The organism is Leptolinea tardivitalis (assembly GCF_001050275.1).
In the GTDB taxonomy this organism is placed as follows: Bacteria; Chloroflexota; Anaerolineae; order Anaerolineales; family Anaerolineaceae; genus Leptolinea; species Leptolinea tardivitalis.
The window spans coordinates 1-57,671 of record NZ_BBYA01000003.1 but is presented as its reverse complement, the minus strand read 5'-3'; the positions used below and the strand labels follow the sequence as shown (position 1 = coordinate 57,671).

At 47.9% G+C, this 57,671-nt stretch carries 49 protein-coding genes (1 of these 49 running past the window's edge); 19 read left to right on the top strand and 30 right to left on the bottom strand.

The features are described 5' to 3' along the window. From LTAR_RS02900 to LTAR_RS02850, 11 genes are all read right to left on the bottom strand, one after another. On the bottom strand, nt 1-228 hold the start of the coding sequence (locus tag LTAR_RS02900) for a DedA family protein (protein WP_062420668.1). 444 nt of this gene lie to the left of the window's left edge; 228 of the gene's 672 nt are visible here — the first part of the coding sequence; the start codon lies at nt 226-228; its stop codon lies beyond the left edge, outside the window. Nucleotides 229-300: 72 nt separating this feature from the next. Continuing rightward, nucleotides 301-1,527 carry a PrsW family glutamic-type intramembrane protease gene (locus LTAR_RS02895; RefSeq protein ID WP_062420667.1) on the bottom strand — a complete coding sequence of 409 codons (1,227 nt, stop codon included), beginning with the start codon at nt 1,525-1,527 and terminating at the stop codon, nt 301-303. An 86-nt stretch (nt 1,528-1,613) separates the two neighbouring features. Continuing rightward, nucleotides 1,614-2,237 carry a dTMP kinase gene (gene tmk, locus LTAR_RS02890; RefSeq protein ID WP_062420666.1) on the bottom strand — a complete coding sequence of 208 codons (624 nt, stop codon included), beginning with the start codon at nt 2,235-2,237 and terminating at the stop codon, nt 1,614-1,616. Then, nucleotides 2,234-3,874, bottom strand: coding sequence for an AAA ATPase domain-containing protein (locus tag LTAR_RS02885; protein WP_062420665.1), 1,641 nt, complete (start codon nt 3,872-3,874; stop codon nt 2,234-2,236). The genes tmk and LTAR_RS02885 overlap by 4 nt, the downstream gene beginning before the upstream one ends. Nucleotides 3,875-4,000: 126 nt before the next feature. Next, complete coding sequence (locus LTAR_RS02880) at nt 4,001-4,885, bottom strand: hypothetical protein (protein ID WP_062420664.1); 885 nt, start codon at nt 4,883-4,885, stop codon at nt 4,001-4,003. A gap of 59 nt (nt 4,886-4,944) precedes the next feature. Then, the gene (gene pdxT / locus LTAR_RS02875; RefSeq protein WP_062420663.1) at nt 4,945-5,541 is read right to left on the bottom strand and encodes a pyridoxal 5'-phosphate synthase glutaminase subunit PdxT; all 597 of its coding nucleotides are present in this window, start codon (nt 5,539-5,541) and stop codon (nt 4,945-4,947) included. Between the two features lie 7 nt (nt 5,542-5,548). After that, nucleotides 5,549-6,436, bottom strand: coding sequence for a pyridoxal 5'-phosphate synthase lyase subunit PdxS (pdxS, locus tag LTAR_RS02870; protein WP_062420662.1), 888 nt, complete (start codon nt 6,434-6,436; stop codon nt 5,549-5,551). A gap of 94 nt (nt 6,437-6,530) precedes the next feature. Beyond that, nucleotides 6,531-7,028: a nucleoside-triphosphatase gene (locus LTAR_RS02865; RefSeq protein WP_236686567.1), complete on the bottom strand. Its 498-nt coding sequence runs from the start codon at nt 7,026-7,028 to the stop codon at nt 6,531-6,533. Next, the gene (locus LTAR_RS02860; protein ID WP_062420660.1) at nt 7,025-7,801 is read right to left on the bottom strand and encodes an ABC transporter ATP-binding protein; all 777 of its coding nucleotides are present in this window, start codon (nt 7,799-7,801) and stop codon (nt 7,025-7,027) included. Before LTAR_RS02860 ends, LTAR_RS02865 begins: the two co-directional genes overlap by 4 nt. Further along, the gene (locus LTAR_RS02855) at nt 7,798-8,808 is read right to left on the bottom strand and encodes a FecCD family ABC transporter permease (RefSeq protein WP_201775930.1); all 1,011 of its coding nucleotides are present in this window, start codon (nt 8,806-8,808) and stop codon (nt 7,798-7,800) included. Before LTAR_RS02855 ends, LTAR_RS02860 begins: the two co-directional genes overlap by 4 nt. Before the next feature lie 27 nt (nt 8,809-8,835). Then, a complete protein-coding gene (locus LTAR_RS02850) occupies nt 8,836-9,363 on the bottom strand; it encodes a PadR family transcriptional regulator (RefSeq protein ID WP_158423379.1) in 528 nt (175 codons plus the stop codon). 234 nt (nt 9,364-9,597) lie between these two features. Between LTAR_RS02850 and LTAR_RS02845 the strand changes: the two genes are divergently transcribed. From LTAR_RS02845 to LTAR_RS02820, 6 genes are all read left to right on the top strand, one after another. Then, on the top strand, nt 9,598-10,821 hold the full coding sequence (locus tag LTAR_RS02845) for a glycosyltransferase (protein WP_062420658.1): 1,224 nt from the start codon (nt 9,598-9,600) through the stop codon (nt 10,819-10,821). 2 nt (nt 10,822-10,823) lie between these two features. Continuing rightward, nucleotides 10,824-12,629: a glucosyl-3-phosphoglycerate synthase gene (locus LTAR_RS17230; RefSeq protein ID WP_201775929.1), complete on the top strand. Its 1,806-nt coding sequence runs from the start codon at nt 10,824-10,826 to the stop codon at nt 12,627-12,629. Nucleotides 12,630-12,668: 39 nt separating this feature from the next. Further along, nucleotides 12,669-13,235, top strand: coding sequence for a histidine phosphatase family protein (locus LTAR_RS02835; protein WP_062420657.1), 567 nt, complete (start codon nt 12,669-12,671; stop codon nt 13,233-13,235). 94 nt (nt 13,236-13,329) lie between these two features. Beyond that, nucleotides 13,330-14,598 (top strand): glycosyltransferase family 4 protein, encoded by a 1,269-nt coding sequence (locus LTAR_RS02830; protein ID WP_062420656.1) that lies wholly within the window; start codon nt 13,330-13,332, stop codon nt 14,596-14,598. Between the two features lie 329 nt (nt 14,599-14,927). Beyond that, the gene (locus tag LTAR_RS02825) at nt 14,928-15,821 is read left to right on the top strand and encodes a DNA-methyltransferase (RefSeq protein WP_162837302.1); all 894 of its coding nucleotides are present in this window, start codon (nt 14,928-14,930) and stop codon (nt 15,819-15,821) included. Next, nucleotides 15,799-16,539 carry a PmeII family type II restriction endonuclease gene (locus LTAR_RS02820; RefSeq protein ID WP_062420655.1) on the top strand — a complete coding sequence of 247 codons (741 nt, stop codon included), beginning with the start codon at nt 15,799-15,801 and terminating at the stop codon, nt 16,537-16,539. The genes LTAR_RS02825 and LTAR_RS02820 overlap by 23 nt, the downstream gene beginning before the upstream one ends. Before the next feature lie 21 nt (nt 16,540-16,560). On the opposite strand, the gene LTAR_RS17475 is transcribed toward LTAR_RS02820, so the two are convergent. Continuing rightward, complete coding sequence (locus LTAR_RS17475; protein WP_269079260.1) at nt 16,561-16,686, bottom strand: hypothetical protein; 126 nt, start codon at nt 16,684-16,686, stop codon at nt 16,561-16,563. Nucleotides 16,687-16,718: 32 nt separating this feature from the next. Here LTAR_RS17475 and LTAR_RS02815 point away from each other — a divergent pair, with 32 nt between their 5' ends. The 3 genes from LTAR_RS02815 to LTAR_RS02805 all read left to right on the top strand — a co-directional run bounded on the left by LTAR_RS02815 (nt 16,719) and on the right by LTAR_RS02805 (nt 21,309). Continuing rightward, nucleotides 16,719-18,623, top strand: coding sequence for an ABC-F family ATP-binding cassette domain-containing protein (locus tag LTAR_RS02815; RefSeq protein ID WP_062420654.1), 1,905 nt, complete (start codon nt 16,719-16,721; stop codon nt 18,621-18,623). Between the two features lie 161 nt (nt 18,624-18,784). Further along, nucleotides 18,785-19,756 carry an aldo/keto reductase gene (locus LTAR_RS02810; protein WP_062420653.1) on the top strand — a complete coding sequence of 324 codons (972 nt, stop codon included), beginning with the start codon at nt 18,785-18,787 and terminating at the stop codon, nt 19,754-19,756. A gap of 20 nt (nt 19,757-19,776) precedes the next feature. Then, complete coding sequence (locus tag LTAR_RS02805) at nt 19,777-21,309, top strand: FGGY-family carbohydrate kinase (protein ID WP_062420652.1); 1,533 nt, start codon at nt 19,777-19,779, stop codon at nt 21,307-21,309. 63 nt (nt 21,310-21,372) lie between these two features. Here LTAR_RS02805 and LTAR_RS02800 read toward each other — a convergent pair whose 3' ends face one another. Then, the gene (locus tag LTAR_RS02800) at nt 21,373-23,130 is read right to left on the bottom strand and encodes a S8 family peptidase (RefSeq protein ID WP_062531843.1); all 1,758 of its coding nucleotides are present in this window, start codon (nt 23,128-23,130) and stop codon (nt 21,373-21,375) included. Between the two features lie 77 nt (nt 23,131-23,207). Here LTAR_RS02800 and amrS point away from each other — a divergent pair, with 77 nt between their 5' ends. The 5 genes from amrS to LTAR_RS02775 all read left to right on the top strand — a co-directional run bounded on the left by amrS (nt 23,208) and on the right by LTAR_RS02775 (nt 30,583). Then, nucleotides 23,208-24,326 carry an AmmeMemoRadiSam system radical SAM enzyme gene (amrS, locus tag LTAR_RS02795; RefSeq protein ID WP_236686564.1) on the top strand — a complete coding sequence of 373 codons (1,119 nt, stop codon included), beginning with the start codon at nt 23,208-23,210 and terminating at the stop codon, nt 24,324-24,326. 210 nt (nt 24,327-24,536) lie between these two features. Continuing rightward, nucleotides 24,537-25,316, top strand: coding sequence for an inositol monophosphatase family protein (locus tag LTAR_RS02790; RefSeq protein WP_062420650.1), 780 nt, complete (start codon nt 24,537-24,539; stop codon nt 25,314-25,316). Nucleotides 25,317-25,325: 9 nt separating this feature from the next. Then, complete coding sequence (locus LTAR_RS02785; protein ID WP_062420649.1) at nt 25,326-26,426, top strand: site-specific DNA-methyltransferase; 1,101 nt, start codon at nt 25,326-25,328, stop codon at nt 26,424-26,426. Further along, on the top strand, nt 26,419-28,197 hold the full coding sequence (locus tag LTAR_RS02780; RefSeq protein WP_062420648.1) for a M3 family oligoendopeptidase: 1,779 nt from the start codon (nt 26,419-26,421) through the stop codon (nt 28,195-28,197). Before LTAR_RS02785 ends, LTAR_RS02780 begins: the two co-directional genes overlap by 8 nt. 139 nt (nt 28,198-28,336) lie before the next feature. Continuing rightward, nucleotides 28,337-30,583 (top strand): WD40 repeat domain-containing protein, encoded by a 2,247-nt coding sequence (locus LTAR_RS02775; protein ID WP_062420647.1) that lies wholly within the window; start codon nt 28,337-28,339, stop codon nt 30,581-30,583. 282 nt (nt 30,584-30,865) lie between these two features. Here the strand turns inward: LTAR_RS02775 and LTAR_RS02770 are convergent, their stop codons facing one another. From LTAR_RS02770 to LTAR_RS02755, 4 genes are all read right to left on the bottom strand, one after another. Continuing rightward, complete coding sequence (locus LTAR_RS02770; RefSeq protein ID WP_062420646.1) at nt 30,866-32,965, bottom strand: LVIVD repeat-containing protein; 2,100 nt, start codon at nt 32,963-32,965, stop codon at nt 30,866-30,868. A 235-nt stretch (nt 32,966-33,200) separates the two neighbouring features. Beyond that, entirely contained in the window at nt 33,201-34,265 is a 1,065-nt protein-coding gene (locus LTAR_RS02765; protein WP_062420645.1) for a hypothetical protein, read from the bottom strand. Between the two features lie 167 nt (nt 34,266-34,432). Next, nucleotides 34,433-35,527: a hypothetical protein gene (locus LTAR_RS02760; RefSeq protein WP_062420644.1), complete on the bottom strand. Its 1,095-nt coding sequence runs from the start codon at nt 35,525-35,527 to the stop codon at nt 34,433-34,435. Nucleotides 35,528-35,930: 403 nt separating this feature from the next. Beyond that, nucleotides 35,931-37,190 (bottom strand): hypothetical protein, encoded by a 1,260-nt coding sequence (locus LTAR_RS02755; RefSeq protein ID WP_062420643.1) that lies wholly within the window; start codon nt 37,188-37,190, stop codon nt 35,931-35,933. Between the two features lie 243 nt (nt 37,191-37,433). Between LTAR_RS02755 and LTAR_RS02750 the strand changes: the two genes are divergently transcribed. Further along, a complete protein-coding gene (locus LTAR_RS02750; RefSeq protein ID WP_062420642.1) occupies nt 37,434-38,930 on the top strand; it encodes an MBOAT family O-acyltransferase in 1,497 nt (498 codons plus the stop codon). Nucleotides 38,931-38,944: 14 nt separating this feature from the next. After that, nucleotides 38,945-39,985: a hypothetical protein gene (locus tag LTAR_RS02745; RefSeq protein ID WP_062420641.1), complete on the top strand. Its 1,041-nt coding sequence runs from the start codon at nt 38,945-38,947 to the stop codon at nt 39,983-39,985. Nucleotides 39,986-40,387: 402 nt separating this feature from the next. Here the strand turns inward: LTAR_RS02745 and LTAR_RS02740 are convergent, their stop codons facing one another. The 4 genes from LTAR_RS02740 to LTAR_RS02725 form a co-directional block, all read right to left on the bottom strand. Beyond that, entirely contained in the window at nt 40,388-41,011 is a 624-nt protein-coding gene (locus LTAR_RS02740) for a tetratricopeptide repeat protein (protein WP_062420640.1), read from the bottom strand. A 524-nt stretch (nt 41,012-41,535) separates the two neighbouring features. Further along, entirely contained in the window at nt 41,536-41,997 is a 462-nt protein-coding gene (locus tag LTAR_RS02735; protein ID WP_062420639.1) for a PIN domain-containing protein, read from the bottom strand. Nucleotides 41,998-42,087: 90 nt separating this feature from the next. After that, the gene (locus LTAR_RS02730; protein WP_062531844.1) at nt 42,088-44,076 is read right to left on the bottom strand and encodes a hypothetical protein; all 1,989 of its coding nucleotides are present in this window, start codon (nt 44,074-44,076) and stop codon (nt 42,088-42,090) included. Then, entirely contained in the window at nt 44,048-45,004 is a 957-nt protein-coding gene (locus LTAR_RS02725; RefSeq protein WP_062420637.1) for a glycosyltransferase family 2 protein, read from the bottom strand. Before LTAR_RS02725 ends, LTAR_RS02730 begins: the two co-directional genes overlap by 29 nt. Nucleotides 45,005-45,206: 202 nt before the next feature. Here LTAR_RS02725 and fdxA point away from each other — a divergent pair, with 202 nt between their 5' ends. Both fdxA and LTAR_RS02715 read left to right on the top strand, forming a co-directional pair. Continuing rightward, nucleotides 45,207-45,413 carry a 4Fe-4S ferredoxin gene (gene fdxA / locus LTAR_RS02720; protein ID WP_330218559.1) on the top strand — a complete coding sequence of 69 codons (207 nt, stop codon included), beginning with the start codon at nt 45,207-45,209 and terminating at the stop codon, nt 45,411-45,413. 122 nt (nt 45,414-45,535) lie between these two features. After that, the gene (locus tag LTAR_RS02715) at nt 45,536-46,186 is read left to right on the top strand and encodes a deoxynucleoside kinase (RefSeq protein ID WP_062420635.1); all 651 of its coding nucleotides are present in this window, start codon (nt 45,536-45,538) and stop codon (nt 46,184-46,186) included. 18 nt (nt 46,187-46,204) lie between these two features. Here the strand turns inward: LTAR_RS02715 and LTAR_RS02710 are convergent, their stop codons facing one another. The 5 genes from LTAR_RS02710 to LTAR_RS02685 all read right to left on the bottom strand — a co-directional run bounded on the left by LTAR_RS02710 (nt 46,205) and on the right by LTAR_RS02685 (nt 51,156). Beyond that, entirely contained in the window at nt 46,205-46,465 is a 261-nt protein-coding gene (locus LTAR_RS02710) for a stage V sporulation protein S (RefSeq protein ID WP_062420634.1), read from the bottom strand. 207 nt (nt 46,466-46,672) lie between these two features. Next, nucleotides 46,673-47,848 carry a galactokinase gene (gene galK, locus LTAR_RS02705; RefSeq protein ID WP_062420633.1) on the bottom strand — a complete coding sequence of 392 codons (1,176 nt, stop codon included), beginning with the start codon at nt 47,846-47,848 and terminating at the stop codon, nt 46,673-46,675. 29 nt (nt 47,849-47,877) lie between these two features. Beyond that, nucleotides 47,878-48,918, bottom strand: coding sequence for a UDP-glucose--hexose-1-phosphate uridylyltransferase (locus LTAR_RS02700; protein WP_062420632.1), 1,041 nt, complete (start codon nt 48,916-48,918; stop codon nt 47,878-47,880). Nucleotides 48,919-49,460: 542 nt separating this feature from the next. Further along, nucleotides 49,461-50,471, bottom strand: a complete 1,011-nt coding sequence (locus LTAR_RS02690; protein ID WP_062420630.1) for a hypothetical protein — start codon at nt 50,469-50,471, stop codon at nt 49,461-49,463. A 46-nt stretch (nt 50,472-50,517) separates the two neighbouring features. Then, complete coding sequence (locus LTAR_RS02685; RefSeq protein ID WP_062420629.1) at nt 50,518-51,156, bottom strand: deoxynucleoside kinase; 639 nt, start codon at nt 51,154-51,156, stop codon at nt 50,518-50,520. Between the two features lie 140 nt (nt 51,157-51,296). On the opposite strand from LTAR_RS02685, the gene galE reads away from it, so the two are divergent. Next, nucleotides 51,297-52,307: a UDP-glucose 4-epimerase GalE gene (gene galE, locus LTAR_RS02680; protein ID WP_062420628.1), complete on the top strand. Its 1,011-nt coding sequence runs from the start codon at nt 51,297-51,299 to the stop codon at nt 52,305-52,307. Here galE and holA read toward each other — a convergent pair. The 4 genes from holA to LTAR_RS17110 form a co-directional block, all read right to left on the bottom strand. Further along, the gene (gene holA / locus LTAR_RS02675) at nt 52,297-53,325 is read right to left on the bottom strand and encodes a DNA polymerase III subunit delta (RefSeq protein ID WP_062420627.1); all 1,029 of its coding nucleotides are present in this window, start codon (nt 53,323-53,325) and stop codon (nt 52,297-52,299) included. The genes galE and holA overlap by 11 nt on opposite strands. An 8-nt stretch (nt 53,326-53,333) precedes the next feature. Further along, entirely contained in the window at nt 53,334-53,822 is a 489-nt protein-coding gene (locus LTAR_RS02670) for a DUF6391 domain-containing protein (protein WP_062420626.1), read from the bottom strand. A 2-nt stretch (nt 53,823-53,824) separates the two neighbouring features. Continuing rightward, nucleotides 53,825-55,255, bottom strand: coding sequence for a DNA repair protein RadA (gene radA / locus LTAR_RS02665; protein ID WP_062420625.1), 1,431 nt, complete (start codon nt 55,253-55,255; stop codon nt 53,825-53,827). A gap of 292 nt (nt 55,256-55,547) precedes the next feature. Then, on the bottom strand, nt 55,548-57,671 hold a 2,124-nt coding region (locus LTAR_RS17110; protein ID WP_062420624.1), incomplete at its 5' end, for a phage tail protein.

The window sequence follows — 57,671 nt, the reverse complement described above, 5'->3', positions numbered from 1 at the left end:
CATCAAGATAAAAAGAAGCTCAAGGTTGAAATCCCCTTTGGCAGCAAATGCACCGGCGGCAAATAGAAGTGAATCTCCTGGCAGGAAGGGGGTTACCACAAGACCGGTTTCGATAAAGATAACCACAAACAAAACCAGGTAAGACCATAATCCACAGGCCTGAATGATCACACTCAGGTATTTATCCATGTGGAGAATGAAATCAATCGCTAATTTTATATATTCCATCCAACTGGGTTCCTTTCGCCGAATCCTACCACAGACTGCCCTTATTTATAGGCATTGGTAAAAAATCCTCATCTAAAACTCATTCAAGTTGTTTTGTTCCTTGCGGAAAATGGTGTTTGCTCGGAGAATGACAGATACCATAAAGATGGCCAGCATCACCAGAATGAATGGTGAAGCCTGGATAAATCCATCCAGAACTTCAACCTGTATCGGTGCAAATTGGGCCAATTCCCGAAAGCCAGTCATCAGGGCAGATGCATTCCAGAGGGAATGGAAACAAAAAGCAGCCAGGTAGGCACCAATCAGTGATCCGTATTTTCCATCCGTCCAGGCTCTGGCCAATCCCCAGCCAACCAGTCCGGTGGCAGTAATGTGCAAAATACCGGTACCAACTCGTCCGGTAGCAATCACCACCCACGATTCGGCAGACGGATTAGCCAATGCACCGAGGCTTTCCAACAAGGCAAACCCGGCACCGCAGATCATTCCACCGATAAAACCTTCACGGGGGGTAAGTTGACGATTGGAAAAAAACCATAACGCCAGAGGTTTTAACAATTCTTCCAACAATGGAATTATCCCGGAGGCTATGGCAATTAATAATAAGATTACGGACGGCTTGCTGGTATACGGCCGGATTATCCGCAACACGGTTTCTCTATCGATACCGGCATTGACCAATCTATCCAACGTTGTTGAAAGCTGTTGAAGCACATCCGGTGAAAAAAATGAAATACAAAAAACCACACCGGCAACAATACAGACAACCAGGATCAATTCAACCACAACAATAAGCGGCATGGTGGTCGTCAGGCTGATTGAAAGAATCCCCCAATTGTGCTGTGCAGAAGAAGGTGGAAGATCATGTTTTCCAGTTTCGATCAACCACCAGATGGGCAGCCCCACCACTATCAGTTGGAATAAGGGGAACAGGATTGTTGCGGCACCAACATGGCTGGATACCAGATAACCGAAAAGGATTGCGATTGGGACCAGAAACATCCCGATACGGGATGCCTTAAAAAACCAGGTACGCCTCCATTCAGGAATGGCTATTCCCATTAATCGCATGGCAGCCATAACGGTTGAAGGCAGTAACAATACGAATATCAAAAAAGCTGTACTGGCGAGGCTGAATAAAACCTGCGCATCTTCCATACCGGTCGAGCTCTTCAGGCAAGTCATCAGTCCGCCAACAGCAAATCCCGCCGCTGACATAAAAGCCAGGAAAGCACCGCCTCCGCTCAGCAGCAACATGCCAAGGGAAGGCCAATGAGTCTTTGTTGTAGAAACCATCATATGTATTTCACCATCAATCCGGTCATCAGGCAGCCGTTTGATGGATTTAGATCCATTCAGAATTCAACAGAGGCTGACCCGGCGTTTTATACAATCCGTTCATCCACCGCCTGACGAATGGACAATTGTACCATTTCGGGAGTCTGCTCTCCATTGATTGTCACCCAGCGGGCGGGTTCGAGCTTAGCCAGTTCATGGTAACCTTCCCGCACCCGTCGGTGAAATTCCAATTGGTAGGCATCCAGGCGGTTCCATTCACCCCCGCCAACCTGGCGTCGGCGCAGCCCTTCTTCCACATCCACATCTATAAGAAGAGTTAGGTCTGGTTTCAAACCGCCGGTAGCAAATTCCAATAACCGCCGGATGGTATCCCGGTCATACCCGTGACCATACCCCTGGTAGGCAAGGGTGGAATCACCATAACGATCTGAAATTACGATTTCACCGGCTGCCAGCCGCGGACGAATAACCTCTTCTACCAACTGAGCACGTGCGGAGAGAAACAAAAGCAATTCTGTACGCGGGTGCATTGACGTATTTTTCATAGCCATCAGAATTTGCCGCACCTGGTCGCTGATAGCCGTACCACCTGGCTCACGGGTGGTAAACACAGTCCGCCCAATAGAGCGCAGATAGTCTGCCAGCGGGGCGATCTGGGTGGATTTACCGCATCCATCCGGCCCTTCCAGGGTAATGAACAGGCCTGTCATTCTCTAAAAATCCGTACGTAGCGATTTGGGTCTTTCCCGTAGGAATGGGAAACGAGCTGTGCCTGCCGTGCCATTTCGTGCTGCAGGCGGCGGATGGGAGCAGACGCCGGGGGAAGGTCAACAAAGCGGGAACCATTCATCACCGCTTCTATGGCTGCCCGGGTGGCGTTGGAATAATCCTGCCATTCGTTGGGGGTTGGGCCATCCATGCTCAGGTTGAACATGTCTGCCAGCGATTGTTCGATCTGGTTGATTGTATTGGCGCGCAATACATAGATGGGCAGGCCGCGTTCTTCTGCGTCCAGCACCGTTTGTTGGCGGTTGCGGTAATAAGCCCGCAGCGTGATCAGGGCTTCGGATTCTTCCAGATTCTTCACCACCAGTACCGGAACACCCAACCGCCGGGCAGCTTGAATCAGGCGGTTGCGGGCTACGCCGTATGGGTACAGGCGGACAGGTTTGCCATCATAAGGAGAAATGACCTCAGCCGGTTCATCAGCACCCATTTCAAAGCTGCTGGAATCAACTACATTCTGGTATCGTCCGCCCCGGCGCATGGACGTACCAGGCTGTGTGGGTGGTTCCGCCATGCCCCGACGGAATCCCTGATTGGGATTTTGCCGGGCGGGTGGAGGAGGAGCAGGTTTTTCAATGAGAATCTGGTCATCTTCGCCCATAGAACGGATTTCAGGCATAGGCGTACTTCCACGTACCAGTGAATCCACCGCCGATGAAACATCGGGATGGACAGCCACTTTATCGCGTTCGATCATTTCAATCAACACATCAAAAGTGGGAGGGGCACGTCGTTCCAGCACGGTTTTTTGCGTACCGCGCCGTCGGGCTTCTTCATCAGATAGCGTAACCGACTCAATTCCACCGATAAGGTCAGAGAGAGTCGGGTTCAGCAACAAGTTTTCTAATGACCGGCCGTGTGCGGTGCCGATCAACTGGACGCCGCGTTCTGCAATAGTACGCGCTGCCATGGCTTCCAACTCACGGCCAATTTCATCGATAACGATGACTTCGGGGTTATGGTTTTCGACCGCTTCGATCATCACTTCATGCTGAAGGGATGGGGTGGGTACCTGCATGCGCCGGGCTTTTCCCACCGCCGGATGCGGTACATCGCCGTCGCCGCCGATTTCATTAGACGTATCCACAATGATGACGCGTTTTTCCTCCGCGAGAATGCGGGCGGCTTCACGCAGCATGGTAGTTTTTCCAATCCCCGGCCTTCCGAGGATTAAAATGCTTTTACCCGATTCAACGAGGTCTTTGATGATATCAATGGTTCCATAGACTGCCCGGCCTACACGGCAGGTAAGACCCACAATGTGACCGCGTCGGTTTCGAAAAGCAGAAATCCGATGAAGGGTGCGTTCCAACCCCGCCCGGTTATCGGCATCAAACTCACCGATGCGTTCCACCACATAACTGATATCCTGATGGCTGATTTCTCGATCTGAGAGTTCCAGTTCGCCGTTTACGAACCGTGCTTTGGGAACTCTGCCAAGATCGAGGATGATTTCGATAAGGTTGTCAATATTGTTCGCCCGGGTGACTGCCTCAGCCACCGCCGGGGGAAGAACTTCCAATAATTTTTGTAAATCGTCTGTAATTCGTCTCTGTGTCATATCCTGTATATAGCATAAATCATGAACGACCCAAATGCAAATAAACTTCCGGTAAACAACAGACAAATAACCTGTGAACAGGCTCCTCTTGATGTTGACGGCATGAAGATTTTTGTATCTGGTTGATTAGCTTTTTCCTCTTGATTCCACCCGAGCCATAGGAGAAGATGGTTCAGCCCGGCGTTGTTCCAATGCCTTTAGGCCGCGTTCCAGTATAGGGCTGCGCTGACGGGCAATCAGGTGTTTTACCAGCAGCGCCTGCCGCGGAGCAGCTTCTGCTCCGATTTTCTGCAATCCATTTTCAAGCCAGGATTGGTACGATCGAATGGCCAGGTAAACCGGACGGCTGCTTGGATTCGGCAAAACGGAAGCCAATGCTCGTATCAGGCAATCCACATCCACCGCGTCGGGATGGAAAACCGGTTTTAGATATATTCCACTCGGCCCGAAGTCTACATCGGAATACGCTGTAATCTCGTCATTCTGCTGACAGGCCAACCCCTGGAACCCATTCACCGGCACCGGTTCGGCTGATAGAACCAGCGGAGGTATCAATGACTGAAAGAGTGATTGAATACTGCCCTGCTGGTCAAACCTGGCCGGATTCCAATCAGGGTCGGGTTGAGAATCAGGATTCTCAACAGGCAGTTTCCAGATACGCTGCCAGGCAAAAACGCTGAATCCCGCTTTCCGAAAAGCCTCAAATGCCGGGCTGCTTTCGTCTATTTCAGCCAGCAAATGATAGGCACCCCACTCGCCGGATTGCCGGGCAAGATCTTCCAACAAGGTTGGCAAAGCCGTCAGATTGGATTCCATCTCCGGGGCGACAAAGGCCACCCTGGCTGACCGTTCACCCTGTTGATAGTTGACCTGCCCGAACAACGGCGGGGCGCCATCTTCAGATGGTGAGACATTGGTATAGGATCCCCGCATGGGATGAAGCTGCGCAAATATGGCAGCCAGACCCAGAGGATTTCCTCTGGTCAACATCAGAGCGCTGTCCAGACCCAACACTTGCCGCCGGTAGCGGTATAGTGCAGGAATATCATGCCAGGCTAATGCACGAACGACTATTTTGCCATCTCCACAAAATACCGGTGAAAACGGTCGTCTTCTGTGAGTTCAGGATGAAATGACGTTGCCAGCAGACGGCCTTGCCGGGCAGCCACTATCCGGCCGCCACCTTTTATACTGCTTTCAGGCAGACGGGACAACACTTCTGCCGGAGCATGTACTTCCTGGATTAGAGGGGCTCTGATAAACACCGCATGGTACGGATGTCCATCAGGGTCAACCGACTTTAATGCAGGAATTTCCAGGTCAATTTCAAAACTATCCACCTGACGACCGAATGCATTGCGCTCCACAACAATATCCATCACAGCCAGCAATGGCTGCTTTCGCCGGGCATCTTTTGATAGAAAGATGGCACCGGCACAGGTTCCCCAGATGGCTTTTGTTTTGGCAAATTCCCTCAACGGCTCCATAAGGTTGAATGCCACAGCAAGTTTGCCAATTGTGGTGGATTCACCTCCAGGGATGATTAAACCATTCAAACCATCCAGGTCGCCGGGAAGGCGGACCTGAATGGTTTCAATTCCAAGTTTTTGCAGCGTTGTCTGGTGTTCGGCAAAGTCACCCTGCAGCGCCAGTACACCAATTTTCATAGGGTTATTACCAGCCTCTTCCGGCTATTAATTCCTGTTCAGGAATGGCAGAAATCTGCCGTCCGACCATGGGTTCACCCAGGTTCCGGCTTACTTCTGCCAGAATTTTCGGATCATTATAGTGTGTCGTGGCTTTTACAATGGCGGCAGCGCGTTTCGCCGGATCACCGGATTTGAAAATGCCGGATCCTACAAAAACACCGTCAACGCCCAACTGCATCATCAGGGCGGCATCAGCCGGGGTGGCAATACCACCGGCGGCAAAATTGACCACGGGCAATCGGCCAAGTGAGCGGGTTTCCATTACCAGTTCATACGGAGCACCCAGTTCTTTAGCGTAAGACATCACTTCTTCTTCCGGCATATTCTGCAGCCGGCGGATATCACCCAGAACCTGACGGGCATGGCGAACGGCTTCCACAACATCACCGGTACCGGCTTCACCCTTGGTACGGATCATGGCGGCACCTTCACCCACCCGCCGCAAAGCCTCGCCCAGGTTGCGGCAACCGCAAACAAAGGGAACCTTAAAGGCATGCTTATTCACATGGTGAGATTCATCGGCCGGGGTTAATACTTCTGACTCATCAATATAATCGATACCCAGTGCTTCGAGAATCTGGGCTTCTACAAAATGACCGATGCGGCACTTGGCCATCACCGGAATGCTGACTGCTTCCATAATGCGGATGATCACTTCGGGATCACTCATCCGGGCAACCCCGCCACTGGCGCGGATATCCGCAGGAACCCGTTCCAATGCCATTACTGCGCAGGCGCCGGCATCTTCGGCGATCTTTGCATGGTCTGGAGTGACCACATCCATGATCACGCCGCCTTTTAACATTTGAGCCAGTCCCTTTTTGACGGCAAAGGTGGCTACTTGCTGTTCCATAACTTCCTCCTGAATTGGTAAAAAGAACCCTGCATTTCGATTTTACCACGCAGAATCATGGTTTTAATTTGGGTTGAAGAGACTGGGTAACCGATCAGGTATTCATATTAATCAGGTTGGCGTCAGGCCAGAGCATTCTGGCTTTTTCCAGTAATTCCGGGCGGATAACCACTACAGCCTTTTTAAATAAAAGGGAGTTTATAACATCAAAGGCTTTCATCCATCCCTGTTGTTGGTCAAATTCAAGAGGCCCCAGCTCATCCATAAGAAAGAGATCGCTGTCTTTTACGTCGCTTAAGATGTTATTCCCCCATTCAAGTACTTCCGGGAAAAAATCCCAATGATCTGTCACTTCAAATCCAGATTGTCTATTCACCTTGCAAGCCAACAGGCGGGACTCACCGGTCGACACATTGACCACGTCTATTCCGGTTTTTTCACCATTTTCAAAAACCGCCGGACAGATCAATCCGGTTACTTTCAAGCCGGCTTTCAGGGCTTCGTCCGCCAACCGCTGGCAGGTACGGGTTTTCCCGATGCCACGGCCGCCGGTAAGAATTGTTATGCCGCCGGGCAAATCCATAAGATTCACGTCCAAAGCGCCACCTTTTGTCCATCCACCTGAATAATCCGAACAGGGACGCCATAGGCAGCTGTAAGGTTTTCTTCCGTGAAAACCTCGCTGACTGAACCGGCTGTTAACAACGATCCCCCTCGTAATAAAACAATTTCTGAAGCAATTGCTGCTGCCACGTCTGGCTCGTGAGTGGTCAGAAATATGGTCGAGCCGGAAGCATGCAATTGCCGGAGTATTCTTATCAGCCGTACTTTATTGGCCAGGTCAAGATGAGAGGTAGGTTCATCGAGAAGAATGACATGTGGCTGCTGGGCAAGTGCCCTTGCCAGCAGCACCAGCTGACGTTCGCCGCCGCTCAGGGAAGTTACCGTCCGGGTTTCCATCTCACCCAGACCGGCCAGCTCTAGAGCATGGTGGGAGGCTTCCAGATCTTCTTTGCGGGGCATTTCAAGCGGGTTCAAATAGGGGGTTCGCCCAAGTAAAACATATTCCAGTACAGAATAATCGAATGGCATATGCTCAATTTGCGGAACCAGTGCCATCATCTGACCGGCCTCACGCCGGGTATAGGAATGTAATGGACGGTCTTTCAGGCGAATGTCCCCCGATGTTGGCTGCAACCAGCCGAGAAGGATGTGCAGCAATGTGGATTTTCCGGCGCCGTTTGGCCCCAGCAAAGCTGTCACCGAACCTTCGGAAATCTGCAAAGACAGGTTCTTCAGAACATTCTGGTGATTACCATCGTAATGAAAGTCAACTCTATCCAATGAAAGAATTGGCGCAGTCATCTTTGACTCCGAATCCCGGTCATGGAGAGCAGGAAAATGAAACCAATTGCTCCGAGCAGGGAAGTGATAACACCCAGTGGAATTTCACCCGGGAGCAGTATACGAGCCAGATCATCACAGAGCAGGGTAAAAAGACCACCGATCAATAGTGTGGCAGGGAGGGTGACACGGGAATCCGCGCCAAATAGACGCCTGGCAATATGGGGAACAATCAGACCAACCCATGTGACCATTCCACTAACTGAGATGACGGAAGCCACGGCCAGTACCGCTGCACCAAGCAGAACTCCGCGTTCCACCCGGGGAGAAGCCCCCAGGGAAAAAGCCGCAGCATCGCTTAATGAAAGCAAATTCAGCCGCCAGCGAAGCAGCAAAAGAACCACAAGGCTGATTGTTACAACCGGCAATATGCTGAGAAATTTTCCCCAGGTGCTGCTGGAGAGTCCGCCCAGCAGCCAGAAGGTGATTTCTGGAAGCTGGCTTAATGGATCTGCCATATACTTCAAAATTCCAACTCCAGAAGAAAACAGGGCTGATACAGCGATTCCGGCCAAAACCAATCGCAGAACCCATCCACCATAACGCAAACGGTGGGCAAAGAAGTAGGAAAGTACCAGTCCGGCAATGGCAAATAGAGCCGCCGAAGTTTGTACCAGGGCGGCGGTGTTCCCCAGAAAAATAATGGCAAAAGCCGCACCAAATGATGCACCCTGTGAAACGCCCAGAAAACCCGGTTCCACCAGCGGATTACCAAAAATCATTTGGAAAACCAGACCGGCAGCTGAAAGTGACATCCCCAGAAGGATGGCAATCAACATACGCGGAAATCGCAGGTTCATCACCAAACGGTAGGCCATCTCATCGGCGGCAATGGCAGCCGGTGAAGAAATCTGTACCGAGGGATACCGTCCGATCAACAATGAAAAACCGGCCGCCAGCAAGAGCAGGCAGACAAGCAAAACCAGAATGGTTCTGCTTGAATGTATACGACTTGATTCCTGATTCACTCGGTACGACCTTCCACCAATAAAGATTTATTTCGTACGGTTAAGAAGCAAACTACCGGCACAATCGTCCAACCATTCCTGCCAACCGGAAATCTGTTTCAATCGGGAACAGAAAACCAACCGGTCAAATTCATTGTCAGCGTTCAGGTTTTGCATGGATGCTTCTACCTCCCGTTTCCATGTTTCTGTCACCGCTTTTTGCTTTTGCACCAGTTCAAACGCTGTTTCCGAACTCTCCTTGAGGGCAAAATACAACTTGGCCAGAAACACCTGACGCATATCCCGGCCATGTAATACAGGTTCCCGGATCCATTGTTTGTAGCGTTGTGTTCCTTCAGCAGTGAGGTGATATTCCTTGCGCATGGGGGAATTGCCCACCTGAATCAACTGCGATTCGAGGCTGCCATCTTGTTCAAGGGAATCCAGCATGGCATACAAATTACTCTGATTGATGTGCCAAACCCGAGACAGTCCATCGGGTCGGGAGAGATATTTAAACAGGTCGTATCCATGCATCGGCTCCCCATCCAGTAAGCCGAGAAGCATGATTTCCATAGTGTTTGCGATTTTTTTACGAGGTGACATATGTTATGAATGAGTATTCAATCGTTGAATAGAGAAATTATAGCATAGACAGCACTCACACCGGATGAGACGCAACATTTGAAAAACCCCTGACATTCTGTATATCTCAATCCTGTTAATAATGAGAGAGAAAAAAGATTTTCCGGTCGGGTTTGACTCCGCTTCCCCCATCAGTATAATTGGTGACAAGGGAAAGGAGCATGCATGTATGTTGGGATCATGCACTATGCAGCACCACCGGTTGTTGGGGGAGTAGAATCTGTCCTTTTCAGTCATGCGCAATGTATCAGCAATGGCGGGCATACAGTTCGTATCATCGCCGGTCGTGGTGAAACGCTGGATGCACGCTGTCCGGTAGAACTTGTTCCCCTTATCGATTCCCGCCATCCCCGCGTTTTGAATGTCAAAGCCAGTCTGGATACTGGCACAGTGCCAGACGATTTTGCAATACTGGTAGACCAGATCCAACACGAATTAGAACGCATAATGAGCGGCATGGATGTCATCATCGCCCACAATATTGCATCTTTGAATAAAAATCTGGCACTCACCGCCGCCCTCTTTAATCTTTCCCAGAAAACTGAAAGCCCGCGGATCATCCTCTGGCATCACGATTTTGCCTGGACCACACCGCGCTACCAGCCGGAATTGTATGACGGCTATCCGTGGGATTTGCTGCGCACTGCCTGGCCTGGAGTGACCCAGGTCGTTGTCTCAGAAGAACGACGGAAAGAATACTCTTCCCTCACCCGCCTGTCTCCTGACGCCATCCACGTGATCCCGGCAGGAATTGACCTGAGCGGCTTCCTGGCATTGAACAAACAGGTAACAACACTGGCCAATCAGCTTGACCTTTTTCACGCCGCCCCGTTGCTGCTTACCCCTGTCAGAATCACCAAACGTAAAAATCTTGAGTTGGCCATTGAAACCACCACTCATCTGCGGGAACATCTTCCATCTGCTCAACTGGTGATCACCGGGCCACTCGGTGCCCATAATCCGGCCAATCAAGAATACCTGAAAAAACTTATTTCATTGCGAAAAATGATGGGTGTAACCGGCAGTGTTCATCTGATGGCAGAACATATCCCTGAGGGTCTTGAAATGGAAAGCGTAGCCAGTTTTTACCGGCTGGCAGACGCCCTGTTGCTGCCCAGCCGGGAAGAAGGTTTTGGAATACCCATTCTGGAAGCCGGGATGTCTAAAATACCGGTTTTTTGCAGTGACCTTCCTCCACTGCGAGCATTAGCTGGCCCATGGGCTCATTATTTTGATCCCGATGATAAACCGGGAAAGATTGCCCGCATGATCACCCAGGTGTTGACAGAAAGCCCTCAATATAACTTGCGGATCAATATCCGAAATTCATTCACCTGGGAGGCCATTTACCAGACAAAGATTCTCCCACTGCTTAAAAAGGTAAAGTAGCCATGTCTAATACAGAGAAAAAGATATTTCGGCCTTTCCGTAAGGTGATATTACCCATCTTGAATGGTGAAACAACTCGAGTCTCTATCTCGGCGGCCCATTCACTGGGTATTGATGTGCAATTAATCGGTTTGCTGGTTGTGCCTCCGGGAGCTTCCGCCAGTGAAAAAACCGAACCGGCCAGAAAACTACGCGGACAATTGCAGGATTTGACCGTGAATGAATCTTTTTCCGTTCCACCGCAATTGATCGTTTCCCAGCAACCCTGGAAAGACCTGTGGAAAATGGTGTCTCGCGAAAAAGGAACTCTGCTGCTGCTTGAATATCCTACCCTTTGCACCGGTTCATGGGGAGTGACGGAAGAACTTCTTTCAAAACCTCCCTGTGACCTTGCCATTATCCGCGGCCCCTGGCCCGAAAAGAACCCTTCCATCCTGATCCCGGTCCGCGGTGGTCCATCCGCCGAGTTGGCGCTGCGACTGGGAATGTCTTTCCCTAAAACAGACCTGGATGTCATTCATTTTTCCACGGCCAACGCCCATCACGCCGAAGATGAACCTTTCAAGGGACTGGAAAAAATACTGCCAACTTTCCCGGAAGTCCATTTCAGCCGCGACCATTCTGACAATCCGGTCGATTCCATTCTGACACTGCTGGAAAAAAAGCAGCTCCTGATCCTGGGCGCACCGGTCAAGGGAATGTTATCGGCCATATCGAGCAACATGTTATTCATGAAGGCCCCCTGTGCAGTGATTATGGTTCGCAGGAAAGGACCGCTTCCCGAACGCTGGAGCGGAACAGAAGGAGCCATGTCTGGCGCAAAGGCCATCAGCCTGCTGGTTGACCGCTGGTTCGCAGAAAACACGTATCATGCCTCTGAGTTTGATGATCTTCAACGGTTGGTGGAAACGAAAGAAAAACAAAATTTGACCATCAGTCTGGCGCTGCCGGCTCTCAATGAAGAAGAAACTGTGGGAACCGTCATTCAAACGATAAAATCGAAATTGATGGATGAATTTCATCTTCTGGATGAAATTGTGCTAATTGATTCCACATCCAGTGACCGTACCCGTGAAATTGCCCGGCAGTTGGGAATTCCAGTCTATATCCATCAGGAATTACTGAGGGAATACGGTCCACGCCGCGGAAAAGGGGAAGCTCTGTGGAAAAGTCTGCTGGTGACCAGAGGCGACATTGTGGTGTGGATCGATACCGACATCGTGAACATCCACCCGCGGTTTGTGTATGGGGTGCTTGGGCCGTTGCTGGTCAACCCGCGGCTGCAGCTTGTGAAAGGGTTTTACCAGCGCCCCCTGAAAAGCGAAGACCGTCTGCAATCTGCTGCCGGCGGGCGGGTGACCGAATTGACAGCGCGCCCGATGATCAACCTTTTTTACCCGGAACTTTCCGGCATCATCCAACCGCTGGCCGGTGAATATGGCGGACGGCGCAAAGCGCTCGAACAGATTTCCTTCTCCTCAGGTTATGGAGTGGAAATCGGGATGATCATCGAGATCTTTGAGAAATTCGGGCTCGAGTCGATCGGTCAGGTAGATTTGCTGGAACGTATCCACCACAATCAGACGTTGGAAGCCTTAAGCAAAATGTCTTTTGTGATCCTGCAGGCCATCTTCCGTCGTTTGGAACGCCGTTACGGACGTTCACTACTGGAAGATGTGAATAAATCTATGAAATTGATCCATTACTCTGAACCCAATTATTTCCTTGAAGTAGAAGAACTGCCAGAACTGGAGCGCCCCCCGATGGTAGAATTGCCAGAATACCGCGCCGCCCATCATATAGAATAAGGCGGGTTTCCGGTAAATCTTAATCGTTTCGAGATGGTAATGACAGAAATCTGGCTGGTTCGCCACGGGCAAACAGATTGGAATCTGGAAGGCCGCCTGCAGGGACAGTTGGATGTTCCATTAAATGAAACCGGCCTTAAGCAGGCTCAGTCGCTGGCGGAAACCCTGCGGGGAAAGCCCTTCAGCGCCATCTATTCAAGCGATCTGATGCGCGCCCGCCAGACAGCGGAGATAATAGCCCGGGTCGTCAACCTGCCCATCACCTTTGATAAACGCTTGCGGGAAATTTCTCAGGGACAAGTGGAAGGCATGCTGTTTTCAGATGTCATCCAGAAATTTGAAGGTGCCCTGGCCGACCGCACCCGCAATCCGGTAGAGTCTCGCCTGCCGGGGGGTGAATCGGTTGCTGAGCTGGCCGAACGATTCAGAGATTGTGTAGATGAGATTTCCCGCCAGAAGTACACAAGGCCTGTGTTGTTGATTGCCCACGGACTGGCGATTGCCACGATCCTGTGTCAGGCTCGCGGGTATCCAATGGAAACGGTCTATTCACACATCCAGGAAAATGCCACAGCCGAAGTCATCGAATGGAATCCTCCTGCCTGATCCCGCTGACAGGCAGTATTCTTCCTATTAAAAAAACTCTATAATACTTTCAGGCTCAAGATATCTCACATTCTTTAACGAAGGGGAGTGGGACATGCTTACCTGGGATCGTTCATTAAGAATTGGTTTTATTTCCACCCGGTTTGAAGGGACAGACGGCGTATCTCTGGAAACCGAAAAATGGGCGGCTGTTCTGGAAAAGAATGGGCACCAGTGTTTCTACTTTGCCGGTATATGCGACAGACCGGCAGATGTCAGCATGGTGGTTCCCGAAGCCTTCTTTCAACATCCAGATAATGCCTCCATTAACCGGGTAGTGTATTCATCACCCATCCGTCCGCCGGATATCACCCGCCGGATCCATTCCCTGAAAAATCATCTGAAAGATGAGCTTTACCGGTTTATCAGCCAGTTTGACCTGAACCTGTTGATCACTGAAAATGTTCAGGCCATTCCCATTCACATCCCACTGGGAATGGCACTTGCGGAACTCATCGCAGAGACCGGATTCCCTGTGATCGGTCATCACCATGATATGTTCTGGGAGCGCAAGCGTTTCCTCACCAATTGCGTGTGGGATATTCTCAACTCTGTCTTCCCGCCGCACATGCCCACCATCCGTCATGTGGTGATCAATTCCTCGGCATCGAACCAACTGGCATTGCGCACCGGGATATCGAGCACGCTCATCCCCAATGTGATGGATTTTGATCATCCCCCGCCGCCGCCGGATGATTACGCCAAAAAAGTCCGCCGTGACCTTGGATTGGATGCCAGTGAATACCTCATCCTTCAACCAACCCGCATTGTGCAACGCAAAGGTATCGAACATGCCATAGAACTGGTCAGCCGGTTGTTTCTGGATGCGCGTCTGGTGATTTCCCATGCCTCGGGAGACGAAGGTTATGAATATGAGAAATTCATCCGCGAATATGCCGAGCGGCTGGGTGTGCCAACCCTGTTTATTGCCGATATCATCAAGGAAAAACGGGGATTAACCGAAGACGGCCGCAACATCTATACGTTGAACGATGTCTACCCCCAGGCAGCTCTGGTCACCTATCCATCAGACTTCGAAGGGTTTGGGAATGCCTTTTTAGAAGCCATTTATTACCGGCGTCCGGTGCTGGTGAATAATTATTCCATCTTTAATTATGATATCCGTCCCAAAGGATTCCGTGTGATTGAATTTGACGGGTATATCACCCAGGAAACAGTGGAAACAGCCCGACGGGTGCTGCAAAATCCATCTCTAGCTGCAGAGATGGCAGAACATAATTATCTACTGGGGCAGAGGCATTTTTCGTACACCATGCTGGAACGCCGCCTGCACACCATTATTTCAAGCATCTTCGGCGAGTAAGAAGTTAGGAAGAAAAACAACAGGGTGGGTTAAACGTAGTTGCATTTATCACGACCATTCGAAGGGTTATTGCTTGCCTGGAAGTGCGTTCAACCCACCACGCTCAAAAATCCGGTACCTAACCACATCCCTACCGGCATAGGAATATCAACTCCGGTCTATGCCAGACTTTTAATTGCATTTTCATCTATTTGATCCATCTGTTTTTTTACGATGATAGATGATCCTGATTAAGAATAATATTGCATATGGATTGCAAACTTAATCGATTTATGAATTATGATAGATATACATATTCCATTCTTTATAATTGATCAGAAGAAGCAAATATGGAAACCGAATTTTCATTTAGAACTCAAACCAGTCCGTATTTGGCCATATCTGCAAATATCCTGAACGGAGACAGCAAGGAACAATTAAAACTCCTACCGGATAATTGTGTAGATCTGATCGTCACCTCACCGCCGTATGCCGACCAGCGTAAAAACACTTATGGCGGCATCAGTCATGACAAATATGTAGAATGGTTTTTGCCGATTTCCGAACAATTACTTCGCGTTTTAAAGCCAACCGGAACCTTTATTCTTAATATAAAAGAAAAAGTAGTGGATGGTGAAAGAAGCACGTATGTCATTGAATTAATACTTGAGATGCGAAAGCAGGGATGGCTATGGACAGAAGAATTTATCTGGCATAAAAAGAACAGTTATCCCGGAAAGTGGCCTAACCGATTTCGTGATGCATGGGAACGTCTGCTGCAATTCAATAAAAACAAATCGTTTTCCATGTATCAGGATGAGGTCATGGTACCCATTGGCGATTGGGCCAATTCGCGTCTAAAAAACCTCTCTGAAACAGACAAAACCCGCGATAATTCCAGGGTGGGAAGCGGCTTTGGCAAGAACATCTCCAACTGGTTGAATAGAACCAAAGCATATCCGACCAATGTGCTCCATTTGGCTACAGAATGTTCCAATAAGAACCACAGCGCTGCGTTCCCGGAAGAATTGCCAGAATGGTTCATCAAGCTTTTCACAAAAGAAAATGATGTAGTGTTGGATCCTTTTATGGGCTCAGGGACGACGGTGTTTGTGGCGAACAGGATGAATCGAAATGCCATTGGTATTGATATTGTTCCTGAATACTGCGAAATGGTAAGGAATAAATTGCAGCCAAGGCTATTGGAAGAAAAGGGGAATTATGAAGCCGGTAAACCTGAATGATGTATCAAGTTATGTTGAACAACATATAGGTGTATTCCACCAGAAACGCATTCAAAGTATTGACAGTCTGAAACTGACAGATGTATTGAAGAGAAAAAATCCTTACTTGTTTAAAGCAAAAAATGTACTTACATCAGAACAAATTGTGAAAACCCTGGTAGACGCGCATATCTCATCCAATGAAGAGACAATATTCGGCGATTGGTTGGAAGGTCTGGCCATATTCATCAATGGTCAGGTTTATGGTGGATGGAAATCTGGAATCACAGGAATTGACCTTGAATTTGATATGGAAGGATTTCGGCATATCGTTACAATTAAATCCGGCCCAAATTGGGGGAATTCATCGCAAATTCAAAAAATGAAAGATGATTTCAAAACAGCACAAAAGGCATTAAGAACCAGTAATTCAAACCTGGTAATAAAAGCCATAAATGGCTGTTGCTATGGGCGAGATAATAAACCAGATAAGGGTGATTATTTCAAGTATTGCGGGCAGAAGTTCTGGGAGTTTATTTCCGGTAATGATCAGCTTTATCTGGAAATAATCGAACCATTGGGACATAAAGCAAAAGAAAGAAATGATGAATTCCAGGCATCATATGCTCAGATGATAAACAAATTCACCAGGACTTTTGCGAATAATTTTTGCAAAGAAAATGGTGATATTGATTGGGAGAGACTTGTAGAATTTAATTCATCCATCTATAAACTATAGGGTGCGTTCAACCCACCACGCTCAAAATCCGGTACCTAACCACATCCCTACCGGCATAGGAATATCAACTCCGGTCATGGTGGGATCAAATGCGATGCCACCTGTGTTTTTCTCAAGATTGGCGGAAAACCATTCAAACAAAGGCACGATTCATCGGTTTTTCCCATTAAAATAACACCATGCCTTTACTCACTATCGAGCGCCTGGGGAAATCCTTCGGCGCTGTTGACCTGTTTACTGATATCACTGTGAGCCTGCCGGAAAAAGCCCGGGTTGGACTGGTCGGCCCCAATGGTGTAGGTAAGACCACTTTACTGCGCATCATCATCGGGGAAGAAGATGCCAGCACAGGTTCTGTCTTTCGTGCTCGCGGCCTGCGTACAGGGTATCTCCCCCAGGAAGCCAACCTGGATGGCGAGCAAACCCTCTGGCAGGAATGCCTGAAACCTTTCGAAAACCTTCTGGCCAGGCAAAAAGAATTGCATCGGCTGGAAGAAGCCATGAGCAAACCGGATGCCCCGGTTGATCTACTGGATTCATACGGTCGTCTTCAGCATGAATATGAGGTGGCCGGCGGCTATATATATGAAACCTGGATTCATCAAACGTTGACCGGACTGGGTTTCTCTGATGAAGATGCCCGGCGTCCACTCAACCAGCTTTCTGGCGGCCAGAAAACCCGCGCCCTGCTGGCACGCCTGCTGCTCAGTCAACCTGATCTTTTACTGCTTGACGAGCCTAACAACCATCTGGATATCGCCGCATTGGAATGGCTGGAAAATACACTAAAGGATTTTTCAGGGGCTGTGCTTGTCATTTCACATGACCGCTTCTTCCTGGATCAGGTGGCTGACACCATCTGGGAAATGGACAATGGTTTTGAAACCTACCACGGCAATTATTCCGCCTACCAGCAGCAACGCGAGGAACGCCGTATCCGCCTGCTGAAAGAGGTGGAAGCCCAGCAGGAATTCATCCAGAAAGAACAAGAATACATCCGGCGCAACATGGCGGGTCAGAACACCCGGCAGGCACAGGGACGATTGAAACGTCTCGAAAGGTTCCTGGAAGAAAAGAAACTGGACCGGCCAATGACCAGTGATGCCCTTCACCTGCGGTTGACTCCAACCAACCGTTCCGGAGACCTGGTCATCAAGACAACCGGCCTTTCAGTCGGCTATGCCGATGAAGGTCGGCCGCTGTTTGTTGTACCTGATCTGATCCTGCTGCGTGGAGAATGTGCGGCTGTCATCGGCCCAAATGGGGCAGGTAAAACCACCCTGTTGAAAACCTTGCTCGGTCAGCTTGCTCCTCTGGCAGGGGAAGCTGAAATGGGTGCCAGTCTCAAGATTGGGTATTTTGCCCAGGCACACGAAGGTCTGAACCCGAATAACACATTAATAGAAGAAATCAACCGGTCAGCTCCCAAAATGCTGCCGGGTGAAGTGCGTGACTATCTGGCGAAATTTCTTTTCACCGGTGATGATGTCTTCAAGCAAGTCTCCCTTCTTTCCGGTGGTGAACGCGGACGGCTGGCTCTGGCCTGTCTGGCATTAAGCGGCGCCAACCTGCTACTGCTTGATGAACCAACCAACCACCTTGACCTGTCATCTCAGGATGCTCTTCAGGAAGTTTTACAAGATTTTGACGGCACCATCCTGCTGGTTTCACACGACCGCTACCTCATCGACGCTCTGGCCACTCAAATATGGGATGTGTTACCCGATGAACGGGTCATGAAGGTGTTTCCCGGTACCTACAGTGAATATGCCGCCTTTCGCCGCCAGGAAAAAGAAAACATAAACAAAATTGAGACCGGAAAAAAGGCTGCATCTCCTGCTGCAAACACATTATCACCAAAGGCGAAATCCTCACGTCCAAGCCACAAACAGCAGGAAACCATGAAAAGATTAGAAGCCCGTATTTCTGATCTTGAAAAAGAGTTGGATGCCATCAGCCGTCAACTTGAAAATCCGCCGGTTGATTCTCAAAAAGTGCTTGATCTGGGGAACCGGTTCAATCAGATTCAAAAAGAACTGGAAGACCAGATGCAAAAGTGGGAAACCCTTTCCACCGAGATGTGACATTCATCTCTTCCTCAGGAAGAAAAACTTCATCTATAATCATCTATGAATTGCTTTTTGTTTCTTTGATTCTTTGACTCTGTTCAAACAAACAAATACTATAATAAGCACATTCAATCTCACTCAAACTTCTTTCCCATTTTCTTCTGGAGGATTTTTGGATGAAGTACCGGCGACTTGGGTATACTGACCTGCAGCTTTCCGAAGTAGGTATAGGCACCTGGATCATTGGCGGAGCTCGTTGGGAATGGGGTTGGGGGGTCACTGACGACGAAGAATCGATCCGTACGATTCATGCTGCCTTTGACCAGGGAGTCAATTGGATTGATACAGCCGCCTGTTATGGATTGGGGCATGCCGAAGAGGTGGTAGCCCGCACCATCAAAGACCGCCGCAGCAAGGTGATTATTGCGACAAAATGTGGACGCGGATGGAATGAGGAAACTGGCGAAGTGTTTGGGCGGTTAAAAAGCTGGAGCATCCGTAAGGAATGTGAAGATAGTCTGCGCCGCCTGCAAACCGATGTGATTGACCTCTGGCAAATCCACTGGCCTGACCCGGAACCTGATATTGAAGAAGCCTGGGGAGAAATGACCCGGCTGGTTCAGGAGGGTAAAGTGCGCTACCTGGGTGTATCCAATTTCTCTGTTGCCCAATTGAAACGCCTCCAGTCCATTCATCCGGTGGCTTCTAATCAACCGCCTTACAGCATGCTGCGCCGCGATATCGAAGCAGAATTGCTTCCATATTGCGCGGCGAACAAAATCGGTGTCGTGGTATACAGCCCCATTGAATCAGGGATGCTGGCTGGAAAGTTTAATAAAGATTATCTCAACACTCTGCCAGCCAATGATTGGCGCCGCACCAAATCATCCCTTTTCCAGGAACCGGAGTTCAGCATCAATGTGGAGTTTGTGGATAAATTGCGGCCGATTGCTGATAGAAAAGGCTGCAACCTGTCGCAATTGGCTATTGCCTGGGTTTTGCGCAGATCTGAAGTGACGGCTGCCATTGCCGGAGCACGCCGGGCAGAACAAATCAAAGAAACAACCATCATTCCCCGCCTTACACCGGATGAGATCAAGGAAATCGATGGGTATTTATTGGAACGCGATTCCAAATTAAAACAGTAATTTTTTCAGGAGATGACGTCATGTCAAAAGGATATTTACTCGGTATAGATATTGGCACATACGAATCCAAAGGTGTCCTTACGGATATGGAAGGGAAAGTTGTATCCGTACAGGTTTGTCCCCACACCATCATCATTCCCCGCCAGGGGCTGGCTGAACACGACCCGGAAAAAGTGTGGTGGGGTGATTTTTGCACACTTACCCATAAACTGATCGAAGTGACCGGCATCAAACCAAGCGAAATTCTGGGCGTTGGCGCCAGTGCCATTGGCGCCTGTGTTCTTCCGGTTGATAAAGACGCCAATCCGTTGCGCAACGGTATCCTCTACGGCGTAGATACCCGTGCCTATGCAGAAATTAACGAATTGAATGACCGCATCGGCAAAGAAAAAATCTTCAACTTCAGCGGTATGGACCTTTCCGCCCAGTCAGCCGGACCGAAAATCCTCTGGCTTAAGAAGAATGAGCCGGAAGTTTACAAGAAAGCCTATAAATTCCTTACCGCCTCCAGTTTCCTGGTTGCCCGCCTTACCGGAAATTTCCGTATTGACCACATGACGGCCGGTTTCACCATGCCGCTCTATGATCTGAAAAAGAACTGCTACAGCGATGAATTGACAAAAGACATCTGCGAAATTGGCCGCCTGCCTGAACCCGGTTGGTGCCCGGATATCGCCGGTAAAGTCACCAAGAAGGCCGCCGCTGAAACCGGCCTGGCCGAAGGCACTCCGGTGATTGTCGGCGCTGTGGATGCCGTTTCAGAAGCCGTGTCTGTCGGTGTGACCAACCCCGGTCAGGTCATGATGATGTATGGTTCCACCATCATCGTCCTGCTTGTGCTGGATAAACCCGTCACCGATACGCAGCTTTGGTGCAATCCGTATATCCTTCCCGGCACCTACTGCTCCATTGCCGGCATGGCCACCAGCGGTTCCCTGACCCGTTGGTTCCGCGATCAGGTCGGTAAAGACCTAGTGGCAGCAGAAACAGCCGGCGGCGCCAACGCGTACGGCGAACTGGTCAAAGAAGCCCAGGCTATCCCGGCCGGTGCAGAAGGTCTGCTCGTTCTGCCGTATTTCAGCGGCGAACGCACTCCCATCAATGACCCGCGCGCCCGCGGTATGTATTTCGGTCTCACTCTGGCTCATTCCCGCGGACATATGTTCCGGGCGGCGGTCGAGGGGATTGGCCACAGTGTGCGCCATAACTTTGACTTTATGCGCGGTCTCAATGCCAAGATCACCGAGGTTGTGGCGGTCGGCGGCGGCACAAAGAATCCCATCTGGCTGCAAGCGACCAGCGATATCTGCAAGATCGCCCAGCAGGTACCGGCGGTCACCTTTGGCGCCTCTTATGGTGATGCCTTTATGGCCGGTCTCGGTGTGGGTGCCTTCAAATCAGCCCAGGATGTAAAAAGCTGGATGAAAGACATCCGCACAGTTGAACCGAACACATCTACCTACGAGATGTACGATAAATATCACACCATTTACAAAGAACTCTACAAACGCAACTCCGACCTGATGCACGAAGTCTACGATATGGTTGGATAGGTTATAGGTTTATTCAATGATGTGAACGGGACGGTTCTTCAAATGAACCGTCCCGTTTTATTTTTATCCATTATTAAGAATGATGGTTGGTACAAACGTGGGTGTGATTGTCGGGGTCATGGTGGGGGTGAACGTAGGATATATCACCTGCGACGGCTGCTCATCTGCCGGTTCTTCCCTATGCGGCGGGAACAATATGTTAAACAGGTACTTAAGCGCGTTCTTTACCTGGATCAGTCCGGAACCAAAATACTGGTCCCACCCGGTTGTGCCCAGGTCTTTTGACGTACTCTTCATGGTCTTTTCTATTTGATCAGACTTCAGTGGAGAAATCCCCCGGAGCAGAGATGCCAGTCCGGTAACATGGGCTGCCGCCATAGAAGTCCCGGATTTATAAACAGGGCCGATCAAACCGGAGGAAAGCACATCCTTTCCGGGCGCCACCAGGTCCAATTCTGAACCGTAATTAGATTTTACCCAGCGGTTTTCATCATCATCCACGGCACCAACAGCAATCACATGCGGTAGGTTTGCCGGGAAGGTGACAGCTGAATTCGTGTTGCCACTGGCCGCCACAACGGTCACACCATGCTGGTAGGCATATTCCACAGCAGAAGCTACCTCAGCGGAGTATCCGTCAAAACCCAGGCTCAGGTTGATGATTTGCGCGCCGTGATCCACGGCATAAATGATTCCTTTGGATACATTCAATGCTGATCCGGTGCCAGAGTTATTTAGCACCTTGATGGGCATGATCTTCGCAGCCCAATCCAGACCGGCCAACTGGTATGAATTATTACCGGTAGCGGCCACAATTCCGGCCACATGGGTGCCATGACCGTTATCATCCATGGCAGTATCATCGTCGTTGACAAAATCATATCCCTGAACAATCCGGCCGGCAAAATCCGGATTGGTCAAATCAATCCCGGTATCTATAATAGCAACAATGACTTTCGCAGAGCCGGTGAAATATTGCCAGCCTCCCGGAGCGTTAATAGTCAACATGTTGGTTTGCGATGGGAAGGCTGGATCGTTGGGGGTGACGTCAAATGCTGTGGCGGTGTAAACCGGTTCAGCATAACGTATGCCTGCCAGCGATTGGATTAATGCAGCCGATTCCGCTTCCTTGCCGACGGGGACATCCACCAGTAAAGCACCGGTTGTTTTGTCCAATTCACCCACTTTAAATCCCAATTCGGCCAGCAGATTGGTCAGGGTTGAAAGTCCGGTTCCATCTTTCAATTGCAGCAATACTTTTCCGCTTTCCCATTGAGTAGAGGATGTGATCTCTTCTTCTGTTGCTTTGGTTTCATCGGAAATGGATGAAGCCAACACCTGCTCTGTCGGCAATTCGGTTGAAGGCGTTATTGTATCTGTGTCTGATGGTTGCACCGTAGATTGGGGAACTGCTGTATCATCTGCATGTTCAATAGATAACGTTGGATCGATTTCTGAATCTGTTGCAACCCGAGTCTCTTCGGGAGTGTTTTCCGGTTCAGAAGGTTGTGACTCGGGTTCGGGCGTTGATTCCGGCTGGGGGGCTACCGCAGTCCCATCATTCGATTCAACCAGCGGGGTTTCAACAGAAGGATATGTCGCAGGTGGATTGACCGGTTCAACCGAAACTGCTTCCCCGGTTTCTTTTACAGTAGTATCTGTAACCGGTTCTGGCGGCGGCGATTCCTCTGCCGGCGCAGATGGTGTGTCATCCAGCAGACGCGCACTTTGTGCAACCAGCGTGGAATTAAATGGTGCAACGACCAATCCGAAGGCCACGCCGGCCGCTATTAACGTCTGCCAGATCAAATGATTTCTCATAATGTATTTACTTTAAGTTTATTATCGGCATTCGTCAAGCGAATATGTTGTTGACAATTCTGATAGCTATAATAAATATGATGACTGCTTTTGTAGAGACTCTCGATAGACTGACAAAACCCGCCGTTCTGGTTGAACCAGGAGACGGGGGAAGTGTCTATTGCCTGGCCTGTGCCAACCACTGTCATATCCGGCCGGGGCAGCGTGGAATCTGCCAGGTTCGCTTCAACCAGGACGGAACCCTCATGGCTCCCTGGGGATATGTCGCCGGGGCTCAGATTGACCCGATTGAAAAGAAACCGTTCAACCATGTACTGCCGGGAAGCCATGCCCTGACATTCGGTATGCTGGGATGTGATTTCCATTGCAGTTTTTGCCAGAACTGGCTTTCAAGCCAGGTGCTTCGAGATGACCGGGCTACCCGGTCAGTTAATACCATCGAACAGGTAAATCCTGAAGAACTGGTAGCTTATGCCGTTCGCAACGGAGCACAGATCATTGCCTCTTCCTATAATGAACCGCTGATCACAACCGAATGGGCTGTCGATGTTTTCAAGCTGGCTGTCAAGGCTGGGTTGAAGTGCGTGTTCATTTCTAACGGCAATGCCACTATTCAATCGCTTGAATTATTAAAACCGTACCTGTCTGCGTATAAGATAGACTTGAAATCAATGCAAGAAAAGAACTACCGAGAGCTGGGCGGGAAACTTCAGAATATTTTAGACACCATACAGAAAGCACATGACATGGGTTTCTGGGTGGAGGTCGTCACACTGGTGATTCCCGGATACAACGACTCAAATGAAGAATTGTGGGAAGCCGCCCGCTTTCTTACTTCTGTCTCTGCCGATATACCCTGGCATGTCACAGCTTTCCACCCGGATTACCGGATGTTGGACCGCGAGCCGACATCGGTGGATGCGCTCACTCGTGCAGCCGAAATCGGGCAGGAAGCCGGCCTGCATTATGTATATGCCGGAAATCTCCCGGGGCGGGTCAAATCGCTGGAAGATACCTTTTGTCCGTTTTGCAGCACCCGGTTGATCCAACGCCGGGGATATACAATTGGTGAATATACGATTACTGCCCAGGGAACCTGCCCGAAATGCGGAAAAAAGCAGCCCGGTATATGGACAGATGATCCGAAAACTGTCAACCTGGGGGGAATGGGATACCCGAGAAGGTTGAGTTTTTGATCTTTTTTAGATGCAATAAAATCTAATAATCATTCTGCCACTTTCGATTCCTTGATCACATTCTGTTCCTTTTATGGATTCAGAAAGATCATTACACACCAACTGACAGACCGATACTTTTTCGATGCCTTGCGGCATCCCTTCAGGGCGACTACAATCAACAGAACAACCTGAAACAAAATTATTATTGATAGAAAGTAATTGTGTGATATGTCTCCAACCATTGAAGAACTGAAAACCATGGCCTTGAAATCCGGCGAAATCCTGCGCGCCGGATACGGAAAAGTCCATCAAATCGAAATGAAAGGTCTCACGGACCCGGTAACCGAGGTTGATAAACTCTCTGAGGAATATCTCGTTTCCACGATCCAATCCCATTATCCTGACCATGCCATTGTGGCAGAAGAGTCCGGTCTACATAAAGGAACCAACGGCTCGTGCTGGTATATCGATCCGCTTGATGGTACCGTCAATTTCTCTCACGGTATTCCGATCTTTTGTGTATCCATTGCGTATGCTGAAAACGATGATATAAAACTGGCTGCCGTGTACGATCCACTCCGTGATGAATTGTTCAGCGCAGAAAAGGGGAAGGGCGCCTGGCTGAATGACCGGCCAATGAAAGTAGCCGGATCCACAGAACTGATCCGCAGCCTCAGTGTAACCGGCTTTCCTTACGACCAGAAGTCACCTGAGATGCAGCGCGGGTTGGAGCTGTACAAACGATTCAGCCTGAATGCTCAGGCCTGCCGACGGCTGGGTTCTGCCGCTTTGGATCTGTGTTATGTGGCGGCTGGCCGAATGGACATCTATTTTGAAATCCAGTTGCGGCCGTACGATATTGCCGCCGGAATTCTCACCGTGTTGGAAGCCGGGGGTGTGGTCACCAAATTTGACGGCGCCACCGATTACCTGACCAAACCCATCAGTATCATTGCCACCAACAAACACCTGTATCCCCAGGTGAAAAATTTGATTCAGGAAGGTTAACCCACCTGCATGCCTGCCGACCTGCCACTTGACCAGATTTTGGAAGGCGATTGCATCGAACTTCTGGCCAGTCTGCCGGCAGAATCGGTTGACCTGATTTTTGCTGATCCACCGTATAACCTGCAACTGCAGAACGAACTCCGCCGACCGGATAACTCGCTGGTTGATGCCGTAAATGCACATTGGGATCGATTCACCAGCTTCAGCGAATATGACGCTTTCACCCGCGCCTGGCTGTCTGCCTGTCGGCGCGTCTTAAAACCAGAGGGAACCCTGTGGGTGATTGGCAGTTACCATAATATTTACCGGGTCGGCGCCATCCTGCAAGACCTGGATTTCTGGATTCTGAATGATGTGGTATGGATCAAGTCAAACCCCATGCCAAATTTCAGGGGAGTGCGGTTCACCAACGCGCATGAAACCCTTTTGTGGGCACAAAAAGAACGCGGAGCACGTTACACCTTCAACCACCAGACCATGCGCTCCATAAACGATGACCTGCAGATGCGCAGTGATTGGTATCTTCCCCTGTGCGTCGGCCGGGAACGATTGCGGTCTAATGGCGTAAAACTTCATCCTACCCAGAAACCCGCTGCCCTTCTTTACCGCATTCTGGCCGCCAGCACCCGTCCCGGTGACGTGGTACTCGACCCGTTTTTCGGCACCGGCACAACCGGTGAAGCCGCCATCCGGCTTGGCCGGCATTGGATCGGCATCGAAAAAGAACCGGTCTACATTGAGGCAGCCCGTAAACGGTTAAGTTGTGTTCACCCGGATTCGGATGGGATATCCAGTTCTGAGAAACCAGACCTTCGACAGAGAATTCGTCTGCCCTTTGGCACCCTGCTAGAATATGGATACCTGCATCCCGGTGATATTCTCTATCTTGGACCTGATTCAGCCATACAGGCAGTCATTACCCCTCAGGGTAAACTGGCTGTAGATGGACTGATCGGATCCATTCACAAAGTAGCCAGTCAACTTCAAGACCGGCAGGCCAATGGATGGACAGATTGGTATTATTACGATGCCAGTGACCATCAGCGCCATCCTATTGATAAACTGCGTCAGCAAATCTTATCCTCTCAGGAGACTGAATCTGATGAGTAAAACCCAAACGTATACACAAAAAGCCTGGTCTTTAAATGATCTGCTTCCGACTGGTTCTAAAGAAGAGTTGGATGAGCTGTTTGCATCACTGGAAAAAATGGCGGCAGATTTCGAAACTACCCGTCCACTCCTGAAAGCCTCCATTTCAGATGAAGCCTTCTTGAATCTGGTGGCACAGCAGGAAGAAATGACCAATAAAGCCAACGTACTCTTCAGTTATGCCAACCTCTTATTTGCCGCCGATACACAGGATCAGAATGCCCTGGCTTTACTGGCACGCATTCAGCAATTTATGGCGGAACTGACCAACCGTACCATGTTCTTCAGTCTGTGGTGGAAAGATCTGGATGACACCCATGCCGAGAAACTGATGGCTTGTGCTGGTGATAACCGGTACTGGCTTGAAGAGATGCGTCATTTCAAGAAATATACCCTCACCGAACCAGAAGAAAAGATAATTAACCTTAAAGATGTAACCGGTTCAAATGCATTAAATACTCTCTACGACACCATCACCAACCGTTATACCTTTGATCTGACGGTGAATGGTGAAACCAAAACCATGACACGCGGAGAACTTGCCGTCTATATGCGCGAAGCCGATCCCGACATCCGCCGGCAGGCTTACCAGGAACTATACCGGGTGTACGGGCAAGATGCCCCGATCCTGGGTCTCATCTACCAGAATCTTGTGCGTGATTGGCACAATGAGCAGCTTGGCCTGCGGAAATTCGTCAGTCCGATTGCCGTCCGGAATCTGGCCAATGATATACCGGATGAAGCGGTGGAAACCCTGCTGGCAGCCGCTGAGAAAAACGCCGTTATTTTCCAACGGTATTTCAAATTGAAAGCCCGCTGGCTTGGCATCCAGAAATTGCGCCGGTATGACGTGTATGCCCCTGTGGCTAAATCTGATAAAAAATACTCCTTTGATCAGGCCGTCCATCTGGTGATGGATGCGTACAGCGCCTTTAACCCGAAAATCGCCGAACTGGCGGAGCGTGTTCTGGCGGAAGATCATCTGGATAGCGAAGTTCGCCGGGGAAAACAGGGAGGCGCCTTCTGCCTGACGGCACTTCCAAAGTTGACTCCCTGGGTGCTGCAAAGTTTCCAGGGCAAAGCAGAAGATGTGGCAACCCTGGCCCACGAACTGGGCCATGCCGTCCATTCGATGCTGGCATCCAAACACAGTATTTTGACCTTCCATGCCTGCCTGCCGCTGGCTGAAACCGCCAGTACTTTTGGTGAAATGCTGCTGGTTGACCACCTGTTGAAAAATGAAACCAATGAATCTGTACGCCGCGATCTGCTTTTCCGGCAGGTGGATGATGCCTACGCCACCATTCTGCGTCAGGCTTACTTTGCCATTTTCGAAAAAGAAGCCCATGAAATGATCTCTGCCGGTGCGTCAGTGGATGAACTCTGCACCGGATACCTGGCCAATCTGAAAACGCAATTCGGTGATTCTGTGGAAGTCAGCGATGAATTCAAATATGAATGGGTATCCATTCCGCATATCTACAACGTGCCCTTCTATGTGTATGCCTACAGTTTCGGGCAGCTGCTGGTATTATCATTCTATCAGCAATATAGAAAAGAAGGGGAAGCCTTCAAACCGCGTTACTTGAAAATCCTTGAGACTGGCGGTTCGCAATCACCAGACCAGATCCTCAAGACAGCCGGTATTGACATGCGCCAGGCATCCTTCTGGCAGGGTGGCTTCGACGTGATCGATGGGCTGGTTTCTGAACTGGAAAAACTTCCCGCCTAGTTCTTTTGATGGGGAAGGTGCACAACACAATACACCTTCCCCATTTTCACGATCAGCCATGAGGGGGATTTGCAATCCTTTTTCCTCTTTCATGTAAAATTCAATCCATCCATACTACATAAAAATGGGATTACCTATAATGACCCCTGGAAAAATGGCGCCGAAACATAGAAGATTTCCACTTTTTTTTCATCTTTTGCTACTTCCCGTCCTGATTGCCTCCTGCACTGGCAGCCCCCAACAGCCAACTCCTGCGCCCGTTACAGGGTTTACGAATACTCCCATTCAGGCAACCCCGCCGGTCTCTACGGAAACACCGGCTCCTACACCCACACCAACGTTATCCCTTCCAGTCGGTATCGGTACACCTATTCCGGAAACCTCCCTAAAAATCGGGGATACAACCAGGGGATATCCCGTAGAACTGGCACGCTGGGGTAAGGGGACGATTTATCAGATGCAAATTACTCCGGATAACCGGTATATCGTTCTGGGAATGACCTCCGGCGTTTACCTGTACGATCTGGCAACCATGCAGGAAGCGGCGTATTTTAATGACAAAAACCTTGCCGGAAAGTACCTGGATATTTCTCCCGATGGCCGTTATCTGGCTGCCGCGCCCTCTGACCGGGGCGGAAACGTGTATGACCTTTCCACAAAAAAGTATCTGTTTTCCTTGAATGACTTCAATACTCCCCCCAATGACTATGATTACGGCAAACCCCATTTTGCCTTTACGCCTGATGGCAAATACCTGGCCTGCATTTTAATAGATTCTTACACCATTCAATACTTTTCCCTGCCAGATGGAAATCCAGCCGGCAATATCAATCCACCCTCAGGAGATCCAACCGTCAGCCTTGTATTTTCAGGAGACGGTTCAACTGTATCCATCATTTCGAGGGATCAGTTGATGCAATACGATACAACAAGTAAAGAAAACACCTTTAATTCCACCTATGATGACCTCAATGGATATACCGTTTCAAAAGACCATTCCATCATTGCCTTAAATGAATTGAACAAAATTGAATTCATAGACATTAAGACGGGAAAGTCGAAATTCACCATCCCGGCTCAGATTGAATTGAACCCTCCGGTTAACAAGAGACCGCTCTACCGCCAGGTGGAAATAAGCCCGGATAATAATTTTGCCGCAGTGATTACCAATAATTGGCAGGTTTGCCCGTTGGTTCTGAAAACGCGCAGCAGTCTTCCCTGCCTTCCCTATGAAAATTACTACGTTTATTTTTCCATTCAATTCAGTCCAGACAGCCGATGGCTGGTTACAACATCCTTTTCAGGTATAAGCTGGTGGGACACATCCACATGGAAGATGGTCCATAACATTCCCCGCGCTTCCAGTGTCGCCAAAAAAGCCTATTTCTCACCGGATGGAAGTACTTTTCTATCTTTTCAACATACTGATAATATCGGCGAACCGTCGATCAACAAGTATTCCATCCTGAACCAGACAGAAAATTCCGCTTTTTTTGTTGATCCCAATCCTGTTGGGTCGATCCTCATTAAAGATACCTATAATTATCCAAACAACCTCATACTGGCAGATACCCGCAGTCCGTTTTTTTCTGAAAGTGCCCGGAATGTTTCGTCCTCTCTATTGATTTCCGGAAACAATTCCTATCTCAGTTGGATCCGGCCGGATAATGGCAAACAGGTGGCTTTGTCCATTCTCCCGTTTACCGGATCCCATGCCATTGAAGCCTCCTCACCTGATACAAGAAAGGTGGGTTTGGCTTTTGGTGAAACTGAACAGCTAAATATCCTGGCGGCCAATGTTGAAGATCTATCTGCAAATGGCGCAGCCGGTTCTTCAATCAATTTTAAGAACATGGTTTTAAACGATCAATCAGGTTTTCCGTGCAGTTCATTATCCATCAGTAATACCGGTCTGGCTGCCTGTTCGATAAAATCAAATGGTTCCACCTGGATTGAATTCTGGTCAATTGATACAGGAAAAAATACTGGCACCATTGTCGATGATAGTGACATGATCGCTCTTTCACCCGATGGCACACGAATAGCCTCTCTCGATATCAGTCAATATCTTTTAAGAGTAGACGATATCACAAATCCATCAGATATATCAGAGATAAAGAAAATTGAAATTAAACCCTGGTACATCAATGTCTATTCTCCTGAAATCACCGTCATGGTGTTTTCTCCGGATGGTAATTCTCTGGTTCTTGGACATGACAACGGGGATATCCAGTATGTGGATATTTCGACCGGCGAAAAAGGACTGCTGCTCCAGGGCCACGTGGATGAAATCACCGGTCTGGTTTTTTCACCGGATGGAAAGGTACTCTATTCCTCCAGCTACGACGGCACCATCCGAGTCTGGGGAATGAAACCCAAGAATTGACCTCTATTTTGAATTAAATAACCGACACCCGGGATTTCCTTCCGGGTGTCGGTTTAATTTGTGTTGCTGTGAGAAAACAGATCAGGCTGCGGTCGTTTTCCCTGCTTTCTTCTTCTTTCGTTTTTCTTTATCTTTCGGACTTTTATCTCCCATAGCTGCCTCTTCTTTCTTCATGGTTGAATAGAAATGGATGAACGGGTGAGGTGATCCTGAATAACGAAATCAAATAACGTTATCACAATTTTTAAAGAGAGACAAGTCTATCGGAAGAATTTTGTTTCATCATTTTTCCGGTTTGAACCGGTAGATATACATTCCCTGGAATGTGGTGACCACATACACCATATCCTTTTCCACCGCCAGATCCCAGGCTTGCAGGTTGCCGGTTGTTCCGGCAAAGCCTGGTTTTTCTGGAGAAGAAATATCGTAAACCGTTGTTCCTCCCAGGAACAGGTATGAACCATCCTTGTAAATATCCGTCATGCCCACCTGCACCGGAATCAGGCCGGATTGACGGGGATCATCCGGTCTGGAAATATCAAAGGTCAATACACCGCTCATGGGTACACTGATATACAACCAATCTCCGTCCAGATATATACCGGACGGAGACAGGTGTTTAATTTGCGGCAGCGGAATAGACTTCACCTCCACCGGTTTTTGCGGATTCTTCAAATCAAAAACCCGGAGTGACAGGGGTTCCGGTTGATCATGGTCATCCACCGCTCCATCCAGGGCATACAAATATCCCTTTCCCATTGCCAGATGCCAGCGTTCGTTGGCCACGTCAACAAACTGGAGTGCCGACGGGCGGGCAGGGTTGGAAATATCCACCACCCAGAGCCCTTTCCCCGGGTAGAAAGCATCGTCTAATCCCCAACCGGAGAGGTAAGCCAGATCACCATTCAAGACAATGTCGAATGCACCATCTGAAACAGTTTCATCATAGACCGCTCCCACCTGAATCGGTTTGGCCGGGTCGGTTACATCAACCACATGAAATGGATAGTTGCCGTCAGAAATATAGGCATACTTCCCGCGGACTTCCAATCCAGTGGGATATGGCAGATACAGATTTTTGCGTTCGTCGTCATACGCCAGTTCTCTGGGATGTTCCGGTTCAGAAATATCGACGATTCGGAAACCACTGTTCCGCCCGGTGACATAGGCTGTTTGCCCTTCCACCCGGATATTGCCCAGCACATCCGGAAGGGGTGTCATGTAATACCCCAACCGTGAAGGGCTTGCCGGCTGACGGATATCTGCCACGGTCAATCCGTACGCTGGATCGGTGATTAGAAGTCTATCTCCTTCCACATACAATCCACGCTCACCGTGTTCTTTAACCGTCAACTCCCATCCGCCGACTGTCGTGGGTAAAAGTCCTTCTTCCTGTGGATGCGAGGGATCAGAAATACTGATGATATGAATGCCATCCATATCATCGGCCAGATATACCCGGTTTCCATCCACCACCAGACCGGATGAAGTTTGTGTATCCAACCGTCCGGCAATGACTGGCACTTCGGGATCTGTCAGATCGAGGATGACCAGCCCATCCTGCCCGGCTGCCAGGCATAAATACTTTCCACAAACACGTACACTTTCGATGTAACCACCGCTATGCCCACTTTCCGGTAACGCTGAAAAAGGCAGACTTCCCACTTTCTTCGGTGCCTTCACAGACTGAACATCATAGATTTCAAGTTCATTGACCGATGTATTTACCATGTAAATACGTCGGTCAATCAGTGCCAGCGAAAACGAAGCCCCTTCGGGCTTCTCCGCTTCAAATACTATAGAGGGTTTGGCCGCCTGGGCAATATCTACAATCACCAATCCAGACGGATTACATGCCAGATAGGCGGTTGTCCCTTCAATGGTGATTGCGTCACATCCGGGGAGGTTTGGGGTTACAGCTCCTGCCGGTTTGATGACATTCGGCTGGCTGATGTCCAACACGTGCAACCCGCCGTACAGGGCAACCGCGTAGAGGGTATTACCATTCAGTGCCAACCCCATCACCAGGCCAGGAAGAACCGGGCTTTCGGCCATCAGGCGGGGTGATGCCGGATTGGAAATATCCAGCGCCACCACTCGCGGTCCTTGGCCAAGGTACACCGTGTCACCCCGGGCTGCCACTGCCACCGAGCTTCCACCCAGCTGGCCGATAAATTCAAAACCTTGCGGCTCTATCCCGCCAATATTGATCCGGCTGCCCGTCTGTCCAAACAATCGGGTGATCCCTTCTATCAGGGGAATCGATGCACCTTGATTTTCAGAAGGTCTGGCGGAAGAAGGGGCGGAAAGAAATTGACATGCCAGTATAGACAGGCACAGGATGCTGCCAATGAAGAAAATCTGGTTGGTTCGAACTTGCATACGACACCTCCCAAGAACTTTCTCTATTCATTTTTAACAGAACCATTTCCCCCGGTATAAAGATCACCTGTATTTATCATATTGTGACGCTAATAAAAATACAACACCCCTCTTTCGAGGGAATTTGATTCAAGAATCCTCGCCATAGAAAATCGGGTGATCTGTAGAGATGAAAACATCCAGCCGGCAGGTATCGTGATTGAAAAGATACCTGCCGGATACTTTCGTATTTATATCAACATGGTGTGCAAATTGTTATCTTATCGCTTACTTTAACACAGGTCGGCACGCAGTTTGATGATGATCCCTTCGATGGAGATGGATCATAATTTGGACACAGGCCGGGCATATATCCGGTCGGCATAAAGCCAGAAGGTATACGGCAGGTATTATCCACACCCCAAAGGGCTTTCAGAGGATAATTCTTTGCATCTTCTTTTAATGGATATCCGGCCTGTTCAAAAGTGAAATGATCATTGAATTCAAACAACGACCCGTCAGGCAGCGCCGCATCTGACCAGGGAAGCCAGATGAACTTCCCTTTTTCCCCGCCAGTCAGTGTATTTTTAAAGGCTATTTCTGCCACTGCCGGATCAACTTTCGATAGACGCGACCAGGCCAGATCAGGGTCATCACCCTTTCCCTCATCGAATACTACTTCGTAATATCCACGTCCTTCGGAAAGGCTGGAATCCGGTTTGACCACATTAATCCCGCCAACATTCAAGTCTGGATTGGTTAAAACCTTCACCGATTCTGTTGACCATTCAGTACTCTTCGGTATTCCGGTGATGATAAGAATATTCCCGCGGTTATCAAGATCTGTATCAATTTCAATCATGAAATACGTATCAGCGCTCGGGTTGCTGGAAAAAGAGGTATTGACTTTGTATAAAATGTACACCCAAAGGGGATCCTCACGGCTGAGCTGTACAGAAACCAGATCGGTCAGAGGTAGGTAGTTCATGTCAGTGTCAAACGGGCGTTCATATTTTCCATTTTTAAAATCATCACCCCCAAACGCCTGCTTCTGTGGAGCCGTCCGGTCATCCACCTGATCGTGAACAGTTTGCAGAATTTTCCCAATGGGAGACCCCGGTATGTCTTTATGTACAATTTGTGGAATGGCTGTTTGGGTTGGTTCCGGTGGAATTTCTGTCGGAGTATTCTCAATAGTCGGTTTTACCACGGTGGCAGTGACGATTGGTGCAGAAGCGGCTTCAACGTTAACCCCTGAAGGGATATTACATCCGGATAATAAAAGAACAATGACCGCTACAAGTGCGCCTGATCTTCTCATTCTTCCTCCTGATAAATCTTTAGAACTCCTCACCTGATTTTTTATCCATACCGTCACAGCAAACACTGTGACGTAAAACAATCAGAAAGTTCTAAGACCCTTGTTTGTATTGGAGTTACATCTTCGGCGAGGTTCGTTGATTCATGAACCTCGCCGAATGAATATTCTTATTTACAACCGCAAACCATTGCTACGGTGCCCCAGCACGTCCAATGGCAGTTGGGACCACCTGAACGGCCTTTTGACGGTGGTGGGTCGTAATTGGGACACAGACCGGGCATGGTGCCGTTGGGGGTAAACCCTGAAGGAATCCGGCAGGTATTATCCACTCCCCAGATCGCTTTGAGTGGATAATTTTTCATGTCGTCTTTTACCGGATATCCAGCCTGCTCGAAGGTGAAATGATCGTTGAAATCGAACAGTGACCAATCCAGCATGCCAATATCGGTCCACGGCAGCCAGATGAATTTACCCTTCTCCCCGCCTGTTAGCGTGTTCTTAAAGGCAACCAGAACGATTGACGGATCTGTCTCGGATAATCTTGACATGGCCAGATCTGGATCATCCCCCTTGCCATTGTTGAAGAGTTCTTCATAATACCCGCGGCCTTCAGTAAGGTTGGGATCCGGTCTCACTACCAGGGTGCCTCCCACGTTGATGTCTGGATTCGAGAGGACCATTACGGAGTCGGTAGACCATTCTGTGCTTTTCGGCAGGCCTGAAACTACCAGGATATCACCGCGGCTATCCAGATCTTTATCAATTTCCACGAGGAAATGTAAATTTTGTGCCTTTTCGTCTGTCAGCGGGCCGTTTACCTTGAAAGTGACGTAAATCCAGAGAGGATCAGCCCGGTTGAGCTGAATCGTCACAAGATCAGCAAACGGCATGTAGTTCATGTCAGTGTCAAACGGACGTTCATATTTCCCATTTTTGAAATCATCGCCCCCAAACGCCTGTTTTTGGGGAGCTGTTTTATCATCGACCTGGTCATGCACCGTTTGGTTAATATTCCCCAACGGTGAACCCGGCCACATCACATGGACTATTTCTGGTACTGCGGTCTCTGTTGGATCTGGAGGCTTCTCTGTGGGCGGAATTTCCGTCGGTGTATTTTCAATGGTAGGTTCGGGAGGGATAGTTGGCTGAATTTGAACGCTGATTGGAGTGGATGCGGCTTCTGATTCTTGATTACCAGATGGTGAATTGCAACCTGACAACAAAAACAACACTACCAGAATAAGAGTGCCTGTTTTTTTCATACGTTCCTCCGTACAAGAAAGGCCTCTATTCTCAATAGGTTACATCATCACTATAAAGTATCCGGTGGTTAATTACAATTGCTGTTTTTTACGAGTTTTTTACGGTAAAAATTAGTCAACCAGACCCAAATTTGATGTACATATAAAATTCCCTGTTATCCAATTGTCTTCGGCTGGGTAGAAGCATCCGGACGGAGCCTTTGCCTGTCAACCGAATCAAGTCCCCGGATGCTTCCACCGCAGGCATTACCCCGGAATTCACATTTTCAAATTAATAACTTTCATTCCATGTCCCGGGCGAAGCAGGCGGAGACGAAAATGCGATATCCCCATAGACTCATACCGCCTGCTTCACCCCTGCATAGGGTTTGGAAATAATACGTTGTTTTCGATTTATCTGGCCTTACCGCACAATCCGCGGTGAGACAATCTTCCATGTGGCCGCTTTATTGGTCGTTTTGACGAGGGAAACCGCCTTGTCGATCCGTGCAATCGCCCACCCATGCTGCGGATCAACAAATGAGAATTGCCCATCCCAATTGACCACCTTCAAATAAATCCATTTCATTCCATCATCGCTGCTCTGGAAGGAATCACGGCCGAGCAGATAAATATGTTTGGCATCAAAATACACCAGCTGGGCCGAGTCTGCCCTGGCTTTGACCGGTAGTTTCCCAAACAACCAGGTCTTGCCGTCGTTCTTGGTCATATAGAAATAGCCCTCATAAGCCTGGTGGGGGGTGACATTATCGTAACAGCCCACCAGCATGCGATATGACTCGGAAGAAAGCGCCACCGGCTGAAAGGTTTCGCAATAGGCATATCGGTTGAACAACTCGAGGTCATCCGGTGGTGCTGGAAGCTGACGTTTTGCCCAGGTGACACCGCCATCCAGGGTGATCTCGTAAACCGGCGGCAATCCGTCAAAAGGTTCTACCGATTCCTGGGTGCGCAGACCGAAACCGGGGTCGGAAAATGCCATACCTGTGTAGTTATCGCTGACGTCTGAAGGCAGGTAATCCCATGTCAGGCCGCCGTCTGAGCTGCGATACAGCCGGTGGTCATAGTTTGACCCGACATCCTCAAAAACCCCGCGGATCATGAGCCAGATGTTTTTCGCATCCAGCACAGTGAATTCTGCCCAGTATTTGTCTCCGAAAACCTGATGATTCAACGGCTGACCGGGCGTCCAGGTCAGACCACCGTCGGTGGTGTGCCAGACCACGGCCTCAGACTTGATCTGTCCATTGAAGGCGTAGATGATCCAGGCGGTTTTGGCATCCAGAAAAGCACCATACGTGTTGACGGTGGCCCCATCGGGGATGGGTTCGGGCGGCGAGGCTTCCCGCCAGGTCAGCCCGGCATTGACGGTGGTCAACACGGTCTGACCGGTGATCGCCCAGCCTTCATCACGGCCGGTCATTTTGATGTAATCCAGCACAATGTCTGTATAGGGTTTAAACCGAGGAGCCGCAGCCGGCTGGGCTGCCGGTGCAGGCGGCGCCGCTTCTTCACCCGGCGGGAGGATTGTCGGAACGGGGGTCGGGGCGGCATCCTGCGCCTTCACGGGCGACGCCGCTGGCGCCATAAAGAACCCGCAGGCGATAAATATCAATAGAAGGAAACTGAATATCCGGAATGGTAATCGGCGCGAGAGTGACATGCATCCACCTTCTTTCTACATGTCCCATTATAGCCGGGTGTGAGCAGGTGTATGAAAGGTTGAAATCTCTCCACAGCGATTGGGTGGGATCAAAAGAGATCCCACCTTATTATTAAGCTAAATACGTCTGGTAAGGTAATATCTATGTCTTGAATCTAGATAAAGAAAAATTTGAATATGCCATTTTTCGTTATGTTACAATTTATTTTTGTTCAAATATCACCCAAATAGGAAAACAGTCTATTGGAAATTATTTCGTGGAATTTTTTTTATCTTTCCATTATTACTATTTTTGTATATTTCATTTTAAGTAGACGTGCACAAAATATTTGGTTGCTTATTGTCTCATACTTTTTTTATTCTACCTGGAACTGGTATTTTCCTGTTGTTCTTCTAGCAACGTCACTTTTTAATTTTTTTATTGCTCAGAAAATTGCAAGAAGCGAAGAATCTCAAAAAAAACTATATTTATGGATTGGTATAAGTATTAATACAATTGCACTTCTCTCGTATCGAATTATCGATAATTCAGAAGTTCAATTTATTCCTTCTTTAGTATCTTTGATTCGTATCAACACATTAAAAGATATTGTTTTACCAATCGGTTTTTCTTTTTATTGTCTTCAAGGGATATCATATCTTGTTGATGTCTATAGAATGCGAACTTCAACGGAAGATGATTTTGTTGATTTTGCTTTATATATGAGCTATTTCCCAAAATTAATTGCTGGTCCAATAGAACGAGCCAGTTCCTTTCTTCCTCAATTAAAAAAACAACGAATAGTTGACAACGAAAAAATCGAATCCGGTTTTTCATTAATCCTGATCGGTGTTTTTCGTAAAGTTGTTATAGCTGGTTTATTACTGGCAAACATACCGAATAATTATTTGGTTTCGTCAGTCGAGAATACAAAACCATATCTGGGATTGCTTTCTTTCCCTTTCTATTACTATAAAGATCCTTTACCATACTATATTAGATTGTTCGGAATTATTTGTTATGTAATTTACCTCTATAACGATTTTGCTGGGTATTCCAATATCGTGCGAGGAATAAGCACGTTGTTTGGTATAAATATTTCAGAGAATTTCAAGCAGCCATTTTTTGCAAGCACTTTTATCGATTTCTGGAATCGTTGGCATATAAGTTTATCAAATTGGTTAAGAGATTACATTTATTATCCCCTTACTCGTAGACTATTACGAAGAAATAATAATAATCCTAATATCATCAATATTTGTATTCCACCAATAATTACTATGCTTGTGTCAGGTTTATGGCACGGGTTGTTTCCTGCCATGATCCTATGGGGATTCCTTTATGGAATAATTTTATCGTCAGAACATATCATTTTCCGGAAATGGCCATCATTAAATCCTCAAAAACAACAAAGTTTCACAAAGCTTTTTCGGATAATAGTGGTTTTTACCATTACGAATTTTCTTTTTGTTCTCTTTGCATCGAAATCTCTTCCAATAACTTTTGCATTTTGGAAAGTCTTAATAAAAGGAACCAGGCAACCAATTAGTGGAGATTTCCCCTTTGTATTTTTTGCGTTACCAATTGCATCATTTGTTCTGGATTTTTTGCAGAGTAAATTTGAAGAAAATGTATTCTTCAAAACATGGCCAACCCTGGGAAAAGCAGGAGTTATTGTCATTGTATTAATGAGTATCGCAATTGCTGCAATGTGGACAACAGGCTCAGTATCAGAACAATTTGTTTATCAAGGTTTTTAATAGATCATCAACTTATGAAACTTCCAGACATTTTTCGATTTGACACCCTGAAAATCAAGTTACCCTTCGGGGTTTTACTTATTTATTGCATTGTACTTTTTCCAGTAGTTCTTTTTATTTTAGAAATCCTATTAAGATATACAAATTTGCAGGCTAATCTGCCACCATCGACCCTTGATCAGAAAATAAACTACCCAGAAATGGATGTTAAGTATCAAGAATTTGAATTCCAAAATAAAGTAAATAACTTTGATTGTATTTTTTTAGGAACTTCGATGGTTGATTATGGAATCTCTCCATCAGAAATCAATACATTTCAATTACAAACAAATATAAAACGACCAAATTGTTTCAATTTCGCTTTGGAAGCTGTGATGCCCGAGACTTCCTCAATTATTGCAAAGGCTTTCATTAATAAATATGGCATAAAAACTATCATTTTGGGGATTAGTGCAATTGATTTTGCTGGCAAACCTTATTTAACTCGTAAGATAAATAATATTCCATGGTTAAACTATATAACTGGATACCCTTCGTTTGAAGGTCAAATCATAGATCAATCAATTGTATATAGATACTTTATTGCACTTGGTAAATACCGGGATACAAATTACCAGAATGAAACTCACAATTTAAATCTCCTAATTAATAATTATGGACAACAAATTCGTCAAAACGAAAATTCAGTATACCGGGTGAGTCCAAATCGATCTGTTGAGTTGCCAGACTATTCGCTTTATCAACCTGATATCTCTGGGCTAAAGGAATTCGGTGAATTCCAAAAACAAGGAATAAAGATCATTGTCTTTGAAATTCCTGTTCACCCAAATTTCTTGCCATATTATGTACCACAGGGTGAGAAAGGGTACGAGGAATTGTTTATTAGACCGATTGAATCAATATTAGCAGATGAAAATATTCCGTTTATCAGATCACAACCAGATGTTGCTGATATTGTCTCGCAAAATGGTTGGTTAGATTATTCCCACCTAAATGAAAAAGGTGCTACCGAGTTTAGTCGTTGGTTAGCACTAAAAATTGATTCTATCCAATAATTATTGAAGGATTAACTGTAGTTGCGTTGAAATGCGAATGTACTAAACAAGTTGGTATTTCTTCTATCATTAACATGGACTCGCACCAGGAACCTGGCAATAGGGTGGGATCACCTTTGATCTCACCACGACCTGACCTCACAATTAACCCTGCCGAATTATAAGAGGGCATTATCACCGGGTGGGAAAATTTTTTACCTTCATGACCTTTGAATTTTCTTTCAAACCCGCAAGGTCGGGAATGCTCCATAATGCCGGAACCGGCTTCCATTCGCGCCACGCATTTGAGCCCATTGCGTCTTGTTGATTTCCGGAATACATCTTAAATTTTGCGAAGGTAAGGATGGGATACTACTTTTTATCACATATTGAGGAGAATCAAGTCATCCAGCCTATATCTTTTTATTCATCTGGAGAAAAGAAAGGTTTAAACAAATTCCTTACTTCTTCCGGGGCTTTATCCTCAGCTAATAAACGTGTTGCCGTGACGCCGAACATCAATTTTGCACCAACACCATCTCGCTTTACATTTTTCAAAAGCGATTGGGTTAACCCTTGAGCATGATTAACTTCGCCAATAATATACAGACATTCAATGAAATAAACCCAGGTAGGAATATCTGAACCCCCATTTTTAATAACAAACATATAACTATCAATAGCTTCATGATATTTTTTAATAAGGTGAAAGCTCCGGGCTAGATATTTTCGGACTTCCACATTTTCGGGATCAATAGCAGCGGCAGAGAGAAAATATTGATTGGAAACAAAAAATTTCTTTTGTTTATAAGATTCTATGCCGGCAATCTTGCAGGTATGAATGATTAGTCGTTTATATAAGCCGAATTTTTCTGGATGCTCATCTACCATTTGCTGCAAATTATCAGCAATAACTGACATGGGAATTTCTTTATTTTGTGTAAATTGCATTAATTCAATAGAATTGAATGGAATGAGCAACATCGGAGATGAACATTCGTTATAAAATTCTTCTTTAAACATCAACATTACATCTAATTCTTTCATTAGTCCCCCATTATCTAATCATTATTTTATCATCTAAAGTTGGCATAAGGAGTTGGTGTAACATATTTTCTGTAAATTGAAGAACCTTAACAAAAGAGGTGAGTCAGAAGTATCCTAGCGATAGGGTGGGATCGCCTTTGATCCCACCACGAGCTGACGTCACAATTGACCCTACCGAATTATAAGAGGGCATTATCACCGGGTGGGTTATTCTTCTTACCTTCAGTACCTTTGAATTTTCTTTCAAACCCGCATGGTCGCGAATGCACAATATTGCCGGAATCGGTGTCCATTCATACCGCGCATTTGAAATCATTGCAACTTATCGATTTCTTGAATAAATATGAAATTTCGCGAAGGTATGGTAAGGGTGCTTGTTGTGGATGAAGATCGGGGGAAAAATAGGTCATGGTGGGATCAAAAGCGATCCCACCCTATAGCTTCAGATTCCAGCACTTACCCCTTGATTTTAAAGACAGTATCTACAACTTTTTACATAGGTAGAAAAGTAAAGGGAAGATTCGTTACTCAATATCTTTTAGAACCATAAATAGGTTCACACAAAGGCATTTGTGTTTTGTTGCCACCATATAGAGGTTGCTATCATGGGTTACCAGAATAATATTGTTTTTTATTGCTGTATCCGCAATTAAAGCATCTTGAATATTGTTCGATTTATTCTTATTCAAGCTGTCTAAAGATGTCTTTATTGATTCATACAATCTAGTATCGTCGTTCCATTTACATCCATCCCATACCGATACATCCCAGATCGGAGTTTCTGTACTAATTAAATCTGTTGGTTCAACAAATTGATTAAAGATTTCTAGAAGTACTTTTTTTCTTTCACTATCTTTTGTTTTTCTCAATTCATCGATTTGAACATGAGTTGCATAGAAATCAGCTTTTCCTTTATGGGATTCTATTGTAATTGAACCATCAAGAATATGATTGTATATATTTGTATCAAACATATATTTATTCATTTTTCTTCCTCCCTTTTTGAATATGAAAAATTGAGTTGTCGAAACCTATTTCATTTCTCTGCCAAATAGTGCCAATACAGGCTCAATCCCCTATTTCCCAATGCGTTCCCACAGCTTATCCAGCGGCGCCTTGACCAGCGGCGTGATCTTCAATGTCTCCTCGCTTAACTCCCGGGCCCGGTCCATTTTACCGGAACGGGCATAAGCTTCAATGAACACAAACCGTTCTATCGGGTCGTTGGGATAGTCCCCCAGGGCAAAAGCCTCATCGCCCAGGTCGGCAGCCGCCTGCCAGGCGCCCTGCTGTGCCAGCAGACTGGCTTTTTCAAAGTAATAACACCAGCCGTGCGCCGGTTCCTGGCCAAACACAACCGCATCCGGTTGGTGCGGCTGGAAGGCGCTGTTTGTCTCTGGCACGATCACGCCGGGATTGCTGCTTTTCGCCGCTTCGCGCATCAACGGAGGCAGCAGTGGATTGACCGGGTCAAAGTCCTTGTCCAGCACGCGCAGGCAGGCGGGCGGTTGGAAATCGATCATCACCAACCGGTCGCTGCTGCCTTTGAAGTCTGCCGCTAGAAATCCCTGGTAAATATCCTGACCCGGTTCCAGTTTCAGGGCGCGGTCTTTGCGCACCGAAGCGTAATAAAACATGTAATCCATGCTGGTCGTATGGTTATCGGGCGCGTAAATCCAGTTGAGCGGGGCGACCAGGGAATTATCGCTGAAATACCGCAGCGGCAGATTGCTGCTCACCACAGCCGTTCCCGGCTGCAGCGCCGGGGCGCGCCAGTTCAACTGCCAAAAAAGATTGCGCTGAGTGTTCCAGTCTTTGCGGTAGGCCAAGCCGGTCTGCACCTGCAGACCCACAGCCGCCGCCACCAGCAGAGCAGTCAATCCGGCGCGCAGACCAAATTTGCCGGGCAGCCGGTCCAACAGACCGGCCAGCAGAATCGCCGCCCCCAGGAGGAACGGTAGGGTGAAGCGGTCATTCGGGAAACCCAGACCTATGGGAAGGCCGGTCACCCAGAAGGGAATGCCAGCCACCAGCAATCCGGCCAGGGCAATCCACAGGAAACTCCAGCGTTTCTTTTCTGATCTGCCTGCCTTCCGGCCAGCCAGTCCGGCCAGCAGGCCAACCAGTACAGCCAGCAGTACCAGTCCAGCCCAGTAGACCAGACTCGTCCGCAGGCTGAACAGGGAGGAATCCGGCAGGCGCCAAACCTGTCCCCAGGCGGCACCCAGCACCGTCCACAGGTCTTTCACCACGGTGGATAAAAGGTTTAGCAATGCCTGCAGGGGTGTAGACTTGATTTCAGCCATCAACACGGGTTGATAATTATGCGTCTGATGCGGGAAAAGGAACGCCCGCCAGTATCCCACCGCGCCAAACACAAGCAGGTTGGGCAGCCAGTAGAGAGCCGTCTTTTTGAGGCGGTTTTTTACCGATATTTCCCCTTCAACAGCGGCAAACAGGAAAAGCGGCCTCAGGAGTTCCAAAAGGAAAAAATACTCCATGGCCATCAGGTTGAGTGCTGCCGGCGGGAGTGCGGCCTGAAGCCACCAAACAGCCTTGCGGGGGTTGTCCAACGCTTTCAGGTTGAACCACAGGGATGCCAGGAAACAGTCGAACACGATAAAGAAGTGTCCGTACATCATGGCAATGGACTGCTGGGTGAACGAAGGCCACAGGGCAAAGGATAGACCGGCCGCAAGCGCCATGAATTCACAGCGCTTCCAGGTGGTGCGGACGATCTCCCACACCAGCACCGCCCCCAGCCAGCGCCAGAACAGGCCGAAGAGCTGCCAGTACCACGGCACAGCCCCCAGAATAGTTGTGGTGAAACGGTAAATCAAGCCCCAGTAGGGGCGGTTGGTTTCAAAATAATGCGCCAATCCATCCGGACCCAGTTTGTAGGCGATCCAGGTAATCGGCCACTCGTCCCAGTACCAGCCAAGGAAGGGAAATAACAGACCGTAGGCAGCCAGACAGACCACCAGAAGGCCTAAAGGAGCCATCCAGGGGGAGAAGTGCAGACTGTCTATGGATTTCTTAATCCGCGGTGGAACCTTTATCGTCATTTTCCGCAGGTTCGCGCACCAGGTAAACCGGCCGCCCCTTGACTTCCTGGAAGATATAACCGATATACACACCAATCACGCCGATGGAGATCATTAAGAATCCGCCCACCAGCAGAATGATGAACATCAACGAGCTCCAGCCCGGCGCCAGGTTGCTGATATTTCCCGTCACCCAGAAGCTGAGCACATAGATCATTTCAACCAGAGCGAGCAGGAGCATCAGCAGTCCCAGTGAGATGCCAATATACAGAGGCACCAGAGAAAACGAGAAGACGGCATCCATGCTCAGGTTCACCATCTTTTTCAACGAATACTTCGATTTGCCGGCCATGCGGGGCGGCGGCATATACGGCAAAATCACGCTTTTGTATCCCACCCAGGCCACCATGCCGCGGAGAAACCGGTGATACTCCGGCATACCCCTGATTGCTTCCACCACCTGCCGTGAAAGCAGGCGAAAGTCTGCGGCACCGGGGGTGATGTGCGTGCTGCCGATTCGGTTGATCAGACGGTAGAACAAAGTCGAAGTCCAGCGTTTAAAGGCCGATGTCCCGCCTGCATCCAGACGCTCAGTCTGGATAATGTCATAACCGCTCTCTGCCAGTTTGAGCAGCTCGGCAATCAATTCTGGCGGATGCTGACCGTCGCCGTCAAGTGAAATGGCATAATCACCATGAGAACGGTCCAATCCGGCTGTTAAAGCAGCCTGATGTCCAAAATTTCGGCTCAGTTCCACCACCTGAATTCGGGCATCCGTCCTGGCCAAATCAGCCAGCTTTTGGGTTGTGGCATCTTGTGACCCATCATTAACATACCAGATGGTAAACACATACGGCAGATCTTTGATGGCGGCCGTCAATTTAGCATGGAAGAGATCAATAACCTCTTCTTCGTTATATACAGGGATGATCAGGTCAACATTTTTCATTGGATAGAGTGAATCATACTACAAGGCAGCTTCCTATACCGTATATTTCCTCATTTTTTGGTTCAACGCTGATTGTTGATCCCATTGATTTATGACATTTTTCCCGTAAAATCGGTGACGGATTTTATTGTGAATTTATTGACAGACTTTATCCAGTTGTGATACTCTTCACTAAGAGAATTGATAAGAGTACAATACACCCTTGAAATTTGCATTCCCAAAGGAAGGTAACCGAATGGCCCATAAAATCAATACCGATGACTGCATCAATTGCGGCGCTTGCGAAAGCGAATGCCCGGAAAGCGCAATTTCTGAAATCGATGGCAAAATGACCATCGACGAAGCCAAATGCGTCGATTGCGGCGCCTGTGCAGATGTCTGCCCGAGCGATGCCATCCATCCCGCATAGGATGTTTTTCTAAAATCCAAACAAAAGGCAGCCGTTTGGCTGCCTTTTGTTTTTTACCGGCAGTTCAGACCCATAGGTATAATTCGGTTAATTCTTTAACAAATCATCAAGGATGCTCGTTCATGGATAAGTTCATTGTAGTAGCCGGAAACATCGGTGTTGGCAAATCCACACTGGTGAAAATGTTATGTCAAAAGTTAGGCTGGCAGCCATTCTATGAACCTGAATCTGAAAATCCATATCTGGCTGATTTTTACCAGGACATGAGCCGGTGGAGTTTCCAATCGCAGGTATTCTTTCTTTCGCGCCGTCTCCAGATTCATCACAAGATTCTGCATCACAGTGGATCGGTCATTCAGGACCGCAGCATCTATGAAGATGCCGAGGTTTTCGCCCGCAATCTGAATATTCAGGGTTATCTAAGCGACCGCGATTACAAAACCTATCGGTCATTGTATCAGACACTTATTGAATTCCTTTCTCCGCCTGATCTCGTGATTTTTTTACGAGCCTCTGTGGAAACCCTCTCCAAACGAATAGCCCTGCGCAACCGAGATTATGAAAAGACCATCAATCCGGCCTACCTGGCGCAGGTTAATAACCTGTACACAGAATGGATTTCTACATTCACCCTGTGCCCGGTATTAACAGTTCCGGCCGACGAACTGGATTACGTCGTCAGGCCGGATCATTTGGATTTAATTGCAGAAAAGGTACAACAAAAGTTGACAGGCAAAGACGAAGTGGTTTTCTCAGCCTCTGAAACCCTTTAGTCTTATTTCTTTAAGCATTTACCTTGGCTCAACCACCAGTTTGATGGCCGTCCGAACTTTTCCATCAATATCAACATCAACGAATTCTGGTATACAGACGATCGTGATATTTTCTTCTCCCAGATATCCCTTTGCCAAAACCAGGGCTTTTATTGCCTGGTTGACTGCACCCGCCCCAATAGCCTGAACTTCGGCATGTTTCTTTTCGCGGATGACCCCGGCAATCGCCCCTGCGACGGCGGCAGTGCGGGAGGTAGCTTTCACTTTGATGACATCCATCGTACTTCCTCCTGGTTTACTCGTATAGATTGTTTGGATAAATACTCTAGTAATAGGGGGCTTATTAATATTGTCTTAATGAATAATACAGAAAACCATCTCGTTATACAAGCGGCAAATTATGATTAATGCACAAAAAATTCGTTTTATTAGGAAAATTGATGGTGAAATCTCCTGCAGTTTAGCCGGAAAATTGACATTTTTTCCTTAAATCAGAACTCTGGCACCTTCTGAGGCTTCACAGATATACACAGCCGGATGCAGATTTGTTTCCTTTTCATATTGACTGGCCAGTGTTTTAGAAAACTCTTCCGTCATATCCTTCTTCACCAGGTTGACTGTACAGCCGGCAAATCCGCCGCCGGTTTGACGGGCACCATAACAGCCTTTGATGGGTTGTGCCAGCCGGGCCATCAGGTCCAATTCTGGACCGGAAACACCATACAAATCCCTCAACGAGGCATGGCATTCATTCATCAACTTCCCAAACGCCACAATATCACCTGATTCGAGCAACGGAATCGCTTTCGATGTCCGTTCAATCTCATTGACAACATGCCGTGCACGCATTGCTGTCTCTTCCGGCAATATGTCTGCAAATGTTTCAAAATCATTCACACTGATATCTCGGAGCGAATTCAATGAAGGTATCTTTTGCTTTAGCAATCGCACAGCTTCTTCACACGATTCCCTTCGTTTATTGTAGGCACTGGAAACCAGCGTGCGCCTGACGGTCGTATCGGCAATCACAATAGACACATCTGGCGGCAGGGGAAGAGTGCGATATTCCAGGCTGCGGCAATCCAACAGCATCAGGCGGTCTTTTTTCCCACAGGCAGAAGCGAATTGATCCATGATTCCGCAGTTCATTCCCACATACCTGTTTTCTGCCCGCTGACCTATTAATGCCAGTTGCATGGGGTCAATGGACCATCCTCCCAGCTGTTTCCAGGCTGTGCCAAAGGTCATCTCAACTGAAGCCGATGAACTCAGGCTGGCACCTCTGGGAACATCAGAGGAAAAAACCGCCTTCATCCCTTTTACGGCCAATCCTTTTTCTTGAAGAGCCCAGGCCATTCCAGCCGGATATCGCGCCCATTCTGAAAGAGGTTTTCCGTCAATATCAGTTTTACTTAGAATACTCTGCCGGTTAAAAACCGTCTCATCCTGCAAGTCAAAAGCATACAGGGTAGAGGTATCCGTGCCAGAAGCAGTAAAGGCAATCCAAGTGGCCAGATTAATCGCGGCAGGCAGCACAAATCCATCGTTGTAATCCACATGTTCACCCAACAGATTTACTCGTCCGGGAGCACAGGCAATATGAGCAGGAGTAGTACCAAATCGTTTCTCAAATTCTGCTGTTACTATCTCTTGTAGATTCATGGTTAACCCCGCAGTATCGAATAGTCTTTTTATGATATGGATCGATAGTGGATGGTTTCAGAAAGTTCCCGCAGCCGGGCTGCTGCCACTTCAGGTGTAATATCACGCTGCGGCATAGCTAGCATTTCATACCCGACCATGAATTTTTTTACTGTGGCTGACCTCAACAATGGAGGATAAAAGTGGGCATGCAAAATCCATTCAGGGTGGGGCTGTCCATCCGCCGGAGCTTGGTGAAAACCCATGGAATACGGAAAAGAGGTTTCAAAAAGGTTATCATATCGAATGGTCACCCTTTTTAAAATATCAGCCAGGGCTTCAACCTGTGAAGAATTTAAGTCTTCCAGGCGGGAGGCATTACTTTTTGCAGATACGAGGATTTCAAATGGCCAGATGGCCCAGAATGGAACCAGTGCTATGAAATGGTCATTTTCAGTCACCAGGCGTTCTTTCAAGCGTTGTTCTTCCGTCAGATAATCTTGCAGCATCGGACGATGGTTTTCATTGAAATACATCTGTTGAGAGATCAATTCCTTTTGTGGTTCATTGGGAATTCGCGATTGAGACCAAATCTGGCTGTGCGGGTGGGGATTTGAACAACCCATTACAGCGCCCTTATTTTCAAAAACCTGAACATACGCGATATCTTCCCGAGCAGCAAGATCGACGGATTCACGCGTCCAGGTTTCAATGACATTTTGAATGGCCGATATCTCCAATTCTGGCAGGGTCAGATCGTGCCTGGGAGAAAAACATACCACCCGGCATATCCCTGTTTCCACTTCTGCCTTCATCAAAGGATGTGTCTGACTGTCCTTTTGATGGGTAACTTCAGGGAGCAACGCGGCAAAATCATTATCGAAAACATACGTACCGGTATAGTTGTCATTTCTGATACCACCAGCTCGTTCATTGCCCGGACAAAGATAACAGTCTGGGTCATACCCGGGCAGCAATTCAGGCGGCTTTTTTTCCACCTGTCCCAGCCATGGCCGTTTGGATCGATGGGGGGATACCAGAACCCAATCCTGAGTCAGGGGATTAAATCGTCGGTGAGATGAAGTAATCATGAGATCAACTTCTTTTTGTTTTCATATGGTTTTTATAGTTACTTCTTTAATAGTAGGTTTTTTTGTTTTTTTTGCAAACAAAAATGAACAGAATTTCATACCATTTTACTGAGATGATTCCGCCAGATTTCTCGTTATTGCCAATTTATTTAACGCAAAATTTCCACAACAGACTCTGTCAAGAACCTATTCTTTATTGGTTTATAAATATGGATTCCGTATTCTTAGTAGGCAATGAGGAAATGTGGATAAAATGCAATGACGAAGATAAAACAGGATATATGGGGGTATCTGGTAATTTCTTTGCCATATTCGGGATATATGAATTTTAACGTTCAAAAACAAACTTGTGGATAAAAACAAGACTTCCTCCACATATGATTAATTTATGCTGCCATGATGAAAAAATCCATTTTTATCGTGGATGAATTCCTTTGTCTGTCTGATTCAATCCACAGATAAACCGTTTGAAATACCCGAGTTATCCACAGAAAACCCGAGTTATCCACAGATTTTTTGGATTTATCCACAGTTTTATTTAGTTATTCCACCAGACCGTTATCTTTTGCAAATATATCCAGTGTCTCTTCAACTGAATCAAGCAGGCTGTCCAATGTCCCCCAGATCGGTTCAAAGGAATCTTTGACTTGTAGGAAAAAGCCGCAGGCTTCTTTCCATGCTGCCATTTCAGAAGATTTTTCGTTTAATAGAGCGGCAATCTGTGACCAGGTGCGCATTAATATCCACGCGGCTGCCGGTTGGTGTTCATCTGATAACGCGTTGACTGCGTGGGTGTAATAATTTCTCCGAACACCCGATAACTTGGGATGACAGTCAGTAGAACGGGCAGCTTCTCTTAATGATGATTCCCAACGAGTGATCCATTCCGTCCATTCAATATCCGTTATGTCGGATGGAAGAAGAAAGGAGTTAAAAGAACTGATAAGTGTTTCCACTCCTGATGTATTAAGCCGGGCAGGTAAATCCAATAAAAACCGGCGTTCTGTAAGCGGCGGACCAGATAACAATGCCAGTGCATTGCCAGCATTTTCAATCGTATTGAGATAACGGAGTATTGTGTTTGCAGTTACGTCTGGTTGGGAAAGATGAAATTCCATCCAGGTCTGGCGGGCGGCGGCAGCCAGGGGACGTGCTCGTTCCAGTATATATTCCGGGCGGTAAAACTGGGCGGCTACACTGGCTTCAGTGAATTCAAACCAGTGCTGCGAATCAAGAAGAACCCTGGGTTTGGCACAGAGAAATGGTCCCAGCCAGGCATCTGCCCGCAAATGCCTGGGTTGCTGAAAGCGTTTTTGATCGATATGAGCAATATCCAGGCTGACATCATCACTTAAATACCGAATTTCTCTTTTTTTGTCCTGTTCCTGTGTATGGACAAAGAAAAGGTCAATATCTGTCGTACCGCCGATAAACGGATCTTCAGTGAGAAGAGAGCCGGTAAGGTAGATGCAGATGATACTGCGATCCTGATTGGCACTGATGGCTGCAGTATCGCGCGCCAGGCGTAACATTGATTCTTTTGTTATCCGCATCTTCCCTTCCTTCTGATGGAAAGATTATAACAAACGGATACCGTAATCAAGAAATCGGCAGGGTTGGTTGGAAAGGACTGAGTTGAAGAGCCTGCCGGATGCGGTTATCTATGGATTTCAATTCGTCGGCTGACCGTACATAATCAATCTCATCGGTATCAATTATCAGAGTTGGAAACGGCAGCCTGGATGAATGGGAAAGGAACTCTTCATAGGCATCCGATAATTGTTGAAGATAGGCTCGTTCAATTTGACGTTCATATGACCTGTCGCGCAGGGCAATCCGCTGCATGATAGTATCAATATTAGCCCGTAAATAGACGAGCAGGTCAGGTGTGGGAACTTTTTCTGCCAGGGCTTCGTGCACGCGGTGATACATATCGAGCTCATCACCCTGTAAATTGATCCGGGCAAAAATGGAATCTTTTTCAAAAGTATAGTCACTGATCAGGTTTTCATTTTCCATCAACAGACGGGGAACATTGTTGTTTTGTTGCCTGTACCGGCTAAGCAGGAAAAAAATCTGTGTCTGAAACGCATACCGCGCCCGATCACTGTAAAAATCGCTCAGGAATGGATTCTCTTCAAAAACTTCAAGAAGCAAACCTGCTTTAAACGATGGCTGCAGTAAACGGGCTAATGTTGTTTTTCCTACACCAATCACACCTTCGATGGCAATATACATGTTGAAGACCTCATTGATTAATTTTCCTGGTTCATTTTACACGCAATACCTGTGGATACTATATTTTTCTCAGTGGTCTGATATTACAAAATCAGGGAGAGGTTATAATCTTTTTATTACAGCATCCAAGAGGAAGAAGAATGAAATTTCTTATCACTGGTGGTGCCGGTTACATAGGAAGTACGATTTGTTCCGCACTCGAAGATAACGGGCACACCCCGGTAATTCTCGATTCATTGATTACAGGGCGCGAAGAATTCACCCGTAATCGAATTTTCTATAAAGCTGATATTGCTGATCGATCAGCGCTGGAAACCATTTTCCGTGAACACCCGGATATTAAGGCCACAGTCCACTGTGCGGCTCTGATCGTTGTTCCAGAATCTGTCAGCCAGCCGTACGAATACTACACCGATAATGTAGCTAAAAGCCTGGAGTTGTTCAAGTCCCTGGTTGACCTGGGCTGCCCGAAATTGGTGTTCAGTTCCTCCGCCTCCATTTACGATGTTGTTCCGAATTTCATGGTCAACGAAGAATCGCCGCTCAAACCGACCAGTCCATATGCCCGCACAAAATACATGATGGAAATGATCCTGAAAGACTTTTGCACAGCCTATGGAATGAAAGGCATTGCTCTGCGGTACTTTAATCCAATCGGGGCAGACCCGAAGATGCGCTCTGGTATCCATGTGAAGAATCCGTCGCATGTACTGGGTAAACTTGTGGATACCGCCCTTGGAAAGCAATCCACCTTTGATATCACCGGTGTAGACTGGCCGACCCGCGATGGATCAGGCATCCGCGATTATATACATGTGTGGGATCTGGCCCGGGCCCATGTAAATGCCATCACTGATTTTGACGGTGTTTTTGAGCGGGCGGGCAATCCAGATGACAACTATCTGGTAATCAACCTGGGCACAGGCAACGGCGTAACCGTAAAAGAACTGGTGGCGGCTTTTGAGAAAGTTTACGGGAAAACCATCCACAAACGTGAGACAGGGCCGCGGCCGGGTGATGTGGCTGGTTCTTATACCAATGCCGATAAAGCCTGGCGTTTGTTGAAGTGGAAGACGGAACTTCCCATCGAGAAAGGTATTGAAGATGCCCTTCGATGGGGTGAAATCCGCGAAACCATCCTTAAATTTTAGTGGGTTTTAATTCCAACAAGAAAGTTTCCAGAGCCAGGTCAGCCGGAGTAATACCGTTCTTGATTTCAAAATCAAGATCAGCCAGACGCAGGAAGGCTTTTTTCAACTCTTCTGTACTGAAGCGGCGGCATTGCTGCACCGTTTTTTCCGCGCTTTTGCCAAACAGACCAAAATCTCTGGCAATGGATTCTGCATTCCCACCGCGTTGAATCGCTTCTTTGACCAGTACCAACCGCCTGAAATGGCTGACCAGACTCCCAAAAACCATGATGGGGTCATCTGTTTCAAGAAGCTGTCGCAATTGATATAAGGCCTGTGCGCGTTGACCATTCACCACATCATCCGCGAACTGGAATACGCTCGATTGATTCAATGAAATGGAAACCTGGCTGACATCTTCATCCGTCACCGGGCGTTCAAAATTGACATAGGTGAGCAGCTTGGCAATTTCCTGTCGGGCGATCTGGGTATCGCTTCCAGTGAACTCGGCCAACATTGATGACGCCTGCGGTGAAAACTGTCCACCCTGTTTTTTCGCCTCTTCTATAATCCATGCCGGCATCTCTTTTTGATCTGGCAAATGGAAACCTTCTTCAGTTGCCTGAGAGGTATGATCTTTTACCCATTTCATCAGCCAGTGGGTTGAACCAAGCACTTTCCAGGACCGCTCCCAGCGTCCCTGTGGATTTCGTTTCCATGCCGACTCGTCTGTTATCACCAGAACCAGTTGTGTCGTAGAAGGCACCTCTTCCAACATGGTCAGGAAGCGTTGACGCTGATTATCGGTATTGACTTTTGCCAGGGCATTCTGAACGACCACTACACGGTGGTCAGCCAGAAAAGGGATTGCCATGGCTGCATTCCGGATATCATTTTCAGTGCATACACGGCCGTCCAACTGGGTCAGGTTCAGATCTGCCATGGTGGGATCGCCCAGTGATGAACAAAGAGCCTGGAGGCGTTCTGTCAACCCCGCGGGATCATCTCCGTGCAAAATGAATATCGTTTGATCAGCCATAACTCCGGTTAATATCCCAGTTTAAAGCGGTGGGTTTTTACCGTCCCGCGTTTGGAAATAATAATTTCCTTTACCCTGATGGCGCCAATATTGGCATCTGTGGTGAAATTAGCCTGCAAGAAAGGACCCAGCGGCTGAGAGATTATCATACCCAGGGTCACAAGAGAAACCACAAAAGGCCAGCGGTCAAGCTCTTTCTTGAAAGAACGACTGCCCAGCATAGCCAGCCAACCAAGCGTACCGGCAACCAGACCAGCGGCGGCAAAATTGGTGCCGCAATTCGGATGCACCGCCAGCGCTTTTTCTCCGGCCTGCAAACGGGCAATACCCTCATTGACCGCAGCCAGCAGTTTATCAGTTTCAACATCGCCAACCACAATAAATCCCAGAGGGTCTGAATAACCGGCCAGATGCAATGTTGGAAATTTAGAATGCAAAATGCTCAAAGAAGCATGTTCAATGGCATGATGAATACGGATCACTTGAAGAGGATTCATAGTCACTTTCCTTTCGGATGCGATGATTCATGATCTATCAGTGAAAGACGCAGGGCTTCCTGCAGAGATCGGGCTTCCATTATTTCTATCCCTGAAGGAAGGGCTTCGGCATGTGAGGTTCTGCGCGGGATGACCGCTGCCTTGAAACCAAGTTTTGAAGCTTCCCTCAACCGCGGGATCATCTGGCTGACCCAGCGTAGCTCGCCGGAGAGACCGATTTCTCCGATTAATACCATATCTGCCCGTACCGGCATATCCCTCAAAGAGGAGGCAATAGCCACTGACATAGCCAGATCGGCGGCCGGTTCTTCCACCATCAGCCCGCCGACCACATTGGCAAATACATCCTGTTCCGTCAGATTGATGCCCGCACGACGGGTGAGAACTGCCGCGTTAAGCAGAACACGGTTGATATCCAGTCCGTTGGCTGTTCTGCGCGGATTTCCATAGTTTGTTCGGGTCGTCAGACCCTGAATTTCAACCAGCAGAGGACGCGTCCCTTCCATGGTGACGGCAATGGCTGACCCCGGGGTATTGACCAATCTCTCGGCCAGAAATGCCTCAGATGGATTGATCACTTCCACCATGCCGCGATCGCGCATTTCAAAAACACCCACCTCAGATGTGGCTCCGAACCGATTTTTTACCGAACGCAGCAACCGGTACGACTGGTACCGGTCACCTTCCAGATAAAGGACGGTATCCACTATATGTTCGAGAACACGCGGACCGGCAATCACACCTTCTTTGGTGACATGACCGATGACGAAAACAGCAATTCCGCTGGATTTAGCCAATTCGCGCAGCCGGGAAGCGGTTTCCCGTACCTGTGAGACGGATCCGGCCGATGAGCTGAATTCTGACAGGGTGATCGTCTGAATGGAATCAATGATCACCAATTCTGGTTTGACCTGCTGGATGTGCTCCATGATGGTATCCAGATTGGTCTCGGTGACCAGTAGAAGGTTTTTGGGTAATTCTGTGAGTGGTTCGCCATTTTCCATCCGAAGCAGCCGGACGGCGCGCATCTTGATCTGGCGTTCCGATTCTTCACCGGATACATACAACACCGGGTGACTGCCGTAGGCAGACGAGGTCATCTCCATGGCCAGCTGGAGCAGCAGTGTTGACTTGCCGATGCCGGGGTCGCCGCCTACCAGAACGATCGAACCGGGAACCACACCGCCGCCCAGAACGCGGGCAAATTCAGAGATAGGCGTATTCAGGCGTTCTTCTGCATCACCGCTGATCTCGTCGAGACGAACCGGATGAGACGCCGGAACACCCTTATGACGAGGAACCGATGTGGCGGGCATTTCCAACGGTTCTTCGACCATGCTCCCCCAGGCATTACAGGAGGGGCAACGGCCAAAGGATACGGGCGACGTGCGTCCGCATTGCTGACAGACGAATTGCGTGGAAGGTTTTGGCATAGGTAGAGTAAATTGTACCGTAAGAAATGTACCGTACTTTTTTGAGTTGTTATGTGAATAACAAGGTAAGAGTAGAAATGGCAATCCGAAAACTATCAGATTGCTACACTCCCCAGGATACTTCTGACTCCCCTTTTTTTTTAAGGTTCTTCAAATAAAAAACAGGTTGTACCAACATTTTTCTAAAAATATCAGAATTGGAAATTAGAAAGGCATGAATACATTCATGCCTTTCTCTCATTTCAATCCTTTTTATAAAGGTCATTTCAGCGACCTTCATAAAAATCTTCAATTATTTGTTCGTGGGATTTACCCTTTTCAGAGTTTTCATCTCATCCCAGGTGAGTTCCTTAATTAATGGAGGATTGGCCTGAATTAATTCCTGAAGTTCACTCAGCGACAAACCGGAACCAATGACACCACCGCCATTGAAGGATATATTCTGCCAGTTATTCTGACTCACCAGGGTACCGTAAGTTCCTGAACCGTTGATGTCTGCTTTGACACTGGTTTCCAGATTAGAATTACAATTCCAATCTATATTTTTAGAAGAATTTGAATAGTACAAGTCACCTGCATAGACATACAGGACTCCATAGTTACTGACATCATCGGCACCATAAAGGCCTGTGGTTTCATTCAGGTTCTTTTCATTCAAATTAACCACATTGATACGTTGATAATCAAAGTTCAATGGATACCCTTCATCTCCCCAGTGGCCATTGCGCAACAAACCCCAGGTTTGATAAGCATAGTTCATCACGCTCAGGTAATTGGGTTTGTAGTTTTCATGATCTGATCCACCATGAGTCAGGTTCAGATTATGCCCCAATTCGTGGATAAAAGTACCCAGTTTTTCATAATTAGTTCCACCAGCGCCATTATTCCATTTTCCCAAAGACACAATAAAATCAGAAGCATTGATCCCGCGGGAGATCCCACTGGAGGTGTCACCCCCATATCCATCCGCCCAGATCATGTAGTGGTGAGTAGCGGTACGTTTGGGATCGAAGTAGCTGGATTTGATGGCGTCAAAATCTGTCCAGACTGGATTAAGGTCCGCATCATAGGGTACCTGATCATCCTTTTCCAGATGGATGTGGATGCCGGTGGTTCCATCAGGATTGGTCACAGGAGCCGCATTGAAAACCGCCACAATATTATTTATTACTGTAGCATCCGGACCAAGGTCACCTACGCCGGGTTTGACCATGTAATCCATCTCTATAAAGATGTCTTTATGTTTGGGATTAGCACCAAGTGCAGGGAGGTTGACATCTATAATGCCATCACCATCCGCATCATATCCATAAATTTCCCACGCATCTGGAAGTTTATCACCATCAGAATCGAGATCGATAACAAAGGTGTAATAAGCTGAATAAGCGCTCCAATTTCCCGCGGCATCACGAGCACGTACATGCCAGTAGTAGGTGGCCACCAAAGGAATGTTGGCCAATTTATAGGAAACAACCGTCAGAGGAGTGCCAGGGTGGTCTGTACTGCCATCAGGAGATGTATACAAAGGAGACTCAAAATTGCTATCATTATCCACCTGGATCTGATACGCTGTAGCTCCAGTCACAGCTGACCAGGAAAGAGTCGGGAGGGTGGATAATGAAGCTCCGTTTGAGGGAGCCAACAATGTTGGAACAGCCGGAGCCGTTGAATCTAATGTGAAATAGGATACCGATGACCACGGACCAAGACCGCCGGTACTATTCAGAGCTCGCATACGCCAGTAATATTTGGCATCTGGTGTTATTGGGGAGGTTGGCGTATAGGTGGTGGCTGTTCCTAAAATATCAGACACATCCAACGCCGGACTGGCAAATGTTGAAAGATCGTCGACCTGTATCTGATACTTGTTGGCTGTTAAGACCGCCTTCCATGTGAATGTCGGTGTAGTGACATTGGTCAAAGTATTTAATGCAGGGCTAACCAAAACCGGTGCAGTTGGCAGGGATGCCTGAACAGTAACTGTACGGTAGGCTGACCAACCGCTCCAGTTGCCGGCGGCATCGCGGGCGCGTACACGCCAGTAATAGGGTGTGCCGTATGTCAGACCCGTTGGTTTGTAGCCCAACACAGCCAGGGGAGTACCCGGATGGTCTATACTTCCATCGGGGGATGTATACAACGTACTCAAGAAGTCATTATTATCATCGATTTCAAATTGATAGGCGTTCGCTCCCACGGAAGCTGCCCAGGTGAAGGTGGGGATACCAACAGGTGTAGCAGCATCCAACGGTTGAGCCAGTACCGGAGCCGCCGGAGCGGTGGTATCCAGGGTGAAGGCACCGGCTGTTGACCAGGCGCCAAATTCACCCGCGGCATTCTTAGCCCGCACCCGCCAGTAGTACACCCCGTCTGTGCTGATGTTGGTTGCCGGGGTATAGGTGGTGGCGCCGGAGGT

Coding starts and splice junctions, on each gene's coding strand:
- LTAR_RS02895 (WP_062420667.1), bottom strand. CDS start 1,527: ATGATGGTTTCTACAACAAAGACTCATTGGCCTTCCCTTGGCATGTTG.
- tmk (WP_062420666.1), bottom strand. CDS start 2,237: ATGACAGGCCTGTTCATTACCCTGGAAGGGCCGGATGGATGCGGTAAA.
- LTAR_RS02885 (WP_062420665.1), bottom strand. CDS start 3,874: ATGACACAGAGACGAATTACAGACGATTTACAAAAATTATTGGAAGTT.
- pdxT (WP_062420663.1), bottom strand. CDS start 5,541: ATGAAAATTGGTGTACTGGCGCTGCAGGGTGACTTTGCCGAACACCAG.
- pdxS (WP_062420662.1), bottom strand. CDS start 6,436: ATGGAACAGCAAGTAGCCACCTTTGCCGTCAAAAAGGGACTGGCTCAA.
- LTAR_RS02860 (WP_062420660.1), bottom strand. CDS start 7,801: ATGACTGCGCCAATTCTTTCATTGGATAGAGTTGACTTTCATTACGAT.
- LTAR_RS02850 (WP_158423379.1), bottom strand. CDS start 9,363: ATGGAAATCATGCTTCTCGGCTTACTGGATGGGGAGCCGATGCATGGA.
- LTAR_RS02845 (WP_062420658.1), top strand. CDS start 9,598: ATGTATGTTGGGATCATGCACTATGCAGCACCACCGGTTGTTGGGGGA.
- LTAR_RS17230 (WP_201775929.1), top strand. CDS start 10,824: ATGTCTAATACAGAGAAAAAGATATTTCGGCCTTTCCGTAAGGTGATA.
- LTAR_RS02835 (WP_062420657.1), top strand. CDS start 12,669: ATGACAGAAATCTGGCTGGTTCGCCACGGGCAAACAGATTGGAATCTG.
- LTAR_RS02830 (WP_062420656.1), top strand. CDS start 13,330: ATGCTTACCTGGGATCGTTCATTAAGAATTGGTTTTATTTCCACCCGG.
- LTAR_RS02825 (WP_162837302.1), top strand. CDS start 14,928: ATGGAAACCGAATTTTCATTTAGAACTCAAACCAGTCCGTATTTGGCC.
- LTAR_RS02820 (WP_062420655.1), top strand. CDS start 15,799: ATGAAGCCGGTAAACCTGAATGATGTATCAAGTTATGTTGAACAACAT.
- LTAR_RS02815 (WP_062420654.1), top strand. CDS start 16,719: ATGCCTTTACTCACTATCGAGCGCCTGGGGAAATCCTTCGGCGCTGTT.
- LTAR_RS02810 (WP_062420653.1), top strand. CDS start 18,785: ATGAAGTACCGGCGACTTGGGTATACTGACCTGCAGCTTTCCGAAGTA.
- LTAR_RS02805 (WP_062420652.1), top strand. CDS start 19,777: ATGTCAAAAGGATATTTACTCGGTATAGATATTGGCACATACGAATCC.
- LTAR_RS02800 (WP_062531843.1), bottom strand. CDS start 23,130: ATGAGAAATCATTTGATCTGGCAGACGTTAATAGCGGCCGGCGTGGCC.
- amrS (WP_236686564.1), top strand. CDS start 23,208: ATGATGACTGCTTTTGTAGAGACTCTCGATAGACTGACAAAACCCGCC.
- LTAR_RS02790 (WP_062420650.1), top strand. CDS start 24,537: ATGTCTCCAACCATTGAAGAACTGAAAACCATGGCCTTGAAATCCGGC.
- LTAR_RS02785 (WP_062420649.1), top strand. CDS start 25,326: ATGCCTGCCGACCTGCCACTTGACCAGATTTTGGAAGGCGATTGCATC.
- LTAR_RS02780 (WP_062420648.1), top strand. CDS start 26,419: ATGAGTAAAACCCAAACGTATACACAAAAAGCCTGGTCTTTAAATGAT.
- LTAR_RS02775 (WP_062420647.1), top strand. CDS start 28,337: ATGACCCCTGGAAAAATGGCGCCGAAACATAGAAGATTTCCACTTTTT.
- LTAR_RS02770 (WP_062420646.1), bottom strand. CDS start 32,965: ATGCAAGTTCGAACCAACCAGATTTTCTTCATTGGCAGCATCCTGTGC.
- LTAR_RS02765 (WP_062420645.1), bottom strand. CDS start 34,265: ATGAGAAGATCAGGCGCACTTGTAGCGGTCATTGTTCTTTTATTATCC.
- LTAR_RS02760 (WP_062420644.1), bottom strand. CDS start 35,527: ATGAAAAAAACAGGCACTCTTATTCTGGTAGTGTTGTTTTTGTTGTCA.
- LTAR_RS02755 (WP_062420643.1), bottom strand. CDS start 37,190: ATGTCACTCTCGCGCCGATTACCATTCCGGATATTCAGTTTCCTTCTA.
- LTAR_RS02745 (WP_062420641.1), top strand. CDS start 38,945: ATGAAACTTCCAGACATTTTTCGATTTGACACCCTGAAAATCAAGTTA.
- LTAR_RS02740 (WP_062420640.1), bottom strand. CDS start 41,011: ATGAAAGAATTAGATGTAATGTTGATGTTTAAAGAAGAATTTTATAAC.
- LTAR_RS02735 (WP_062420639.1), bottom strand. CDS start 41,997: ATGAATAAATATATGTTTGATACAAATATATACAATCATATTCTTGAT.
- LTAR_RS02730 (WP_062531844.1), bottom strand. CDS start 44,076: ATGACGATAAAGGTTCCACCGCGGATTAAGAAATCCATAGACAGTCTG.
- LTAR_RS02725 (WP_062420637.1), bottom strand. CDS start 45,004: ATGAAAAATGTTGACCTGATCATCCCTGTATATAACGAAGAAGAGGTT.
- LTAR_RS02715 (WP_062420635.1), top strand. CDS start 45,536: ATGGATAAGTTCATTGTAGTAGCCGGAAACATCGGTGTTGGCAAATCC.
- LTAR_RS02710 (WP_062420634.1), bottom strand. CDS start 46,465: ATGGATGTCATCAAAGTGAAAGCTACCTCCCGCACTGCCGCCGTCGCA.
- galK (WP_062420633.1), bottom strand. CDS start 47,848: ATGAATCTACAAGAGATAGTAACAGCAGAATTTGAGAAACGATTTGGT.
- LTAR_RS02700 (WP_062420632.1), bottom strand. CDS start 48,918: ATGATTACTTCATCTCACCGACGATTTAATCCCCTGACTCAGGATTGG.
- LTAR_RS02690 (WP_062420630.1), bottom strand. CDS start 50,471: ATGCGGATAACAAAAGAATCAATGTTACGCCTGGCGCGCGATACTGCA.
- LTAR_RS02685 (WP_062420629.1), bottom strand. CDS start 51,156: ATGTATATTGCCATCGAAGGTGTGATTGGTGTAGGAAAAACAACATTA.
- galE (WP_062420628.1), top strand. CDS start 51,297: ATGAAATTTCTTATCACTGGTGGTGCCGGTTACATAGGAAGTACGATT.
- holA (WP_062420627.1), bottom strand. CDS start 53,325: ATGGCTGATCAAACGATATTCATTTTGCACGGAGATGATCCCGCGGGG.
- LTAR_RS02670 (WP_062420626.1), bottom strand. CDS start 53,822: ATGAATCCTCTTCAAGTGATCCGTATTCATCATGCCATTGAACATGCT.
- radA (WP_062420625.1), bottom strand. CDS start 55,255: ATGCCAAAACCTTCCACGCAATTCGTCTGTCAGCAATGCGGACGCACG.